The sequence below is a fragment of the Bacillus sp. 196mf genome, from assembly GCF_003217275.1.
Classification (GTDB): domain Bacteria; phylum Bacillota; class Bacilli; order Bacillales; family Bacillaceae_G; genus Bacillus_A; species Bacillus_A thuringiensis_S.
The window spans coordinates 1-53767 of record NZ_QJTG01000025.1 but is presented as its reverse complement, the minus strand read 5'-3'; the positions used below and the strand labels follow the sequence as shown (position 1 = coordinate 53767).

Here is a 53767-nt window from a genome sequence, read left to right as displayed (position 1 = left end):
AACGCTATCCCAACGGGAAGATAGCCATAATTCTTGATAATGCGCGTATTCATCATGCGAAGCTCATCCAACCGTTTTTAAGTAGACATCTGCATCGCTTAGAATTGGTATTTTTACCTCCCTACAGCCCGGATTTAAATCTAATTGAAGGATTATGGAAATGGCTCAAATCTGACGTCATCCATAACGTTTTTTATTCATCGGTCTACGAGATTCAAAAAAATGTACAGGCTTTTATCCAGGAGTTAAATCGCACACCTGAAAAAGTGATTAATCGATTGTGCGTTCAATTGTAAAGCTTAAATTCAACTTATATAGAATATTAAATTGAATACAAATTGAAAACGATAAAAATTGAACCCATCCTAGATAATTTTTATACTCAAATTTAATTTCACATAAAAAACGTTTTAAACATAAAGTTTAAAACGTTTTTTATTCAATGCTTTTGATTTTTCAGTTCTGTTAAACACTCTTGCACTAAAGTTACCGCTTGACTCATCGCAGCTCCGCCAGCAAATGCTGCTGAAACACCACATGCTTCCAGAATCTCTTTATCCGAACATCCTTGATCAAGACAACCTTTTGTATGATAAATTGTACAATACTCATCTTGCGTTGCTAAACTAATTCCTAATGCAATAAGTTGTTTTTCTCTTTTTGTTAAAGCACCCTCTTGAAAACAAGCTTGCGTGAACGCATTATATGTCTCAGCGATTTCAGGAATTTGATTTGTAAAACTACCTATACCTTCTTTATAATGATGTAGAATATCATTTATCGAACTATGTTGCTCATGTTCCATCTTATTCCCTCCAGTCATATTATCCATACCTATTGTAGTATGCGATGAAATGGAGGCAATATACCTTCTTTTAAATTAAGAATTTTCAGTTAATTTACGTTATAATTTTAAATTATCATCTACAATAACTTTTCCTCTAGAACTTTTTCTTTCAACCTCTTTACTTCTTTCTTCCCAAAATGTTAATCCTTCAATCCCCACATTTTTAGGATTAAATACTGGATCTTTCCCTTCTTTTTTCTGCGTTTCATAGTCTTTTAACACTTTTAATGCGATTTTACTTAATAATAGAATCGCGATTAAGTTTAACCATGCCATACTACCGATTCCTAAATCTCCGAAATTCCATAAAAGCGACGCTGATTCAACACTACCGATGTAAACCATAATTAAAAATCCAAATTTTAAAACTGGTTTTAACCAGCCATACTTCAATTGACGATCTAAATAAGTAAGTGTCGTTTCAGCGATATAGTAATAAGCGAGTAACGTTGTAAATGCAAAAAAGAAAATTGCAATTGAAATAAATATTGGACCAAACCCTGTCATCACAGTTTCAACTGCTTGTTGCGTATAAATTGGACCTGCTTCCACATTTCCTATGTTTTTTACAATAGCGCTTTTCCCTTCAGGTATAACATTATACATACCTGTAATTAATATCATAAGAGCTGTCGCTGTACATACGACAATTGTATCGATATATACGGAAAACGCTTGAACTAATCCTTGTTTTGCAGGATGCGATACTTCAGCAGCAGCCGAACTATACGTCGCTTCTCCGACACCAGCAACGTTTGAAAATACAGCACGTTTTACACCCCATGCAATAGCTGCACCAACAATTCCACCAAACATTTCATTTACACCAAATGCGCTAGAGAAAATTAAAGCAAACATACTTGGGATCTCCGTTACATTCGCAATTAATATGATACATGTAACAATTACATAACCAATTGCCATAAATGGAACAAGCATTTGAGAAACGCCAGCAATTCTCTTTACACCACCAAAAATAATTGCCGCTAGTAACACGACTAAAAATATACCAGTTATATATTTGTTAATACCATTAGAGTTTTCGAATCCAACTGCGATACTACTAGATTGAATACCTGGTAATAACATGCCATATGAAAGTGTTACAACTACCGCTACAATGACTGCAAACCATTTCATTTTTAAACCTTTCTCAATGAAATATGGAGTACCGCCGCGATATTCATTCCCTACTTTACTTTTGTATACTTGAGATAATGTTGATTCAACAAACGCACTCGCTGCCCCTAACAAAGCCATTACCCACATCCAAAATACAGCTCCAGGCCCGCCGAAAGCGATCGCTGTCGCTACCCCTGCAATATTACCAATTCCAACTCTTCCTGATAAGGCTAAACAAAATGCCTGAAAAGATGATATTCCCGTCTCGGAACTCTTTCCTTCAAATAATAGTTTAATCATCTCTTTAAAATAACGAATTTGCAAAAAACGTGTTGCAATCGTGAAATATACGCCTGCCCCTAATGCAAAAACAACTAAACCGATACTCCACACTTGCCTTACTAACCATTCTACTAAATTCTCCATCCAAATCCCCCTTATCATTCTTTTGAAAAGCAATTTTGTATATAAGAAAACGGACAACTATTATCAAACTTTCTAGTTGTCCGCATCTTTCATTATTTCATCCCTCAATTTTTGTCAGTAAAACACCCTATTACTTTATATTTACCCAAACACTTTTCACTTCTGTATAATTATCAAGCGCATATGAACCTAATTCGCGGCCAATACCAGATTGTTTGTATCCACCAAATGGTGCAGCTGCATTTTCTAAGTTATAATCATTAATCCACACTGTTCCTGCTTTTAATTTATTTGCCACTTGATGACCCGTTTTGATATTTTGCGTCCATACACCCGCAGCAAGGCCATAGGATGAGTTGTTCGCTCGTTCAATTACTTCTTCTGTCGAATCAAATGGAAGTACAACAACAACTGGTCCAAATATTTCTTCCTTAACGATTGTCATATCGTCTGTAACATCTGTGAATACAGTTGGTTTAACGAAATAACCTTTTTCAAGCGCACGTTCACCACCAGCCGCAACTGTAGCACCTTCTTTCTTCCCTTGCTCAATGTAATGTAACACACGCTCTTGTTGTTTCTTAGATACGAGTGGACCCATTTCCGTTCCTTTCTCCATACCTGCTCCAAGTTTTACGTTGTTCGCCATTTTCACAAGTGCATCTACTACAGTTTCATAATGTTTACGATGAACAAATACACGTGATCCTGCGCTACAATTTTGACCATGATTATACATAATACCTTGGAATGCACCATTAATTGCTTCTTCCAAGTCCGCATCTTCTAAAATGATGTTTGGTGATTTGCCGCCAAGCTCTAACGTTACATGCTTAATCATTTCTGCAGACTGACGCATAATATACTTTCCTGTAACAGTAGATCCTGTAAAAGCAACTTTATCAATGTCATGATGATTTACAATTGCTGCTCCTGCTTCAGGACCAAAGCCTGGTACAAAGTTTACAACACCGTTTGGAAATCCAGCCTCTTTAAAGAGTTTTGCTGTATATAGTAAGGATAAAGGTGTTTGCTCTGCTGGTTTTAATACGATCGTACAACCTGTCGCCAGTGCAGCTCCCATTTTCCAAGAAGACATAACGAGCGGAAAGTTCCACGGAATAATCTGACCTACAACACCTACAGGTTCATGTCTCGTGTAATTTAAGTAATCTTTTGAAATTGGGATTGTTTGCCCAATAATTTTTGTAGCCCATCCTGCGTAATAACGATAATTTTCTACAGTCGCTGAAATATCATCATCAAGTGCTACTTGATATGGCTTTCCATTATCTAAAGCTTCTAGTTGCGCTAATTCTTCTCTATGTTCTTCAATTAAATCTGCTAACTTATAAATAAGATGCGCTCTTTCAGCAGTAGTCATTTCTGCCCACGGACCAGATTTAAATGCAGATCTTGCTGCTTTTACTGCAGCATCAATATCCTCTTCTTGCGCTTCACATACGACTGCTAGAACATCTTCTGTTGCTGGATTGTATGTTTCAAACGTCTTTCCGCCAATAGCAGAAACAAATTCGCCATTAATAAACATTTTAATTTCTTCATTTAAAAACGCTTCCACTTTTGGTTTCAGCTCAATATTTGTCTTTAACATTATGTTCTCCTCCTTATTTAAACAGCTGCATGAGCTGCAATATTTGATAAAATCGTTTGAAGCTTTTGATCTTCGTCAACAGTTAATCCTAGTCTTGGATAGCGAGAAGGTCCTCCCGCTTGCCCATGTAATTCCATGGAACGTTTAACGATTTGAACATATTTCCCTGATCCTTCAAGAAACTCGCAAAGTGGTAAAATAGCATCGTTTATTTCCCACGCCTTTTCTAATTCACCATTTTGAAAATGCTCATACATTTTTGTAACGAGACCGGGAACGATATTTCCTGCTACTGAAACCCATCCCGAAGCACCAACTAAATATGATTCCATAACTAAATCTTCAGAACCACAGAAGACTTGGAAAGCCCCTTCACTTTGTCTTACTAAATCTCTCGCTTTTCGAATATCTCCGCTAGATTCTTTAATATGCGTAACATTTTCACACTCTTTTCCAATACGGAGCATTAGCTCTGTACTCATATCGACACCAGAAGTAAATGGGTTATTGTATAGCATAATTGGTATATTTACAGAGTTTGAGATTTCTTTAAAATGAAAATAAATCTCCTCTTCCTTCGGTTTACAATAGTAAGAGTTTATAATTAATGTACAATCCGCTCCGTGCGCTTCTGCATGTTTCGTATATTCAATTGTTTCTTTTGTGGTCTCTGCTGCAGTTCCAACAATGACTGGAATACGGCCATCAATTTCTTTCAACACAGTTTCTACCATTTTAAATCGTTCTTCTTTTGATAAACTTACAAACTCTCCTGTACTTCCATTAATGATAATACCTGCAACCTTTTGTTCGATAAAGTAATTTACATTTTGTTTTACCCCATCCCAATTAATTTCCTGAAATTCATCCATCGGTGTTATTAATACTGGAAATGCCCCTTTAATTTTTTGCATATTTATCTCTCCCTATCACATTTTATTTTAATAAGAATCCTGCCGGAAACGGATCCGTAGGGTCTAATAGAAACGTCTGCATCCCTGTAATAAATCCTCTACTTTCAAAACGGAAAATGTATCCTAGTTCCTCCTTCTTCACTTTTTCCACAGTTATAAAACTATTAAATATACTTTCATTTTTAAAAGGTTTATCCGCCATATAATCATTTTTAAATAATGCATGAACATAGGAAACGATAGTAGAAACAAAACCTGGCGAACGTACGATAAAGTTATCTTCATGAAATGTAATCGACTTTATATGGTTCTTTTCTTTTTGCGAAGGATCTACTAAAATAAGCCTTTTTATTAGCGACTGTTTTTGTATAGCCTGCAGTGTAGCTTCTCCCCATCTTTTCAATTCTGAAATGTTTTCAACACGAATTTCTGGCGAATACGCACCTTTTTCTACAACTGCATATACTTTATCTGCTTGTATGAGAGAATAACTTACATTACCAACCTGTAAATTTTCCTCAATCAAATAGCAAAGTTTGCTTTCAAACGAAACAGATATAACTTCATCATTCTCTACATACGCATGAACTAAAAATATTCCAGATAACGTTTCAATTTTGTATTGATTGGACTCTCTCTTTTTTAAATACCCACTTTCGAGTAACATCGTTATTACCGCAACAATGCCCCCATAATGAAGCGGAATCGAACCTTCATGATTAAAAAATAATACAGCTGCATCCACTTCATTATGGATAGATGGAACGACAATACACCCATTCAAACCGATAAAACCACGTGGTTCATTTAATAAAAGCTTCATCTCTTCTGCTAATTCACCTGAAAATTGTTCATTTAATTGCTCCAAACTGTAGTAGTATTTGCATGGTACGTCTTTCATTACACGAAATGCCTCGCCATTTACATGTACGTCTACTGCTGTATACATTTTTTGAATGTTCATTTTATATCCTCCGTTTCATGTTCCATCGGCGGAATTAGCAAAAATCCTTCTTTGAGTGGATCCATTTCATTGTAAAAAAATTTATGCATACCCATAAGCCAAGCTGATCCCGTAATTTTCGTTATGACAGCTTCAATATTTTCAACATGTGTCGTATTCACGACATATCCTTTAAATAAAGAACCAACGATACTCTCATGAATGAACTCTTCACCAATTTTGATTTCTTTCTGAGCGTATAATACAGCTAGCTTCGCAGATGTTCCTGTACCGCATGGGGATCGATCTATTCCGCCTGGTGGTACAACAACTGTATTTTTCACATGCGCACATTCATGAGTAGCATCTGTATAAAATTCAACATGTGTTAATCCTCTAATAAACGAATACTCTGGATGAATGATTTCAAACTTCTCATTAATTGTGTTTCTTATATGAATCGCCTTATCGATGATTGTAGATGCATTTTCTGGTACTAATTCTAGGCCTACTGACTTCGCATCAATAATGGCATAAAAATTCCCTCCATACGCAATATCAGCCTCTACAGTTCCAATGTCTTTGACGTGTACAGTAATATTTTTCAATAAAAAAGCTGGTATGTTACAGAAAGATACCTCTTTTGCTTTTCCATCTTGAACAGCAATATCTACTTCCACTAAGCCAGCCGGGGTATCTAGTTTTAAAGAAGTAATCGGTTCAACTACTGGAATTAAACCTGATTCAACTAACGCTGTACATACACCGATTGTATCGTGACCGCACATCGGTAAGTATCCACCTGTCTCTATGTATATAACACCTATATCAGCCTCAGGATGACATGGGTCTGTTAATAATGCCCCTGACATTACATCATGACCACGCGGTTCATTCATTAACAATTTTCGAATCCAATCATATTCCTTTTTCATATGTAACATCTTCTCTGCCATCGTCTCTCCAATCAACTTTGGAAGTCCGCTAATTAATGTCCTCGTTGGATTCCCGCCCGTATGTGTATCAATAGTCGTAAAGACTCTTTGTGACCTCATCCGTTTAACACCCTTTCTGTAAAACGACTCAAACGAAGTGGTTCAATAGGAATAATTGTCTCTTTTTCATTTAATAACTCTTCAATTACTTTCCCAGTAACTGCTGCAAGACTAATCCCATCCCCTTCATGTCCAGCGGCAATGAAATAATTCGGAATATGTTCCACTCGTGAAATAATCGGCAAATGATCTTCTGTCCACGGACGTAAACCAGCGTAAGAACGAATTACCATCATATCTGCCATTTTCGGATAAAAGCGAATCGCTCTATTTGCGATACATTTAATGACTTCATTGTTTATTCTCGTATGAAACCCTACAAATTCACGACTACTTCCAATTAAGAAATTTTGACTTTCAGTAGGCTCAAATACGAGCGCAACCCCGTATTTTTCAGTTAAAACATCTACTTTTCTTTTTCCGCCAAATTTAGAAATTAAATAACCGAATTCCATTACTTTACGGCATCCTACATGTTGTTGCCTTGATGCTACTATAATATGCCCTTTTCTCGGTTCAATTGGTATATTTACATTTAACATCTGACCAATCTTAGGAGCCCACACACCGGCTGCATTTACAACTTGTTTTGCTGTAAAAGTACCATTCGTAGTTTCTACAACAAATGAACCATTCGTCTCTATTTTCATACTCTTTACTTCGGTCTGCTTAAAGGCTTTTGCGCCAAACTTTTGTGCCTCTGACAGAAGCGAGAAAGCAAGGAGATATGGATTCACAGTTGAATCCGTCGCACATTCTAAACCGCCTAATAAATCATCAGCAAAAAAAGGCGACTCTTCTCTTATATCTTGCCTATCAAGCATTCGAAACGGTAATCCAGCTTTTTTTTGCCGATTTACCCATTGCTGTGCAGCCTCCATCTCTTCGTCTGACTCACATACGAGAATACTTCCTGGTGCCCTATATTCAAATGAATACTCTAATTCTTCACTTAAATCAGTTACTAATTTTTGACTTACTAAAGACATTTGACTATCAAACCCTGGGTCTTTATCAATGGCCAAAATATTCCCATCACACCGTGAAGACGTCCCGCTGACAAATTCTCCTTTTTCAATGATTGTTACGTCTCTTCCGTATTTTGAAGTGTAATAAGCGATAGAACACCCTATTATTCCACCACCTATAATTAAAACGTCGCAGTGCCTCACACTATACTCCTCCTTTCCCTAAACCTCTCACTTTCTTTTATGCAATTGACGTGCCAATTCTTCATATATACAATTTCCATAAACAATATTTTTATTTGTAAAAATAATTTAAATTTACAGTAAATAGGTGTATTATTTTTTTATCACTGTCAAAATTTTTATACATAACAGGAGGGCATTATGGCATTTTCATTTCCGACTATACAAGAGTTTTTTGAACGTGTTTTAATCGATCATACATGTAGCCTTAATCACATTAAGCAAGTAAACGAAAGGTTTTATTATCTCCCTTCTACTACAGATGAATATAATTGCGCCATTATTTATGTAGATGACTCATTCACTGCACTAATTGACGCTTTTTCTTATGAATTAGCTGTTATCATCCTTAACGAAAACGATGAGCCGATATGCTGTATAACTTCTCAGCAAATGATTCCATTTCTTTATAAGTCCTACAATCAGCTACAGGCATTTTATGACACCGTAATACAAACAACTGACTCTTCTGTTACAGTCATTGATAGTAAAGAATGCGTTCGAACTTGGACAGATGGTGCTGAAAAAATATTTTCAGTCAACCATAATGAAATTATTGGGCAACCGATTACTCGTTTTTTTGATTATAAAGACTTGGAAATTTTACAATCTTTACATGATGGAAAAAGCATAGTCGCTCAGTTCCATCAGCCTCGTCCCGATTTATTCGTATTAATTAATTCAAATCCAGTTTATTGTAATGATGAAATTATAGGAGCAGTCGTTTCAGAAACAGATGTTACAAATCAAGTCGCTTTAAATGAAAAACTATTTAATATGTCACATGAAATGCACCGTTTAGAACAAGAAGTGGCAAAGTATAAAGATGAATCTGATCCTTTCCTTGCGATGAATGGAAAAAGTCCTGTTATACAAAGAACGATACAATTAGCTAGAAAAGTTTGTTCGGTGAAATCAACTGTTTTAATACTTGGGGAAAGCGGAGTTGGAAAAGAAGTATTTGCGAAAGCAATTCATGAAGCAAGTGAAGCAGCGAAGGCACCTTTTATTTCGATTAACTGCGGGGCAATTCCAGAAGCGTTATTTGAAAGTGAATTATTCGGTTACGAGCGTGGGGCGTTTTCTGGAGCTAATAGTAAAGGGAAAAAAGGTAAAATTGAACTCGCACAAGGCGGTACTTTATTCCTCGATGAGATTGGCGAAATGCCGCTCGATATGCAAGTAAAACTGTTACGTGTACTACAAGAACGAAAGTATTACCGAGTTGGCGGAGAAAAAGAAATTAATATTGATTTCCGCATTATCGCTGCTACAAATCGGGATTTACAAGAAGAAATGAGAAAAGGAACTTTCCGAGAAGATTTATATTATCGTTTAAATGTAGTTAGCCTGCATATTCCACCGCTGCGTGAAAGACGAGAGGATATTATCGAACTCACATACTCATTCTTAAACGATTTTTCAATCAACTATAACAGACCAATTCGTGACTTACCTTCAAGCATTATGCATGAACTGCTTCATTACAATTGGCCAGGTAATATTCGCGAACTTCGAAACGTTGTTGAACGACTTGTGGTATTTGCGACAGACGGAATTATAAAACAAGAATATTTACCATTTCATACAACCGAAAATTTAGACAATCATACAGCTCATTCCCTATTACTCAGCAACAATAATACAATCCTTTCTTTACAAGAAGAGATGGATGAGCATGAGAAAAAAGTTATTGAAAGGGCTTTACGAATTTTAAATGGGAATAAATTAGAATGTGCAAAACAACTTGGCGTAACAAGGGCTACTTTATATAACCGTTTAAAAAAACTTGGACTTCAATAAAGAAGCAGTATGCACCGATTAGGCGTTTACAGGTAGCTCTCTCTCCTCCCTCTATATTGGCATGATTTTTGCATATATAATTTGTGCAAACCGAACTAGAGGAGGAATACACATGACCAATAAAAACAACTTAATCGTTTGTCGTTGTGAAGAGGTTACATACGGACAACTTCAATCGACAATTGCTGAATATAACTGCTCGGCAAGAGAATTAAAACTAAGAACACGTGCTGGCATGGGATTTTGCGGTGGTCGTACATGCAGAATAATGATAGATCGAATGATTGAAAATGCGAATCCTGACGTAACTCTTAATGAACTACCGTTAAAATATCAACCACCAATACGTGCAGTTACTTTTGGATCGGTAGGTGAAAGTAAATGAGTAGAATTACACATCACCCTATTTTAGGTACTTTACAAAGTAGTGAGCGTATTACTTTTCAATTTAACGGTCATCAATACGAAGCATATGAACATGAAACGATAGCTGCTGCCCTGTTAGCAAATGAAATACGGACATTAAGAGTTCATGAAGATAGCGGGACACCGCGAGGTATTTATTGTAATATTGGGCACTGTTCTGAATGCCGCGTGACAGTAAATACTCAAACAAATGTACGCGCATGCTTAACTGTTGTAGAAGAAAACATGGTTGTTGAAAGCGGGAAACAGCATCCGAATATCGTGAGAGAGATGGTGAAAAAACGATGAGTGATGTAATTATCATTGGTGCAGGACCAGCGGGATTATCTGCTTCTATCTCTTGTGCTCGTTTCGGACTAAAAGTGCTCGTTATTGATGAATTTATGAAGCCGGGTGGGAGATTGTTAGGGCAGTTGCATCAAGAGCCTACTGGAGAATGGTGGAACGGAATAGAGGAATCGAAGCGACTTCATGAAGAAGCAGAATCACTTTCAGTACATATCAGGTGCGGTGTTTCGGTCTATAATTTAGATAAAGATGAAAACAATTGGTTTGTACATACTAATATCGGTACGTTAGAAGCACCTTTCGTACTACTTGCTACTGGTGCTGCGGAATATTCTATTCCCCTTCCAGGCTGGACACTTCCAGGAGTGATGTCAATTGGAGCAGCTCAAGTTATGACAAATGTTCATCGCGTGCAAGTTGGAAAAAAAGGAATCATTATTGGTGCTAACATTTTGTCTTTCGCCATTTTAAGTGAATTGCAATTAGCGGGAATTAAAGTAGATCATATTGTACTCCCTGAAAAAAGCGAGTTAAGTCAAAAAGCTGGTGAACCTGAAGAAGTTTTAAACTCTCTTTTAAATGCAGCACATCTCGCTCCTTCTGCTATTTTACGAATAGGTAGCCACTTTATGAAATATGATTGGATTCGAAAAGCTGGATTAACATTCTATCCAAACAGCGGAATGAAAATAAACGGAACGCCACTTCACCTTCGGAAAGCAGCTCTTGAAATTATCGGAACAGATCAAGTTGAAGGTGTACGCATTGCTAATATTGACTCTAAAGGAAATGTTATTAATGGATCAGAGAAAATATATGAAGCAGATTTTGTTTGTATTGCTGGGGGATTATACCCACTTGCCGAACTTGCAGCTGTAGCTGGTTGTCCCTTCCATTACATTTCAGAATTAGGTGGACACGTTCCTCTCCATTCCGAAACAATGGAAACCCCTCTTCCTGGTTTATTTGTAGCTGGCAATATTACAGGCATTGAAAGCGGAAAAATTGCGATGGCGCAAGGAACTGTTGCAGGTCTATCTATTGCTAAATATGCAGGTGAACAACATGATATAGTCGACCAACAATTATATCACGCCATTCAAAACGTTCACTCTGTTCGTCAGAAAGCTGCAATTCAGTTTAATCCGATGGTAGATATCGGTAGACGAAAGATGAATGATTTATGGCATAAATTCCAAACAAATGATAAAGATTTCTATAAACAACAAGAAATTATTTAATAAGACTTATTTGTCAAAAAGCTCCCCTTATCAAAAACATAAGGAGAGCTTTTCAAATTATTTCACTTCAATTGTCCAATCACCATCAGCTTGAATAGTGAATATATGTATACCGTTTTCTTTTACAGGCATTTTTTTTGTAGTATCAGCGTTTCCGATTTCGTTAAATAAAGTGTTATCATTTAGATGAACGATAAAATTACTTTTCCCATTATTATGTACCCCATGAAATTCTTTTAAACCTTTTTCTAATTTTACAAATATAACATCACTACCATGCCCACTTGCTACCCCTGGAGTCGTCACTACTTTATCCATCGGAATAGATTGAGACATATTAGCATTCCAGTGTCCGTCTGCTAGTGCATCAATGAAATACTTTCCACTCTCTTTTATAACAACTAATTTTTTTTGTTTACCATTTCCAATAAAGTTAGAAAGTGTTCCCGCATCATTTCCCTGTTCATCTTTCAAATGAAGGATTGCATTACTTTTCCCTGTATGTTCTACATCAGCAATTACAAAACCAGATTTCAACTCAAAGAAATCTGATGAATTTTTACCATCTCCTTCTATTGACACATTATGGTCTTGTGATAACTGTTCTACTGTACTTGCTGATTTTACTTCCTTAACTTTTTGATTTGCTGTGTCAGTTTTTTGTTCTACACTCTTCTCCGTTTTCTCTTTCGCCTTTACATTCTTTGTTTCTTCTGTTGAATTACAAGCAGTTAAAGATAAACATACCGCAGCAATTGTTGCTAATAATTTCTTTTTCATAATATCCTCCTATTAATATAAAACATTCTTAATAAGAATAACATATTTTTACCAATTCATCAGTTTATTAAAAATTGAATTTTATCCTAAAATAGGAAACATACTAAAAATAGAAATTAAAATAAAAAACTGCTAGAGCATAAAGCCCTAACAGTCTTATTGTTCATCACTATTAAATTTCGCTAATGCGTAAATACCTTCTTCATCATCTAATTCAAGTTGTAATCTCGCTGCGAATGAATTGACATTATATTCTCTGTCAAGCAATAAGCGTAATGCTTCGATTAAGTTTGCTTGAATTAAAATTTGCTGGCGACCATTTACCTCTACTTCCGCAGAGAAACCGTAGTCATCGTCATACATGAGTTCAACTAACACTTCTTCTGGACCCACTTGTCTTTTTTCAGCTATATATACGCAAAGCGCATTTATTAATTCTTGTTCAGAAATTTTTATTGTTTCCATGCTACTTCATCTGCCTTCTTTTTACGTTGGTCTTTGAAGTATTTAAATGCACGAACTGCTAACATTACGATACCAGCCATTACTAACATATTTACCATAAATGCTAATACAGAACCAAGAGCTCCCATATTTGCAAATAAGCTACCCATTAGTAAACCACCAAGACCACCTAGTAATAAACCTTTCATAAAGCTTCCTTTATTACTTTTTGGTGCTGTGTTTGTTGCTTTCGTTTTTGAATCTGGAGTCGTTTTTTGAGAATTTACATTTGAGTCTTTTTTGTTTAAATCAACTTTTGACTTTTGACCTGAACTTGGTGTAAATGATTTTTTACCAGATTTGTAACTTTTCGCTGCTGCATGATCTACGAACATAAAGCTGCTAGCCCCAAAGATAACCATGAATGCTGTCATTACTGCTACAAGTTTTTTCAACATATTATATCCATTCTCCTTTTATATAGATATATGTGAAATCTATCTTTCTAGTAAATTCAGAATGATAGATTTGTTTTTAAGAACATTTTAAAGGTTCTTATGAACTTATTATATGAACTTTTGTCGAAATATGCAAGTATTATTTACTTTCAACAGTTTGGTGACAAAGGAAAAATTAAGCAAAACAGAATTGACTTTAAATGAAACAAAACATATTATAAGTTCATAAGAACTTTTTATTATTTTGGAGGTGAAAAGATGGAAACATTTCATCTCACACGAAACGAAATGGCCACCCTTCTTCTATCACTAAGAGGATGGAATACGAAAAAGCCTCTCGGTATTTTACAAGAAGCTTGGGCAAAGTCACATAAAAAAGATATTGAAAGCGGACAAAGCGTTACAGCTTTTATTACTACCGCACTTTCACCTATTTTTGAAAAGCTGATTAAAATTGACGATACTGATGTCGGTTTTTCTTTAAATGAAATAGTTGCGCTTGGCAATCAGATTGAAAACACAAGTTTCTCTGTAACTGCTATGCAAAACTGGGTGAAACGAGATATAAAAGAAATGATTGGCTCTCCTCAAAAAGGGAAAAAATATTCAATTGAACAAGCAGCCTTACTATTTATTGTCGAAGATTTAAAAACAGCACTTGATTTTGAATCCATTCGTAAGCTATTACGCCTTATTGTAAATGACCCAGCCGATCGAAGTGATGATTTAATCAATCCTGTTCATTTATATGTAGCATACTCTTCTCTATTTGAAGAACTCAATCAAGGGAATTGCTTACAATTAAATGCAACAGATACCGTTCATACAATTGAAAACATCGTAAAAGAAAAAGCTGATAAAATCGCAAGCAAGTTCGATCAAATTAATAACGAACAACGCGAAGCAATTCGTAACGCTATTATTATTGCGACCCTTTCTGTACATACCGCATATGTACAAATGTTAGCAAAACGTTACGTAACAGCAACTTTATTTTTACAGAACTTAGATGTGAAGCCTTAAAAAAATAGGAGCAGAAATGCTTCTATTTTTTTATGAGAAATTTTTAATAACCTTTTCATTAACCCTTCATGAAAACGCGGCTTATATCCTTTACTATAATACTTATAAGAGACATAAAAGAATTGAAATAGCAATCCCCTATGTAAATAAGGTATAATCTACATATAGTGAACCTTTTATGTCATTAAATAAATGGTTCTTATACTCAAAAATTCATAAACTAGAAGGTGCAACAATGTTAAGTAGTTTTATTCATTCAGTATTAACGTTTTTTGAAGGATTAGGTTATTGGGGCATTATGCTTGGACTTATGATTGAGATTATCCCAAGTGAAATTGTCCTTGCTTATGCAGGATACTTAGTATTCAATGGAAGTATCTCATTTATAGGTGCTGTTGTATTCGGTACAATTGGCGGTGTTATTGCCCAAATCTTTATTTATTGGCTTGGACGATACGGCGGACGACCTATATTAGAACGTTATGGAAAATATATTTTCATACATAAAAAACAAATAGATGCTGCAGAAGATTGGTTTAATCGTTACGGAACTGGCGTCATTTTTACAGCACGCTTCATTCCAGTAGTGCGTCATGCGATTTCAATTCCTGCTGGTATTACAAAAATGCCTTTACTACGTTTCACTACATTAACAGCACTCGCAATCATCCCTTGGTCCATCATTTTCATTTATCTAGGTGAAAAACTAGGCGAAAACTGGGAGAATATAAACGATATTGCTGGTCCGTATGTGAAATCATTTGCAATTGGTGGCGTCGTACTTATACTTTTATACTTCGTTATAAAAAAATGGACAAAAAAGCGCAAAAATCTTGCTTAAGAATATAATAAAAACCGCTATAAATTCATTCGGAATTATAGCGGTTTTCTATTTATATATGAATTAATCTCCAGGAATTATATAACACCTTTCCATCTACATTTACATGGATAAGCAACCATTCGATCATTCCTTTCGTATATTATCTCAAAAAGGAGTGATTCCCCTATGCATTGGCAGCAAAAAATACCATACTTAATCGGACGCCCTATCGGTATTTCCTTCATAAATGGGCAAGGAACTTCAGGTGTATTATGTTCAGCGCATGATGGGCAATTATATGTGTATGAATACCTTTATCAAGCCCAGTTCGCAATGAAACATTATGATTATAGACAGGTTCAAGATATACATGCATTCCCAAATTGTCCTCACCAAAATCCTCTATACTAAAAAAATCGGAACGGCTCATAGCCATTCCGATTTCTATACTTTATTTCTCAGAATAAAATTTCTGCACTGCTTCATCAAAATAAATCCAACCTTTCCAGCCTAAATGAATCGTATCTTTTAAGAAATACTTATCATATTCATGACCAGAGAAATCAACTACTGGATATCCTGCTTTCTCAACCTGTTCTCGAACTTTATTATAATACACTTCACGGCGTTCTTTCGGGAAGCCAGTATAATCATACCAAGGCCCATTTACAGGTACAGAAATAAAGAGTGGTTTGACATTTTTCTCTTTAAATAAATCTAAAATAATTTGTAAATCATCATATTCTGGTGATTCATCATATGTTTCATTTGCTCTAAAGTTTTTTAAACCTTTTAGTTTTTTCTTCAGATTATTCTTATGATAATACGGATTTTCAATTCCGAATGTATTTGTAGTAGACTCAGCTTTCCCTTCTTGTTCTGCGTGTTTACGTGCGTCTTCCCAAGAAATTGAACGAAGCCCGCTATTGGTTTTCTCTTTCATCGGTTCGATTTTAAATAAAGAGTTAAATAAATCTCTATGATCTAAAATATTTCGATACATATAAGCAAGTGGTTTAACTAAACCTGCTTTTATGTTATGTTTCGTATCATTATATACAATACCTTCTAATGAATTTTTTAATATATCATCTTCTTGAACAACTTTATAATCTAATAGCCGTTTCGCGATTTGCTTCTTCATTTCTGGATTTATCTCATCATTAAAAATAAAATGATATGCTTGTTGTTTGGAGAAATTATTAGTGAAATCCCCTTGTGATACACCAGTCTTTGTAAACCATTGTGGTGAAAGAACAAAGACTACTTTTTTACCTTCTAATTCATCCATAGTAGATGTCATATTTAAAATATGAGCTAAGCTTTGTGTACCGCCAGTTCCAATTAAAAACGGTGTAAAACCAGCTGGATTTACTTTGAAATAATTAGACGGATGATATGCATCCATTCGTAAAAATTCTGATGAACCGTACATCGGTAAATACTGTGAATTCTCTAACATTTTTTGCTGTAAAAAAACACTTTGTAATTTCTCTTTTTGTAAAGAAGTAGCCGCATCTTCTACCTTCTTATCACTAATAAGCGATACTAAACTTTTCGATGGGATTAGAATGATAATGAAAAAAAGCACACACGCTAAAATTATAGGACCAAAAGCATGCTTCATTTTCATCTTCTGTCCCTCTTTCTATCGTTATTAAATTGTAACCCTTGTCTTTGACACGCCATCTTTTCTCTCCTTTTTCTCTATACATGTTCCATTCTATTTGTCTATTATATACATGTATGTATTTCCTTCCTTGTTCTATTAAATCCTATAGAAATAGCGCAAGAAAATGTTTCCATAGAAACACGTTAATTATACAAGATTCTACATAAATTTCACACTGGAATTTTAGTAATAATTTTATTTTTAAGTCGTAAAAAAACATATGAAATGTCTATATTTCATTCGGAACTGTACAAAAAAACAGACTATCACATACGTGAAGTCTGTTTCTCCATTCTTTTATTTTTGTACATCTGCCCCTTTTAAACTTGTAGCTGGACCAAATTGATGTACATATAAATCTTTCACATATGGTTTTTGTAAGTAAGATAATCCGCGCTGGAATACCGGTGCAATTACTGCATCATCAAGTAGCATTTTTTCAGCTTCTTGCATTGCTTTCCAGCGAGCTTTTTCATCATTACCTAATTCTGTTTTAATCTTCTTAATTAACGCATCATATTCTGGGTTTGCATATTCTGTATTATTAACACTGCTTCCAGAAAGGAATACTTCTAAGTAAGTCATTGGATCTGGATAATCCGGTAACCAGCGTGATAACGACATTTCATATTCTTTCTTCTTCTCTAGTGCTAATTTTTGCGTATGTGGTTGCAATTTCACATTCACTTTTAAACCTGGTAAATTTTTCTCAAGCTGCTCTTTAATGTACTCTCCAACTTTTTTAAAGTTTTCTAATTCATAATTTAATAGTTCTAACGTCACTTCATCTGTACCTGTTTCTTGCTTTGCCTTTTCCCAATATTCTTTCGCTTTTTTTACATCAGTTTTATTAAACTCACCTGCCGTACTTCTAAAATCTTTTTTATCTGGTCCCTTTAAAAATCCTTTTGGTACGTAATAGTTTGCAGCAACCGAACCATCATTTAAAAATGAATCCGCAAGTCCTTTCTTATCAAAAACTGTACTTAGCGCAAGACGTGCATTTTTATTTTTAAGAATCGGTACATTTTCATTAAATCGGAAGAAGTACATAACTGGATCTGTATATTGTTTTAGCTCTTTATTATTTTTATATTTATCCACGAATTCTGTAGAAATAACAGCTCTATCAACTTTATCTGTTTCATATAAATTTACCGCAGTTGAAATTTCTTTTACAATTTGATAGTTTACTTCATCTAACTTCACTTCTTTTTTATCCCAATACTTATCGTTTTTCTTCATTGTAAAGCTAGCTTCATGCTTCCACTCTGATAATGTAAATGGTCCATTATATACCGCTTTATTTGCTTCTAATCCGTATTTATCACCTTGCTCTTTCGCATATTTTTCGTTAATTGGATAGAAGGATGGTAAAATTAATAATTTCGTAAAATACGGTACAGGATGTTCTAGCTCTACGACGAACGTTTTATCATCCTTCGCTTTTACTCCTAATTCATCTAGACCTAGTTGTTTTTTATTTATCTTCTCAGCGTTTTTCACATCGTACGCAATGTATGCATATTGAGAAGCGGTATCTGGATTAATCAATTGCTTCCAAGCGTATACGTAATCATGAGCGGTTACTGGATCTCCGTTTGACCATTTCGCATCACGCAAATGAAATGTATATATCTTTCCATCTTTACTCACTTCATATTTTTGTGCGCCTGCCTCAATTACTTCATCATTTTTCGATAGACGGAATAGTCCTTCCATTACGTTATTCAAAACGTTAAACGAGACTGCATCTGTGACTTTCACTGAGTTTAACGACGGAATTTCACCCGTTTCTAGTAACTGTAATACTTTCTTTTCATCTTTCGGCTTTGTTGTAGTTTTTTCTTTTGCACAGCCAACTAAAAATGAAGAAACTAATAGAGTACTAACTAATGAGTAACGAACAACTTTTTTCATTTAAAAACCCCCTCTATTTTTAAGGTAAGTAACGACGAGCACCAGCGTATTCTTCTATATATCCTGGTGTATTTAGTGGTATAATCTCTACCGACCTTTCAGCTCTTGGTGAGTGAATCATATTGCCATCACCAATATACATTGCAACGTGATGGACACTACCTTTCCCTTGATCATGTGCAAAGAAGATTAAATCTCCCTTTTGTAAGTTTTCTTTATCAACTGCAATTCCTGCTCTTGATTGCGGTCCAGAATCTCGCGGAATTGTAATGCCGTGCGATTTATAGATCGTATGCGTGAAGCCAGAGCAATCAAATCCAAAACCACTTGTACCAGCCCATATATACGGTAAACCTAAAAACATTTTCCCTGTGTTAATTAAATCATCAGCTGTCGGTTTTGGAATATCAGTTTGAGAACGGTAAACTGTTCCATCATTTTTTCGTAGCCATGCTTTCTGACCATTTGGCAACAATACACGGTATGAAATTGTGTCTTCACTTAATAGCGGCAGTCTTGTATTATAACTGACTTCAAGTGATTTATGTTTTTCAGAAGGATTTATATATAAAATCGCAGTTGGCTTTGTTATTAACACAAAAGGTTCATTTGTTTTATCTGCAAATTCTTGATTATATGTTAATTGCTTTTCAGGCATCCAGCCCGGATAACCTTCTTCATTTCGTGGTGTTGGCTGTCCATGCACTAATACCTTCACCCACTCGCCTTTCTTATCAATAACGGTTACTTCTTGACCGAGTAACGCTTGTGTTTCTAATTTATTTGCATTTGTTAACCATAGTTTCTCGCCAAGTGTCATTGATTTCGTCCATTTCCATAGATCCACTGGATTTGTTGCACTCGGTGTATCGATTGACCTTAATGAATCAGGTGCTGTCCATAACGTTGCAGCAGATACATCTATAAATGCTTTATTATCCTTCTTTTCTTCAGCATTTGCCGATGTAAACGATGAAAATATAAATAAAGTTGTTAAAAATGCAGTTCCTACTTTTTTCATATATATCCCCCTTAAAAAAATAATTTACTAGTCTCTTTTCCTAAGACTTACTATTCACTGTCGATTGAAGGTTTACCTTTGATCCAGAATAAGTCATTCCTTCTGGCTCTTCCATTAACCAAAGCGGTGCATCAAGATCAAAATAATGTATATTAGGATGTGCTGCCGCTAAATGTGCAACAGCGCTAACGGAAAGTGAAGATTCCATCATGCTTCCCACCATACACTTCACACCAGCCGTTTCTGCGATATCTGCAATACGCCATGCTTCACGTATGCCACCACATTTCATTAATTTAATATTAATTAAGTCTGCGTATCTTCCTTGAACGAGCTTTAATGCATCACTTGCTGAAAATATACTTTCATCGGCCATAATTGGCGTTTGCACACGATCTTTGACGTACTTTAACCCATCCCAATCTTTCGCGTGTACTGGTTGTTCAATAAATTCTATATTTAAATTACGATTTTCCATCTCTTGAATGATAGAGATCGCTTCTTTTGGACTCCAACCTTGATTCGCATCTAAACGTAATGTCGTATTTCTTGGTACCACATTTCGAATTGCCTCAATACGTTCCAAATCTAAATGCGCCTCTTTACCCACTTTAATCTTTAATGTTTGAAATCCTTTTTCTATATGTTTCTTCGCTTCTTTTGCCATTAATACAGGCTCATCCACACTCACTGTAATATCGGTATAAATTTCTTTCTTCCCGCCTAACAATGCATATAACGGCACATTTTGATATTGGCAATATACATCATATAAAGCGATATCTACCGCTGCTTTCGCACTTGAATTTCCAATACAACTCATTTGAATGCGCTGTAGTAACTGCTGAAACTGAATGATATCTTGACCAATTAAACATGAACGCATCGGTCCTAAAATCGCTTCTTCCATTCCACTGGTGAAATCACCCGTAATAACTGGCGTTGCGGCTGCAGCCCCCTTACCAATCAATCCTTCGTCTGTATGAATATAAACATCTATACTTTCAATTTCTGTTACAGTACGAAGTGCGGTTTTAAACGGTGTATGCAGTTTTATACGTCTACGATTTACTTTTACGTCTGTAATTTTCATTTTGTTCATCCTTTCTTCTTCCAATGAAGTGAAATCTTAATCCACTGGAAATTTATACCCACAGATTATTAGGTAAACCTATTGAGCATTTACTCTCCTATCTCTCTACTTTGTTTTCGTTTACTTTTGGTGTAGGATGATAATGTGAAATAAAAAAATCCAGCCATAAGAATGATTCTTACGGCTGGATTTTGTCTATGATTGAGTAGACAAAGCAGCAATCTGATTATATTTTTTCTGTGCATCTTTTAGCGCTACAAGTAACGCTTTTTGAGAAGAGCCGAAATATCGGTTCTTTACTTCCATTACTAACGCCGGGTCATTTATATTTTTATGTAGAAATAAATATTTAACAAATTGAGATGTTAATTCAATTGTCGCTGAGCAGTCTGCATCTACAATTTCCCCTGTATCCTTAACAAGTACAAATGCTACGAAATAGCTTTTAAACTTTTCAGTAATGGGATTATTTTGAGGTGCTTTCGCATCCCCTACGATATAAATTGTATTTGAAGCGTACACAGCTATCTTCCTTTCTTATACGAGGATAACGGGTTTCTTAATAGTCGTATGAGCGAGGAACTCAACGTTGATTAAAAAATGTATCCGCTTACCTTGTATTATAATATAATTAACAGAATTTTAACAACATTTATTTTAGTGCATATTCCATATTTATGCAAATAGCTTAAACTCTTCATTTTTACAATATGTGATTGTTCCTTGTACCATGACATTCATACATAAAAAACTGCACCTCCAATTGTTAGACGGTGTCTAACAATTGGAGGTGCAGTTCAATGGCTAGCTGTTTTTTATTACTTTGGCATCACAAATATAGTTTCATTTGACTTAGAAAATTGATACTCTTTTCTCGCAAACTTCAAAATTTCTTCTTCATCGTCTGTTAAATTTTCTATGTTAGTCTTTAAAGAACCTTTATCTTTCTTTAAAGATACTAATTGTTTCTTTTGATCCGTAATCGTATCTTTCTTTTTATCAATTACTTCTTGTTGTTTCGTTAAAATATATTGAACGTACAGAGTAGTTGCCGCAATAAAAAGGACCATTAAAATAAGACGCCTTAACTTCTTTTTATTTATCTTACGCTTGTCACTAGGTTGTGATGATTGTTCTGGTATATTAGGAACATTTACTCGTTTGAGTTTCCTCATTCAAATCCCCCTAACCCATATTTTTCACTATCATCGGCACGTTTTCTTACTAAACTAAATTCTATTCTTATAAAATAAACTCCTTCACAAAAATATCCCATAAATTAACCAATTAAAGATAGCATTCGACGACATTTCTACATTTACACCGTTTTTTTTTATACATGCTGCTATAAAATAGTAGTTTCTGTAATTCTTTTTCTACTATTGTAGAAGAGTTTTTTCACACACAAAATTCTTACCTCACATATCCATGTTATAACATGCTTACAAGGAGGGGAAATATGCATTACCGCACATTAGGTAAAACTGGAATAACTGTTTCTGAAATAGGTTTTGGGGCATGGGCAATCGGTGGTGATGAATGGGGACCTGTTAACGATAAACAATCTATAACTGCTATAAAAAAAGCAATTGAGTGTGGTGTGAATTTTATTGATACTGCGGATGTGTATGGTTTAGGACATAGTGAAAAGTTGGTGGCTACCGCGATTAAAGGACATCGTAATGATATTATCCTATCAACGAAAGGTGGTTTAATCGGACACCACTACGACCCTAATGGAGTTCCTGTATATGATACTCCCGAAAAAATCATCGCCGTATTTGAAACAAGTTTACAACGTCTTCAAACAGATTATATTGATCTTTATTTTTGTCATATTTGGTGGCATAATCGTAGAGAAACAGAAGCATTTCTACGTGCATTTGACATATTAAAACGTGATGGAAAAGTAAGGGCAGTCGGTGTTTCGACTCATGATTTACAATACATTCATCATTTCAATAACAACAACGAAATTGATATCGTACAACTTGATTACAATATATTAAATCGAAAACCTGAAAAAGATATATTACCATTCTTACAAGAGAAAAATCTAGGAGCTATTATTCGTGGTCCATTAAAAATGGGCATTTTAACTGGAAAATTCACAAATAAAACAATTTTTCCAGATGGAGATTTACGCAAAGAATGGCCAAATGAAACTTGGTTTCAAGAAGACTTACAAACCGTAGAAAAACTTCGATTGCTCTCAAATAAAAATCCGACCCTAGGGCAACTTGCACTTCGCTATGTACTCTCTCATCCGGCAGTAAGTGTTGTAATTCCTGGTGCCAAAACCGGAATGCAAGCACAAGAAAATGCAAATGCATCTGTTCGCCCTATTTTGAGTGATGAAGAGCTTAACTATATTCATTCAATATAAAAAGCCCAATCCGGGCTTTTTAATTTGGCAAACTAATATCATACTCCATTCCCTTCGCTGTGTCCTCCGCAACATGCATGCCTAACAAGTTTTTCACAATATGAAATGCCATATTAATTCCAGCTGAAATTCCGGCAGATGTTATAATATGTCCTTCATCTACAAACTTTACATTTTCTATAACTTCAACATTTTGAAACTCATTTTTAAACTTTTCAATACTAGCCCAATGTGTTGTTGCTTTTAAACCTTCCAGTAAACCTGCTTTCGCCAGTAATACCGCTCCTGTACAAACTGAAGTCATCAGCTTTACTTCTTTCATTTGTTGGCGAATCCATTTTATTACTATTTCATTTTTTATTTCATATTCTCTAGCACCTAGCCCACCGGGAATTATTAAAATATCCACTGGTGGTAAATTTTCAATACTATAATCTGGCTGTACCTTCAATCCGTTCCTTGCTGTAATCATTTCCCCATTCTCGCTAACGGTATAAACAGTAAATGGTTTTTCTTCATTCACCTCAGTTACAGAAAAAACTTCAAATGGCCCTGCAAAGTCTAACACTTCTACTTCATTAAATAAAAATATACCAACACTCCATTTATTCATCATAAGTTCACTTCCTGTTTCAAATGATGTAATAGATGATCATATCCTTTTTCTAATGCAATATCATACGCTGTTTTCCCATCATATTTCTTTATCATCTTATTAGCTCCATTTTTAAGGAGTAACATAATTATTTCTTCATTTCCTAATAATGCCGCTTCGTGAAGTCCTGTCCAGCCACCACTTTGCATAATATTTACATCTGATCCTTTTTCAATTAAGAAAGCAACAAGTTCACTTTGCTTGTTCGCAATTGCTGCTTGCAAAGGCGTATTTTCATTTTCGTTTTTCGCTCTACTATGTATATCTGCACCGCTTTCTAAAAGAAAACTCGCTATTTCTTTCTGTCCAAAATAAGCTGCTAAATGAAGTGGTGTCCATCCATCTTCACTACATTCGTTAACAATACTTGGACTCGCCTTTATAAACTCCACTACTTTTTCCTTATGACCACTTAAAACAGCTTGTGCTATTGATTGTAAATGCTCCATAATAATCTCCTATCCTTCAAAATATTTAAGCATCCCCTTCTACATGTTCTATTAATTATTACATTTTCCTTTTAAAAACTTAAGTTTACATAATAATATTATAAATCACTTTTGTACTAAATGTTGAATAGCAATAATGTTAAAAATAATACCTTTAAACAATAAAGACTATGATTTCATTAGAGTTACTGAAAAAAGCAATTAAAAAAACTATACACATAGTTTTCATCATATTTGTTCAGTTGCATGAACTAAAACAGGTAATGTTTATTCTGCTATTCATGCTTTCAACATATCAAATAATATTATTCCAATAAAAAAACAATCCATTTTTAAAATGGATTGTTTTTTTATTTCTGTTTTATGCGGTTTATTTTATTTTAGTATTTTCAATGACGAAATAATTACACTTACAAAAATGAAATGCTACTATTTTAACCACTCTTATAGTAAGATTTTCGTTTGAAAACAAAAACACATTTTCGCCTTACGATTGAAAAAACATATGTAAAAGCTTCTAAAACAGCCGCCTTATCATATTAATCTATAGCAATTCTGTCTTCTTCCCTTACCTGTTTCCTTTAACACATACGATTTTAAAACTAGCGCCGTTAATGAATCTGTTAATGTTTTATATGATAAATTTGATAATGCCAATAGATCGTTCGTATATAACATTCTATGCTTATCTAATAGTAATAGTACTAATCGTTCAGACGGTTTTAATGCCTCATCACTTTCTAGTATAAAGTCTATATTTTTCATTTCTCTAATTATTACTCCTTATATAAAAAAATACTTTAAGTGCTAATTTAATATAAAAATAATACAAAACAAACTTTGAAATATATTAAAATAACATTACTTTAAGACACTATTATACTATAACATATAAAAAGCATTTGCCGAAATAGGAAATGCTTTTTATATTGCTTATATAATTCTTCAAAAACTACATTTAAAAACGGTTGGTCATTCTCTAAATATGAATGACTAACCGTTTTCCAGCTTCTTCTCAATTACATGTTTTACCTTAAATATTTCTTGCAATATGTGGCTTACTGTAATGACTTGTTCCACCGCCACCTACTACTACTTTACCGCCTTTTTCGAAAATTAATAATTTACTTGAACCATCTGCAAGAAGTACTATTACTTCAGCATTATTACTTGTTGCTACATAAATTACATAACCACTCTTTGATATACAAGTTTCCCAATTCGCATCAAATTCTGATCTTACTACACGATTTGAATACACTTGATTTTCAATTCTATCTTGTTCTATATTTTCCAAATTGATTCCTCCCACTTCACTAAAATAGCATTTATAGGAAAATAGCAGCCCTATATAAAATAGTAGCTGACTTTAACATAAATAGTATATGTAGTAAGTAGCAGAATGCTTGGACAATGAAAACCTAATAACATGTAAGCGATATACAATTAAAATAAGGCAATCGATATTATATCAATTGCCTTATTTTCATAGATAGTTCTTTTATTTCTCGTTTCGCACAGCTTCAAAAGTAATCATTTGATTTGCATTTGACGGTTCTTTTTCATAAACATATTCAGCAGAGCAAGTAATGTTAGAGAAACCTATACTTTCTAAAAGGAGTTTAAACTCTACTATTCCATACCAGCGCAGCGCAAAACGTTGTAACTCTGTTTGTACTAGCTGTCCTTTACTCCACTTTTCATATTTCAAATATGATACAGTAACTTGGTTCAGCCAATCTATTCCAATTGATTTATTTTCTAATGTGATTCCGTCTCCACTCGGCAAAGAAAAAGTCGATGTATGAATTTCCCCAGTCTTCCAGTCATGCGGAAGCATAATATCTACGATTAATCGTCCGCCTGGATTAAGATGTTCATAAAAACATTTCAATGCGTTTATAGAATCCACACGATTTTCAATTAAACAAAAAGATCCAGTAGGAATGATAATTGCCTCATATTTATGCGGAATTGAAAATTGTTGCAAGCTTCCTTCATACAAATTAGGATGTAAGCCTCTCTCTTTACACCGCTTACGGCAAGAATCAAGCATTTCAGGTGAATAATCTATCCCATCCACTTTAAAACCAGCCTCTAGAAGCGGAATGATGACACGCCCTGAACCTACTGCAGCTTCGAGAATTCTACCTCTACAATCTTTTAAACGTTCTTTGTAATACTCAATATCACCATTTAAAGAATAACCGACTGGTTTTGTGTAGTCATACAGTTCCGTACAAAGTGTACTATAAAAACTAAACATTTATTTTCTCCTCCGTTTTTACGTACGGAAGATTCCAATTCAACTAATCTTCCTGTACCTCTAAATTTAATGCGCTTTCGAAAGAGCTGACTGTCATAATATATCACTCACTTTCCATAGAATATAATGATATTGTATTACATAACCTTCCAATTTGAAATATAAAATTAAAAATTCAGACTATAAAACAAAAAGCTTACTTTAGTAAGCTCTTTGGAAAAAATATTTATTTCACAATCGGCAATGTCACTTCACTTAATTTCACTGTAAGTTTCGTGCCCGCTTTCGGTCTAATTGTATAATCATAGTCGCTAGCAATTAAAACGACCCCTATTTGATGTCCAGCTTTAAAGACATAATCATCTGGCTGCATGTCCCATGTGAATGTATAATCTTTGCCCGGTTGAATCACTGTTGAATTTTCTATACTCTTTAAGTTTTGTGGATCCATCCAGCCTCGTGTTACGATTTCCGGCTTCGTTCCTCCATAGTCAACAAGTAATGCTGTTAAATTTGATACAGATCGATCAATATTTCCTGTAATTGAAATCTTTGGTGTACCACTTATGCGTGTATCTTTTTGCAGTACAGGCATTGTATATACTAATCGATTGGCTACTTCTAATTCTGGGTTTGCTACTAATTGATTTGATTTTATTTGTGCATCATCTACGAATGAGAAAACTTTATTAACCGATCCCATACTTAGTGGCAAATTGACTGATTTATTACTTAAATACATACGGATTTTTGAAGGTACAGCCGCTGGATCTGGCCAATTTTTTATCTTTTGCCACGATTTATTTTCTCTTTGCACATCAACCATTGGTTCATCCATAATTCCATTTTCAATTCCGTACAACCAATAATCTAACCATTTATTTTGTGTTTGCTGCCAGTTATTACTTGATGTCCCACCATGACCACCTTGGTGTAGCCACATTTTACGAGGAACATTATTTTCTCCGAGTGCATCCCACCATTGCGCGAACTGCTTCGTCTTAACATTCCAATCATTTAAACCATGAACAACAAATACGCTTGCTTTTACATTTTTAGCATCTTTTACATAATTGCGTTTATCCCAAAAATCATTATAATTACCTGTTTTTCGGTCTTGTCCAGCCGTTAACTCTTTTATAACTTGTCCGCAAACTTCAGGATTTTCCCTTGTCAGTACTGCTTCTGCCATATTATCTGTATCTTCTCCTTGATATCCGCCTGGCGCAATTACTGCACCATTTGCACGATAATAATCATACCAACTACTAATTGCTGCGATTGGAATAATTGTTTTTAAACCTTCAACTCCAGTAGTCGCAACAGCATTTGGTAGTGTACCATTATAAGAAACTCCAGTCATACCTACATTTCCTGTAGACCAATTTGCCTGAACTTCCTCACCCTGTTCTGTAAATGCTTTCGCGCGACCGTTTACCCAATCAATAACAGACTTTGTACCGAGTATTTCTTGTTCATCTCCAGTTGTAGGGCATCCATCTGATTTTCCAGTACCGATACTTTCGCCTAGAATAACTGCATAACCCCTTGGCACGTAATAGTTCCCATACGAACCAAGATTAACCGCTCCATACGGTTTTCCTTCATACGCATACAATTCTTCATCTACATTATATACAGGAACATCTTTTAATCCTGATCGATATGGACTCATTTCATAAATAACAGGAACCTTCACATTCGAATCTGTCTTTGGACGCATAACTTTTATCGATACTCTGTCTTTCTTACCGTCGCGATCACTATCAACTTCTGTCTCTACATATAAATTTTCGATAATGGCTTCATCGAGAGAATAAATCGGCTTTGTCATCCCATTTTCTAATTCAATTTTCGTATTTTTAGTCTCTTCTTTCTTCTCTGCATGCACATCCATAGTAAAGCTAGGTATAATTGTTGCAGATAGCATTGCTGACAGTGTAATTGCCATTTTCTTTTTACTCAAAATGTTCCCTCCCCTTATTCGTTCTCTTTTACTATATAACAAAATAACTGAAAATTCAGTTTTATTTTTATATAATAGTTGAGAAACTCAAAGATTTCTTATTAAGTAAAATTCAATACAGGTGTGAAAGTATTTTCCCACTCCCAGCTTCTATATAAAGTGAGCCCTCACCAATCGGGCGTTTACGGGCAGCGGGGCCCCACCTAACTTCTTTGCTTCCGCTGAATTTTGAGTTTTGGGGTCTTACTGCCCGGCAAATAGCCGGAAAAATAGAGAAAAAGACAACCGATATTTCTATCGATTGTCTTACATTCCATTTATTATTTTTCTAACTCTTTAAAGGTATCTTTCAAGTCTTTATCAGATACTTTTATATCTGCATTTTTAAGCAGATCTCTAGTAACTTGTTGATGGAATTGAGGATCTTGTATACGTTGCTGTTCTAATTCTTTACGAATATTCTCTTTCTCTTCCTCATATGGTTTAAGCTCTTTTTTATCCGTTAGCTTAATAATATGATATCCGAAAGAAGATTTAACAGGTTCACTCAATTGACCAACTTCTAGCTTATATGCAGCATCCTCAAATTCTTTCACCATCATACCTGGTCCAAATTCAGATAGTTCTCCACCTTTTTCTTTAGAACCTGGATCCTCTGAGTATTGTTTAGCCAATGCCGCGAAATCTTCGCCACTATTTAATTTTTCTTTAATTTCTTTTGCTGTCTTTTCATCTTTCACTAAAATATGGCTAACTTGAAGCTTTGGCTTATAGTAATCTTTAATATCTTTTTCCGTTACGGTTGCTTTAATAGCTTTTTCAAAAGCGAAAGTAAGCTTTAATTTCTCTTTCAACTGATCTTCATTTTTCACACCATTAGATTCCATATATGTATTAAAATTATCGCCCATCTTGTCTTTTAATTCTTTCAGTTGTTTCGTTACCTCTTCATCCGTAACTTTATATTTATCATTTAATACTTTCTCTACTACCATTTCAGATAAATTCTGTTTACCATAGTTTTCTTTTAATTTTTTGTTAAAATCACTTTCTGAAATGCTTCCTGATTTTGTAGTTACAATATTATCTGATGAACCACATGCAGATAAAGATAACGTCATCCCCATTAAAATGCTACCAATTACTAATTTCTTTCTTTTCAAATCCGAATACCTCACTTCATTAAATTTAAATGTAACTATGTAAATATAACGTTTCCCTGTGAACTTCACGTGAATTTAATGAAAGTAGAACATTTGCTAATTCTCCATTTAATACATCAATTTTGAAAATTATGGTGATTCATCCTGTATCGCTAACCTCTAAAGCTGCAAAAAGGACTAAATTTTCATTAGTCCTTTTTCACATTTATATAAAATTGAATTTCCCCATTTATAGAGGAAACTCCATATTCAAAACCATGTCTTTCTAAAATACTTTTCACTATCGCTAGTCCTAATCCTGTACCTGATTTTTCTTTACTACGAGAAGATTCTAGTACGTAAAAAGGCTCCCAAATTTTCTCGATATCTTTAATTTTATCCGTATGAATGCCATTTTTTATTTGAAAATATATACTTTTATTTCTATCTTCTAAAGTAATTATTATGCTTTGATTTGCTGTATATTTTATTGCATTAGAAATTAAATTTTGAAATACCATTCTCATTTTATTTAAATCTGCATAAACGCTTGTATCACCCGTATTACAGTTTACTTGTAAGTCAATTGCTTTCGAATCCAGGTCAATCTGATGCTTATCTAATATACTCTGGACCAGTGGTTCAATGGGGAATTCTTCTTTTTGTACAATATCTCTTTCTAGTTTAGAAAATCGTAATAGTTCTTCAATTAAGTTTGATATTTGATCTGTTTGTTTAATAATTGTATCTACGTAAGTCCCATCATCTAATCCATCTTTAATCCCCATAGAGTATGCTTTTACTAATGCAATCGGTGTCTTTAATTCATGCGTTACATCACCCATAAATCGTTTTAAATGTTCATTACGATCAGTTAAGTCTTGATGTGCTTCATGTAGTTTTTCACTCATGATATTAATACTATTGGCCAACTCTCCTATTTCATCATTCGTTTTCACTTTCGTTCTTTTAAACTGCAAATGTGAAATATCCTGAGCCACATCACTTAGCTCCTTCAGTGGCGTCGTTATTATTTTTGAAAGTATCCACACAAGTAAAATAATAAGAAGGAGCGAGAAACATACGATGTATAAGTAAAATGTATTTAACGTATTTATAATTTCATTTGAATTCGCAATGGAAGTCCCAATTAAAATTATCGTATCATCTTTCGCAATATATTTAGCAAAAAAACTCGCTTTTACCTTTCCTTGATCGTACAGTTTATTCGATTGCCCTTCCGTCTTCACTTTCATAACTTCGTCTTTCGTAATCCAAAGCTTATTTAAAGTTACTTTCTTTTTCGTAAGTTGCATGCGTAACGCTTCGTTCATAGCATCTTCTGACTGATTAATTGGCGTATACGCAATTGTAACGTTGTTTTCACTTTCAATTGTATGAATAACATCCTCTATATTTTCCACTGTTGTATTTTGTATTTGTGTTGTAAATTTATTTAAGTTTTCACGTGTTTTATAAATATTATAGTTCGGTAAGAGATTGTTAATGAATAATAATGAAATCATAAAGATGAGAATAACAGTTGCAGAAATACTTAAAAATAACTTTTTCCCAAGTTTATTCACTTTGTTCCTCCAAACTATAGCCCAACCCGCGATGCGTCTTAATAATATTTTCTCCAATTTTTTTACGCAGCCTTCTTACATGTGTATCAACCGTTCTCTCTTCTCCAAAATAGTCAAATCCCCATACAATATCTAGCAATTTTTTACGAGTTAAAATCGTTCCTTTATGATTTAAAAAGCATTTTATTAATTCGAGCTCTGTTTTTGTAATTTCTAACTCTATATCATTTTTATATACTTTATTTTTGGCGAAATTTATCTTTACATCTTGTACTTGAATAATATCATCATGCTGAATAAGTTTTTTCGCTCGCGTAATTAGTACTCCTGGATGAAATGGTTTTTTCACGTACTCATCTGCCCCGCTTTGAAGCGCAGCTAATTCATCTTCGCTTTCACTTTTCGCCGTAAGCATTAATACTTTTACGCTTGAATTCTTTTTTATTTCCTGACAGACAGTAATACCACTATGTTTTGGCATCATCCAATCCAAAATAGCTAAATCAATTTTTTCATCATAAAATATTTGAAGTGCTTCCTCTCCGTCTTTTGCTAATAAAACTTCGAAGCCTTCTTTTTCAAAATAAGCTTTTAAAATTCTTAACATATCTTGTTCGTCATCTGCAATTAAAACTTTCATATTTTTTCCTCCATTGCTTTTAAACAAAAACCAATTGTATCATACAACATCTTTGTTACATGAATGTGACAGAAAAATATTTAAAGCTTTTGAGGGGATAGTAATGGTGAGGTGTTGTATTATGATAAAAAAAATCGGGGTCATTTCTCTTCTTTTATTTCTATTATCAACAAATGCATTAGCAAATACAAATCAACAAATTGAAGTGTTTGATTGTCAAAAAGAAATGGTCATTCAAAAACAATCTTTAGATCCAATAGTCCAAAAAGAAGCAGTTCAATACGCTAAAGCAATTACTGGTCCATTTAAAAACTTAAATGTCGTTCCAAAAGATGGCTATATGATAAAAATCCCATTATCTAAGCCGGTTTCTATTACTAATCAATGGTTACACACTACAATAGACGAAGTACTTATACTGCTCCCACTAAATGAAAAGCCTTATATTATGCTTTATGATGATGAAAATAATCCGCATTTTTATTATGTAAAAGGTAAACCAGGATTATTATTGAAACAAATGAACGTTAAAACGTAATTGACTGAAAAGGAGTCACCTTATAAGCTAAATTTTAAAAGCTAAGGTGCTCTTTTTTATAATAACAATTTAGTAAATGAAATTATAAAAGTTGTTTTTTAATATAAGGATCGCAACTTCATATATCAGCGATTTTTAAGATATATCGATTTACCAACTAAAATACCTGTCCGTCTATTCTTTTGGTAGCCACCTCGATAATACTTTGTAGTGACTAGATCCCTTATATAATCCCTCTTTTACAAATCCATTTGCAGTATAAAACGCATCTCCTTGCTTCGTGTCAGCATATAATACAATCACTTCAAAATACTTTTCCGCATGACATAATAGTTGGTTTAATAATAAGTTCCCTAACCCTATACGCCGAAAATCCTTTGAAATATAAAATCTCCTTAACCGCCCAATCTTATTGTCTTTTGTGTACGGATCCTCATTTAAACCTCCAACTCCAATTAACATATCACCTCGGAAAACACCATATAAACATTCTCCAGTTTTATTGAATACATTTATTTTGTTTTTATATTCATTTATTATCCTTATAAGGAAATTAAAACCTTCTTCTTCACTCTCTTGAACGAGATGACTGAATTCATATTCCATTAAATTTTCTATTTGTTGAATATGTATATCTTTCAAGTCCATTCCCCCTAAGTACGAAAATATATAAAAATGCTCGAGAATCATTTATTCTGAGCATTTTTATGGTTGTTACTTTATTTAATTCATAGCGTGCGTATTCTTCACTTCAGATAATATTCCCTTCAACCCCATTAAATCATCTATTACTATATCAGCCTGAGCAAGTTCATCTTCTTGCGCAAAATCAAAACTGCACCCAATTTCCAGTAAACGGTTGTCTTTCGCTGCATTTATATCAGATAGCCGGTCACCAACTACGGCTGCCTCTTTTATATCATATTTGTTCATAATACTTTTAACTAAGTCACCTTTATTTAGCGATTGTATTTGTTCAATACTAAACGTTTCAGTCACCCACTTGTCTAAAGCATAATAAGTTACGATTGCTCGTAAATATTCTTTCAAACCATTACTAGCAATGTAAATGGAACAATTATTTTCTTTTATATATGTAAATATTTCTTTTACATTTGGATATAAAGCGCCTTTTCCGCTTTTTATGTTTTCAATAAGTCTATCTAAAAAATATGCATCTGTTTGTTCTCTTATTTCAATAGAATGGTCTGGTAATAAAGCTTCCCAAACTTTCGGTAACGGCACACCCATAATTTCTCTATATTTATCAATTGGTGTTACTGTATCCCATAATTGTAATGATCTTAAGTGATTAAAAGTATCATCTAAAGATAATTCTAAAATTTTATCTGTTTGAAATAACGTTCCGTCCATATCAAAAATTAATGCTTGTAACATCTCATTCTCTCCTTTTGAACTATAGTACAGTTTTACTCTTTATATTTTTAAGCATCTCAATAATAATTTCTGAGCAATAATTCGCAGCAGTTTGCGCGAAGTCATCATAAGAAATTTGAGCTTCATCATCTGCGCTGTCAGAAATACATCTTATAATGAGAAACGGTATATCATTTATATAGGCAACATGTCCAATTGCTGCCCCTTCCATTTCTGTACAATGAGGTGCGTATTCGTCTATTAATTTCGCCTTTAACTTTGAATCTTCAACAAAACATTCACCGCTGACAATTCTTCCTTCATGAACTGCAATCTGTAAACTACTACTAATACAAGCTTTACGTGCTAACTCTACCAATTCCTTACTTGCAATAAATTCCTCTTGGAACGGAAATAAGTTTTTCATTTGAGTTTTACTTACATCATGATGAGTAACATTCGTTGAAATAACTATATCGCCGACTTTTACATCTGAATGTAATCCGCCAGCAACGCCCGTATTAATGATAGAGTCTACATCAAATTTATGAATTAATGTTTGCGCGCATGCAGCTGCATTTACTTTCCCTACACCAGAACGTGTAATAATTACTTCTATTCCCATGAATTCTCCAATATAAAAAGGCATTCCCGCTATTGTCTGTTCCTCTTGTATAACTAGTTTTTCTAAAAGTAAATCTATTTCAATTTGCATTGCTCCAATAATGCCGATTCTGTTCATGTATGTAGTCTCCTCTTTATTTATAAGTCGGCCAATATATTATGTAATACACCATAATTTTCAGCTATCCAATTCATTTCATCTGCAAAGCGTGAAGGTGGTACACTATGCTGATCCATATTGGCATGGATCCACCAAGTACTCTCCATGTACCAAAGCATTTGAATTGCCTGAACAATATTCCCTACTGGAAAGTCTACTTCATTGCGGTACCCTTCTAAAAATGATGCAACAAGACTCTTATTTAATACTCCGTCACTTAATGCGCACGATATAACTACACGGCCAATATCTAACTCTACATAATCGTAATCCATGCGATCAAAATCAAGAATCGCTGATACTTTATCATTATGAAACAAGAAATTATCTACCCATAAATCACGGTGCACCCATCCCCGTTGGCTATTATGAAATTGTTCTGTATTTACCAATTGTGTTGCTTCTTGCTGTAATTTTATATAAGGGAGAATGTGCTCTTTTCCTAGCTTCTCTACTTCTCTCATTTTTTCTTCCCAATGTTTCAATCTCGCCTCTTTAGTAGGTGGAACAAATTTAGGATTTTCTCCTTTTATTAAAGAGCCATCATTTAACAAGTTATGCATATAACCTATCGTCTGACCAAGAGAGTGAATTTCCTTTTGATTCACTTTTCCTGGTGAAACTAAGCTACCTTCCTTATGTTCTAATACTATAAATCTTTCATCACTTTTGGATATATGCATTACATTATTTTTATAAATTAATACCCTTGGACAACTTACACCATTATTATGTAATCTTTGCTGTTGTTGTAATGCTTGTATTAAAAGGGCTGAGTTATACATTTTGTACCGTTCTTGATTATATTGCTTTAATACAAAATCCCCTGCATCCGTTTCGAGTTTCCACTTCAAATTTAGCCAACCACGGTGAATAGGTATTGCATTTCGAATTTTAAATTCAAATAAAGTTTCACATTCTACTTTCAGCTCTTGAAAAATCATTGTAGCTTTTTCATTAGATAACGGCTCTATCATCTTACTTATCCTTTCTTAGCTTGGCATTCCTTTCACTCTCTCTAACATAACCGACAATAAAAATTTCGGAAGTACAAGTTGCCTCTTCAATCTTTTCGGCTGTGAGAGTAACCTATACAGCCATTCAGTTCCAGTATCCCTCATCATTTTCGGTGCTCTTTTTACAGTACCAGATATTATATCAATCATGCCTCCGATGCCAATAGATAGCGGAACGTTTAATGTTTGTATGTTTTCATAGATGAACTCTTCTTGTTTTGGTGAACCTAGTCCTACGAGTAGTAAATGGGGCTTGAATTGCTTAATTTTTATTTTTATTTTTTCTATTTCTTCACCATTTACAAATCCATGCTGTCCTTTAAACTGTGCTCCTGGGAACTGCTCATTTAATTTTTCTAATGCCTTTTTATTACTTTCTGGAGCGGCTCCAAAAAGAAAGACACGATATTCATTGTCGTTACAATATTTTATTAAATCGTGAGTTAAATCCGCCCCAGTAACACGTTCTTTCAAAGTTCCTTTTAATATTTTCGAGCCAATTATGACACCAATCCCGTCCGCTGTTATTAAATCCGCAGATAGTAACATCTTTTTAAACTGCTTTGATTTTTCCGTATTTTCCTTTGCAGACATAACAATTTCAGGATTTGCAGTTACTACAAACCTTGGTTTCTCTTGTTGTTCATGTATCCAACCTTTTAATAAACTTATAGCTTTTGCATATTCTAAAGTTGAAAAAGGTATACCTTTTATAAACTGTTGATCCACTATACTCTCCCCTTACATAAGCTGCAAATATTCATCAATGTCTTTAGAAATTTGAATAAAAGCCTTATTCCAAAATTCATAATTTCTTATATCTATTTCAAAATATTTTTTCATAAGCTCCTCTACTGGAGCCTTTCCTGTTTCTCTTAAAAACTCTTTATATTTCGGATGAAAAGTACTTTTACTTTCTTGAGCTATTTCTAATAAACTAAAACTTACTAAATATCCAAATGTGTATGGATAATTGTAAAAAGGAACATCTGCTATATAAAATTGAATATATTTCATCCATACAAACGGCTGGTATTCACTTAAAGAATTTCCATATGCTTCTTTTTGTGCCATTATAGATAATTTCTCAATTTCATCAGCACTTAATGGACCCTCTTTACATTTTTCATAAAGTGTTTTTTCAAACTGATACGATGCTCGTATTGCCATTACATAATTAAAACTATTTCTTATTTTCCAGCTAAGCAATGCCTTTTTCATATCTTTACTATCAGTTGTTTCAATTAGATAATTTAAGAGTACCGTTTCAAAGAAAATAGATGCTGATTCAGCCGTACTCATCGGCAAATAATCATCTAAAAAAGATGTAGATTGTTCAAAACTCATATTATAAAAATGCCAAGCATGTCCTAATTCATGAGCGAGCACTCTTACACTATCTATACTCCCATCATAACGCATGGAGATTCTCGATTCTTTCTCACTGAAAAATGGAGCACAAAACCCACCTGGTAGTTTATTCTCTCTCGGTTCAGCATCTATCCATCCACTTTCTATCGCATTACGTGCAAATACTGCTAATTCTTCATCAATATTCTTACATGCATCATAAACGTTTTGTACTGCTACTGAAAAAGGAATAGTAACCTCATTACTTTCCTTTACTGTCATAAGTTCATGCCATGTAATCGAAGCTTTCCCTTTCTTATACACGTTTAAAGCACTTACTAATTTATCAAGGTTTTCTTCTGTCACATTCCACATTTGTAATAATACAGTTTCTGAAATGCCATTCGCATGAAAAGATTGTGCTAAAATCTCTCTATCTTCTATTTCATTACTCTTTATATTACGCAATCTCCCTATTTGATTTAATACGGTAGCAAAGATTTCTTTTTCCTTATGTAAAGTACTTGTAAGTAACTCGAATACTTCTAATCTTTCCTTTTCATTATCACTATTCATTGCAATGTTATTTGCTTGTCCAAATGATAATTGTTTGTTATTGTGCTCTATTTCTATCCTATCCCGTAATTGTATGTACATATTTTCCCACGCATTAAGTTCATCTTTTATTAACTTAGTATTATCTGAAGTTTCCACTTCATTATGTTTTATTACTTGCTGTACTTCACTTTTTAGTTCCTTCACTTTCACAGTCAATTTAGTAAGGTCAGATGAAACACTTTCTTCAACCGATTGACAGTACAAATAATATTCTGCTTTTTCAATAGCTTGTATAAGCTTTGAAAGAATCTCTACATCTTTTGTTACAAAATATTGCTCTTTCAACTCCAAAATCGGAAATAGAATATCCTCATTCAAATACAGTCGATTTAAATCCCATCTAGCAATTTCTTGCATTTTTATAGCCGCCTCCTATTTTTACAAATAGTTACAGATATTTCTCCCTACACAATTATATATGAAATGACAAAATTTCGATATCATTAAATATTCAGTTTACTATAAATACATTCTTATTTATACTCTTTTCTTCTACCATTAAGTATCATTCCACATATAAAAAATACTCCCTCTACAAGATTGCATTTGATATAGGAAAACTTCAAAGATTTTATCTTCATCAATACCATAACGACCGATTATCACAGATTAAAAAATAAAAAAGGATTGATCAAAAGATCAATCCTTTACTCTACTCCATTTAAGAAAAATAACGTTATAACGCCAGGTCCTGTATGTGCTCCGATTGCTGCACCAATTGTATTTACGATAAATACTTCACAGCCAAATCTTTCCGTAATTAATGCTTTTAATGCTTCAGCTGTTTCTAAATCGTCACCGTGAGTCATACCGATTGTTTGACCTTTAAGGTCTTTACCACGCTCTTCCATAATATCAACAATACGGCTTAATACTTTCTTTTTCCCTCGTACCTTTTCAAGTGGTACAAGTTTTCCTTCTTCCACGTTTAAGATCGGCTTAATGTTTAGTAAACCACCGATAAAACCAGCTACTTTACTTAAACGTCCACCTCTAACAAGGTACTGTAAGTCAGCTACAGTGAAGATGTGCTCCATATGGTTCATTAGAAAAGCGACACGGTTTAAAATATCTTCTTTTGATGCGCCATCTTTTGCCATTTTAGCAGCTTCTAAAACGACAAGACCTTGACCAAGCGAAGCACATTTCGTATCAATAATTTCTAAATCTAAATCTACATATGTTTCTTTTACTTCCTCTTTAATGACAACTGATGATTGATATGTACCAGACAGTTCAGATGAAAAAGCTAAATATATACAAGGATTACCTTCTTTTGCATAAGAAACAAATTTTTCTTGGAAAGTTTCAAGTGAAGGCAATGACGTTCTATAAACAGCGCCTTCTCTCATTTTTTGCAATAATGTAACTGACTCTAATGTTACTCCATCTAAATACTCTGTTTCTGCTTCATCATATACACGGAGTGGAATTAAATCAATATCATATGCTTGCAGCAATTCTACTGGTAAATCCGCCGCACTATCCGTAATGATTTTAACACCCATTTTTAAACCTCTATTCTGTTATAAATATAAAATAATAAAATAAAAATAGTACTTTTAAATTATATACGTAAAACTTAAATGAAGAAAGGAAAACACTTTATATTGTATGCACTATTCTTCAAAACTTGAACTATTAATGAAAATGATTCTATTTTAAACACCTTTTTCTTATTATTTTTCTATAACACGAATAATTTTATAAGTATTTTGTATCATTATATTTTGATTCTTTATCTTAATATAATCTTTTCAAATTCATACTGTTTAAAATTTAAAAGCCAAATCCAATAAAGGAAATGGCTTTTAAATTTTCATAAAATAACCAAAATTTATTTTCCATCACATTGTTCTCATTATTATTTTGGCGATGTTAAATATTAGTCCAGTTATGATTAATATTTATAGCCTGTACTATAATTAAAACAGTGAATATTCACCTGTAAGAATCACTAGATAAAAAACAAGTTAAACATTTTATAAAATATTTAATTTTACTAGTAAAGCTAATAAAATTTGGAGAAGAATTTGAACATTTACTGCTATGTCTGTATCCGTAGTCGTAACTGTAACATTTCTAGAATTTCTAATAACAGTTTCTTGTTTATTAATTTGTTTAATAGATGATTTTTGAAACAATTCTTGTGCTACACGGTCAGCTTTTTCACTGTCTGCTATAGAAACACTTATTATAACCACAATAGCTGCTTGTAATGCTGCTTGAATAGATAAAGCAGCTTTTGTATCTGTAGTAGTAACTTCTACATCTGCTGAATCTACAATTGTAATAGATTCTTCAGAAATTTGGTACGTTTTACTTTCTTGCGCAGCTGCTTCTGAAACGCTAGCATTTTTAAAAGACGGATGAGGATTTGAGGAATCTAATGCACTCCACTTTTTATTTTCATCTGAATGACATGTTTTGTCCATACGTTCACCCCCTTTCAATCTAAATAATTATTAACTTGTGATTGTATTTCAGAAACAATACTTTTAATTTGCTGCTTTTTTTCTGGTGATAAATTTTTTAGTTTTTCTTCATTGATTCCATGCCTATTAAAAATATCTGAGAGTAAAAGGTCTATAATTATATTCTTTTGATCCTTATCAAACTTAAAGGAAGAAAATTTATTTAAATCATCCATTTACAATGTTCACTCCTATCAGTTTCCTATAAAAATTTCAAATAACTACCAGCATTATATGCATTTAAATAAAAATTGCTTGGACAAGTAACTTAATCTTCTATTTTCACTTCTTTTTACTAATAAAATCAAAAAGCTGTCTTCTAATACGAAGACAGCCTTCCTTTACTTCACATATATAAGTTTTATTCAATGTTAAATTATAAGTTCACCTTTGTTATTGTGTAGTTTTCCACACTTAATTTCCCATTAATCTTGAATATTAATTCAGTCATAATGAGAAGTCCAAGCTTGTACCACATATTACAACAAAAAAATATTTACTTAGAGTGAACCCTTATAGCTAAATATAAATGGGATAGACACTTTATAAAATATTTAATTTAACTAGTAACGCTAATAAAATTTGAAGGAGAATTTGAATATTCACTGCAATATCTGTATCAGTAGTTGTTACGGTTACGTTTCTGGAATTTTTAATAAATGTTTTTTGTCTATTAATTTGTTTAATAGATGATTTTTGAAACAATTCTTGTGTTATTTTATCTGCCTTTTCACTATCTGCTATAGAAATACTTACCACAACCACAATAGCTGCTTGTAATGCAGCTTGGATAGATAGCGCAGCTTTTGTATCTGTAGTAGTAACTTGTACATCTGCTGAATCTACTATTTCAATATATTCCTCAGAAATTTGATCGATTTCATCTGTTTGTATAGCTTCTTCTAAAAAATTTGCATTTTTACTAAATGAATAATAATTTAATGATTCGCAATCTTCTTTTTTTGGTTCACAGTCCTCTTTTTTTGGCTCACAATCCTCTTCTTTTGGCTCAGGAACTCGTTTTTTCGGCTCAAACTCCCGGTTTAATGGATCCCGATTTTTCTTTCGTCTACAAACTTCACATTCACACATAAAATCACCCCTTTTAGTCTTAAAAATTAGCAATATTAAAATATTGACTAACTAATAGCATTTTATGTATTTTTTTAAAATTTGTTTGGACAAGTAACTTAATCTTCTACTTCTTTTTCTAATAAAAAAAGCTGCCTTCTAATAAGAAGACAACTTTCTTTGTGACTACTCTAGAATAGATTTCATACAATATAATTGTTCCTTCCTTATAACCTGAGTTCGTCACTTTAGTTATAAAAATGTGGGTATATCCTATAACCTTTTTTAGGGATCATCCATAATTTATTTCATAAAAAGTGCTTTGTTTTACTGAAAGGTGGTTGCGAAAACAACCGCCTTTTTATTCGGAACAAAATAAAACTTTTATATAAAAGGCCCATAATTAAATACACTAAACTTCATATGATATATTGCATCCTTTCTTTTTAGAATGAGTAGTCGTTACTGAAGGGCACTTTTCGAAGTGCTCTTATCTTTAATCTCCCTCTTTTTCAGGAAGAGTTTTTTACTAAATCCTAATATGATTTGTATCAATAAGGCTGGCGATTACCACATTTCCTTAATAGCTTCAATGAATACAGTAGCTACTAATTAAAATACCCCTATGATTTTCTCTACACTTAAACAATCGTGCGTTATCGAACACATGAACTATTTTTTATTTTGACTATGTAACACTAAATTCACAAGATTATTATCCTATGTTTGGTGAAGCCTACATTTCAATGCCAGCAATCCCACACTTTTAACTAATAACTTAAACAAATGTGCTATCTCAAGGTTCTTTTGATATAGTATGTTATGTTCTATATAATGAAGAGAGCGCTAGTATTTCCAAGGAGGATGTATATGAGTATTCAATTGGCCACATCTAACGATTTAGAATGGGTTAATAATCAATATGACTCAATAGGATTTGTAAGAAGTGATTTAAAGAGAGATAAAGTTGCAATTATTACATATAACAATGAGTATGCAGGTGTTGGGCGATTAGTCCAAATAGATGCAGATACTTTAGAAATGGGTGGAATTTTTATTCTGCCTCAATTTAGAGGGCTACAATTAGCTGGTGAGCTTGTTTCATTTTTAGTGGAAACTGCGAGAAAATCACAAATACAAGATGTATATTGTCTTCCTTTTGAGGAATTAGAAAACTTTTATAAGAAATATGGCTATACTGAAGTCGATACTACGAAAGAAGCAGTCCATCCAATTATTCTAAAAAAATATAATTGGTGTTTGGAGAACTACGAAAAACACGTTCTACTATTTAAATTTTAAATGTAATAAAGTGAAACTTTAATCAGTGGGGCTTTGATTAAAACTCTATGTTCCGTCAATACTATAGATAACATGATTGTATTTCTCCATTCTCCCTTGGAGAGGAGCAGTTAGCTTTTGCTAGCTGCTCTTTTATTTTTTCAAAAAGTCACATAAATATCTTTAATTCCAAACATTCAAAAGATGAAATGTGATAAGATTGTTATGAAGATATTTACCAACTAATAAATGCGCCCTAGACTTACGTACTAGGGCGCATTTGTTTTTTAGTATGTAATTCCTTCACTCATCTATTATCCACAAAATAAGTATCATATGCCTTATCAAATTCATATCCTAACTTTTCTGCTAGGTTAGCAGATGTAGTATTCGCTGCGTCCCAGTTTGGATACTTTCCATTTTCTAAGCAATCCAATATAAGAGCTGCACTAACTACAGTTGCCAAACCTTTTCTTCTATGATTATGATCAGTCGCAACTTCAATTTCAATGCCATCATTATAAATACTATACGAGGATGCACCGCATACAACTTCTCCGTTATATAAAATGCTATAACCTATACCACGGTTTATATAATCTTCTAACGACTGAAATTGACTTGTAAAATCTTCGGAGATTTTATGTAATGTAGGGCTATTTGCGATATGCTCATCTATTCTTTTTAACTCATATCCTTTTGGAAGTGTTGATATAAAAGATTGTAATTTTGAACGATTAAAAACTTCTGGATTTCGTTTGAATTTATAACGTAAAAACTTATCTATTTTTCTTTCATGGAATGTTTCTAGGCGTTGTTTCCACTCTTCACTATTTACGATAACTAAAATTCTTTCTGGAATATTACGTAATAACTCTTCTATTTCTTGCACATTTGGGTCTCCAGCGTAAAATGTGAAAATTCCTACCGTAACTTGTGCTACTGTTGGATTTTCAAGATCATTTACCCAAGCAGTACCCATATGCCCTTGTAAATAAGAAAGTAAAACAACGTTATTGAAATCATCAAACATAGAAACTAGTTTTTTTCTTGTACGTATATTCGCTTCATATATCATTTACATTCCCGCCTTCTTTAAAATCAATCGTATTCTAAATCTTTAAGAATCAACTTATATAATTTTTCAATCAACCACTTACCATATAAGCAAACACCTATTAAACTAAAATTTTATATAATTATAAATTATTCACAAATATAAAATTATTATAACATCTAATAAAAAAAGAGTATCTCACTTTTTAAACTTTAGAATATACATCGTGTATGTATAAACCCTCAACATAATGTATGAGGATTTATCAAAAAATGCGTTATAACTCCTTCTTAGAAATAAAAGATTCCGTCTCACCGTTCTTATATACCTTAGTCAATTTAACAACCGATTTGTACGTGTTATCGTCATACTTTATCATTTTTTTCAGCTCTTCTATTTCGATATTACCAGTTCCACTCTCTACTTTTAAACAATTTGAAATGTTTAAGTATCCACTAGATGCGAAAAGAATAATGAATGTAATATCAGGAAAATTAATGAATAGTATTCCAAACTTCAATGGGTTCGCAGCAGTATCCGATAAAACTAATCGAAAATCTAACAGTTCAGGTACTTGAACAAAATCCTTAGAAACAATTGCTTCACCTACGATTGCAAATTGCTTTACTATATTCCCAAGTTCATCTGTAAATTCAGTACATATAGGTGCATCAATTGTTTTCGCTTGTAAAGATAAATTTAATTCTGGATTATAAAAATCGAAAAAGATTGTGCTCCCCTCTGTTAAACATTGCGGGCACACATTTCCTAGCAAGCTAAAGTCCTCTTCAATATATTTAACTTTCGATTTGCAACTACAAACTTTTCCTATTCGGATTGCATCAATTTTTGAGCAATCTACAAATATAACCTCACTGTCTTCTTGTACAAATGATACAATCCCTTTCATCACATTAAACGAAAGAAAATAGGATACAACGATTTCGTTTCCTGCTATTACAATACTTTCAACTTTAGTATACGGTTCTAGACTTTGTAAAAATTCACATATACTATTTTGGCAACATCCACAATCACGTTTCGGCTCACAATCCACTTACACTCCATCCCTTCTTTATATAGAATAGCTAATACATATATATGAAAGGAAAACAAAAAAGCTTGGACAATATAACTTTAACGTAGGAATATCGTTACCTATTCATAATATTAGTAAGGGAATTACACCAATAATGAGTAATAACACATAATTTTTACTATAAATACATATAACAATTTCATCTTTCGTGAAAAAAACGTTATAATGAAGTGTAGCCTCTACGATTACGTTATAAAGGAGATTAAAACAATGGCTAAAATTAAAGTATACCAAGTAAAAGAAGAAAATATGGAAGCAGTAAAAAACATCATTGATGTTGAGGAACAAAACCCAACTGCTGAAAACTTACAAAATCTATACGCATGTGTATTAGAAACTGAAGATATGGCATTGCCTGAATCATACATTGAAGAAGATATCTTAATTGATTCTATGGAAGTTATGGTTAACGCTTCTCAAAGCAAAGTAAGAGACTTAGGTGCATACGATGTAATCGAAGTTCAAAACAAAGGTAAGAAAACACAAATTTTATTACTTGCAGACGAAGAATACGAAATTATCGAAGGCTAATCTAACACCATACATATGAAAAAGCTCCTTTCCAATTGGAAAGGAGCTTTTTCATTACGCTTTTGATGTTTCGCTCTTTTTATTCTTTTGTTGTTTCTTAATTACCATGCGCTCATTTCCCATAAAGAAAATGAATATGAATGCTAATCCAGCTGGTACCAATGCCCACATGAATGTTTGAACAATTGAACTAGAAAGAGCATCAATAATCTTATCTAATATTTGCGGAGGGATTTGAGATCTTGCCGATTCTGATAAAATGGCTCTTGAATCCCCTAATGTGTTTGTATTCATTCCTCCGCTCATACCTTTAAATGCTTCTTCTAATTGATCTTGGAAACCTGTTCTTTGAATCATTCCGAAGATTGTAATACCAAGTGTCATACCTAATGAACGAATGAAATTACTCGTCGAAGTCGCAGATCCGCGCTGTTCCATACCGAAGTTGTGAATAGCTGCCATACTTAGTACAGAGAATGAGAAACCGACTCCAAATCCGATAATGATCATATACACTGTTAATAATGCACGACTTGTTTCTGGCGTTAATGTGCTTAATAAAAATAGTCCAATTAGCATAATAACCGCAGAAATGATCATAATGTTTCGGTAGCTAAGCTTTGTCGTTAAAAAACCACCTAACTGCGCTGTTACGACTGAGCCTAACATCATTGGTAAAAGTAATAATCCTGAGTTTGTTGCAGTGCCACCGTATACACCTTGAATGAATAATGGAATGTATACAGTTGCTGACATAAATGCAGCTCCGTAACATAAAGCAATAATTGTACTCATTCCGAACAAACGTTGTTTAAACATCTCAAATGAAATGATCGGTTCTTCTACTTTACGTTCAATAAAAATGAATGCAATAATTAAAATAACGAATCCACCAAATAAACTTAAAATAAAGTTAGAATCCCAATCATACTTTTGTCCGCCAAGTTCAAGCGCAAACATTAAAGAAACTACTGCACCAACTAAAGTAATTGCGCCAAACCAATCAATTTTTTGCTTTCTATGAACTCGTGACTCTTTATAAAAGAATGTAATAAAAATAAGTGCTAAAACGCCAAGCGGTAAGTTAATATAAAATACCCAGTGCCAGCTTATGTAATCTGTAATATACGCACCAAGCAACGGACCAAAAATACTCGATAAACCAAATACTGCTCCGAATAAACCACCCATTTTCCCGCGCTTTTCAGGAGGGAAAATATCAAAAACGATAGTAAACGCGATCGGCACTAATGCCCCGCCGCCAATACCTTGAATGGCACGATAAATCCCTAACTGTGTAATATTTTCAGCAGTACCACAAAGCGCCGAACCAATCATAAAGACGATTAAACCGAAAATAAAGAACCTCTTTCTACCATACATATCTGATAGTTTTCCGAATATCGGCATACCTGCCATTTCTGCGACCATATAGGCAGAAACGACCCATACAAAGTTTTCAAGGCCTCCTAAATCACCAACGATTGTTCCCATCGCTGTTACGACAATGGTATTATCCATTGATGCCATTAAAATACCTAGCAATAAGCCCGCTACAACAAAGCCGAGCTTATTATTCTTTTCAACCATAACCTTGCTCTCCCTCGTACTACTTATATTTGTTTATGTTCCTTTACGACTGCATTACCTTTTTGATTAAAACTAGTATGATATTCTACAACACTAATTTCACATCCGGGACCAATTGTAACATTATTTCCCCTTACTACTTCAGCAATCGTATGCTCTAAATAAATCTCATCTCCTTCAATGATAGACGTTTTGAGGCTTCCAGCATGATTTGTAAATGGAATAAATCTCGCTTTTTTACGAACGGTAATCTTCTTACCGCCAATTTCTCTTACTTTGCTACCTTCATAACGAAGTGAAATTTCAATATTTTCAGCATTAAGTAATCCATCACTTTCAAGGCCACCAGTTAGTGACAGTTCTTCAACTTCAATATCTCCTTTTACATTTAAAGCGCCTTTCACATCTACGAAATCACCAGTTAATTTCCCTTTAACTTCTATCATACCTCTTACTTTTATTTTTTCAATATGAGCATCACTATGCATTTGTGTATTTCCGTATACTTTTACATATTCCGCATCTACATTTCCTTGTACTTCACTATCTCCATACACGATATAACTTTTCACTTTCATATTACCGCACACTTCACTCGTGCCGTACGTTTTAAATTCATTACAGCTCATGTCATTAGAAATCGTTCCTTCACCGCGAATCTTCACTTTATTATAATCTCCGCCTGCTGAACTACCAGAACCATTAACAGTAAGACTATGTTGATGTTCCATATCATTTTCTCCCTTCCATTAAATCTGCTTCATTTCTTTTACATTTGCGCTTTTATCAACAGTAAGAACACCCGTATATTCGATCAGTTCAATCTCACAGTTCGGTCCTACCGTAACATTATTTCCTCTTACCGTTCTTATGTGAGCATAATCAATATCGATATTGTCACCTTCTAATAGTTCAGCCTCTAATTGCATACCAAATACTGATTTAAACAGCCTACTAAAAGTACTTAGTCTATGTTTTACTTTAATCGTTTGACCACCAATTTCTTTCGCTCGACATGTACCGTGAATATTAATATTTATTTCATCAGCGCTTAGTAATCCACCAATTGTAAATTGTCCTTCTGAAGAAAACGTATCCACTTCACAATTACCATCAATTGTCGCTTGACCATTGACTTTAAATTCTTCACCAGTGACATTTCCACCTACCGTACCTTTTCCTGCAATTTTCAAACTGTTTGCCTTCACATCTTGCGTAATTGTTGCTTTTCCATCAATTCGCATCGTTTCAGCATGAACTGTACCGTCGATTTTACCTGATCCACTAATTCTTGCATTGCTACTTTTCAAATTTCCAGTAACGGCACCGTAACCGTTACATTCAAATTGGTCACATTCAACATTTCCATTCACAGTACCTTTTCCGTTTAGTTGCACTTTATGAAACTCGCCACCATTCGATGAACCGTAACCATTTATAATCAAATTATCTGTACGCATACTTTCTCCTCCACTACAACAATTTCGTTTTTAATGCTTCGGTATATTTCATAATCGCTTCGCGTAAAACGATTTTAGTGCCTTTTTCAAAAATTAAATCTTCCACGTTTGAAACTAATAAACATGTAGAAATCCCTAACTTTCGTACAATGATTAAATCACAATTTTTATGTTTAATTGCTTCATAATTTTCACGTAAAACTTGCAAGACCATTTTTCCTTCTTCTAAACTAATATCTCCCGATTGTAATAATTCTTCTAACATGTACACATAAAGAATATCTACAAATTGAAACTCTGCTGTTTTATTCGTTTGTTCTATGAAAAATTGTAAAACTGGTTCTGATGCAATCCCCTTACGTAAAATGTCTTCCTTTGTTAAAAGAATTTCTCTCACACTCGGTGAAAACATATTCGCTAGTTCATCAAGTGATAAATCCTCTTTCATCGTTTGGATTTTATCAATACGCTCTAATATCTTTTCTTTCGGAAAAAATGTCTCTTGACCCGTGAATGTTGACTTTCGTACAAACCAATCTTCCGGTATTAAATTTTTTCTTTTCCACCTATATAACTGTCCGTATGAAATGCCAGTTAGTTCTAATAAATCTTTTTTTGAAATCAAATCTGTACTCAACTGTATAACACTCCTTCCTGATAACAATGTAACATAACACTGTTACGCTGTAAATAGACTTTTATCACAAGTAGCGTAACAATGTGTAAAACAAACCTATTCCTACATACAAAAAAGACTCTTACACATCTTATGAAAATGCGCAAAAGCCCTTATATATCAAGATTTAAACCAAATATTATAAAAATCAATCCAACCTTGTGAATTAATCATTATATTTTGGACTTTTTCATGTGTACTTACCTCTTGTTTATTACGATACAAAGGAATAATATGAATTTGACGTAACAAAGTATCCTCAATATCGCGTAACAATGTAACTCTTTTCTCTAATTCTTCTTGTTTAAAATAAATAGACAACTTTTCATAAAAGTCCATGTTGCTTTGTCCATGAATAAAACTATTTTTTGTAAGAAACATATATAATAGACTATCTTCTATTCGTTCGCTTATTGTGGCACTATCATGCATCATATCAGCCTTTTGTATCGTACTTACTTCCAATAGCTCTTCTATATCAAGAAAATTATTTTCTACACGAATCCCGTACTTCGCACACTCTTTTTGTATCCATTGTGCATCTTCAACATGATCTCGTCCTGTAAATGTGTAGAGCTGTAGCACTTCATTATGATAAGTACTCCTTTTAATTAAACTTTCTACATCTTCCTCAATCTCTACAATGCTTTCACCTGCTAATATTAGTTTCTTTGCCACTTCTCCACGTTCTCCGCCGAGTTCTTGAACGATTGTATAACCATGAATGATTTTATATAACGCTTTCCGAAATAACTCATCTTGCATTGGTCCTTCTTTCGTAAGATTACATGTTATATATGTCACGTTCGACTCAAGCCGAGACAATTCTTTATTATGTTTTTCTTTATCTTTATACTGCGCCTTTACTAAAATATCGTATGTACTTACACCTTGTTCTACATTCCACAACTCAACACGATCTAAAAAAGGTCTTTCACGAAAATATAAAGGATGACCTTCTAAAATGAACAGATTTTCATTACTTTTATATAATTGAAAAGACCCTGTTCCAATTAGCTCTCCTGCTTCATCTTCACTCACGATAGAACACTGTTCTGCACTTATCATATGTAAAAACATTTTATTTTCCGTTTGTAATTGAATTTCGACAACGTAGTCATCCACTGAACGGATACTTTCAACGTGTTGTAACATCCATGCGTGTGCATTATTTTCCAGATTCATAAATCGATTCAATGAGTATATAACATCATGTGCAGTAAGTTGTTTTCCATTATGAAAGTGAACTCCTTTTCGTAAATAAAACGTCCATATTTTTTCAGCGTCATTATATTCCCAGTGAAATGCAAGTCTTGGCTCTATAATGTTTGTATTACCGTCTACATACACGAGTGTGTCGAATATATGTTTTACCATATGACATTCTGAACGCATTGTAGCGTATACAGGATCTAATGTGATATCTAAATTCATTTGTACTTGCAACCGGAGTACATCTCTTCTCCCTTCAGATGTCATTTCAATCTTATGACCAAATATTGAATCTACCCAGCAGTGATATTCTCCCTTTACTGACGGAAAATGTGAGCTATAGCGTTCCACAAATATGCTTCCGCTTTTCACATCCCCTTTTTTCGTTATTTCTTTTCCTCTATCTAAAATTAAAGACATCGGGTGCTTTTGAAATATTAACTTAGAACGATTTCCCCTGCCGCGACCTGGAAACCACTTGATCCAATTTAACTCATCTAATTTTTTTATAATTAATTTACTATTACGCTCTGTACAAAATAATGTTTCAGATATATTTTGCACTGTTACTTCCAATCGTTCTCCCTCTTTTTTCCCTTTTCCATAAGCAATCCATAGTTCAATATATTGATCTAAAATAAACATCATAATCCCCCTAAAAGGTGAAAAATACTCCCTATTGTTTCTACCCTTTTTCCAATTCTTCTTTCATCTTATCATTTCAATATAGAAAGGAGGAATTAATATTGAATTATCTCTTACTTCGTTACAATAAACCTATTTTTATTAGACTGTGTGGTGAATTATTAACCCGAACGACTGAATCTATGCTAGCTATCATTATGATTATTTACGTTAATAAAATGTTAAACGGCAATGTAATAATAACTATGCTAATTTTCGGATTACAGCCACTTTCAGACATTTTATTTACACTTATTGCTGGAGGAATTACTGATAAATATGGCCGGAAAAAGATTATGTTACTCGGCTTATTGCTACAAAGTGTTGCAATCGGTAGTTTCGTTTTCGCTCAATCCGTTTTTATATTTGCACTGTTATATGTCATTAATGGCATTGGCCGTTCCTTATATATTCCGGCTCAACGTGCACAAATTGCTGATTTAACAAAAAAAGAGCAGCAAGCAGAAATTTTTGCTCTTCTACAAACGATGGGAGCAATTGGATCCGTAATCGGCCCTTTAATCGGTGCAAGTTTTTATAATACTCACCCAGAATATTTATTTATCGTGCAAAGTGTAACCCTTACGATATATGCCGTTGTTGTTTGGACCCAGCTCCCAGAAACCGTTCCACCTATAAGTAAGTCAAAACAAACAGTTGAGGCAAGTTCACCAAAGCAATTTGTTTTTAAACATTACGCCATATTCGGTCTTATGCTTTCTACACTTCCTATTAGCTTTTTTTATGCACAAACTGAGACGAATTATCGTATTTTTGCAGAACATGTATTTCCTAATCTCGTATTCATACTCGCATTCATTTCAACATGCAAAGCCATTTTGGAAATCATTCTACAAATCTTCCTCGTAAAATGGTCTGAACGATTTTCTATGGCGAAAATCATCCTTATTTCTTACGCCTGCTATACGATAGCTGCAGTTGGCTTTAGTTATTCAACGACGATATTGTCGTTGTTCTTCACCTTACTCTTTTTAGTCATTGGGGAAAGTATTGCTCTAAACCATTTATTACGATTCGTTTCAGAAATTGCACCTCATGATAAACGTGGTTTATATTTTTCAATTTACGGTATACACTGGGATATATCTCGAACGTGTGGACCTGTTATTGGTGCAGTTTTATTAAGTAAATTAAATGGAAGTATGCTGTTTTATATTTGTGCTAGTTTCTTATTAATTGGAGGTATTGTTCAAGCACTGTTTGTTCAAAATTTAGAACGTAAAAAAATCATGAACCAGCCTACACATAATTTATAGGTTACTACTTTTTCAGTAGATCAATATTTCTTATTGGATGAATATTAAAAAACAAAAGTGAAGTATTTCGCATATGAAAGTATGTTTTATATGGCAGGAGACGTTCCTTATTTACAACTAAAAACACCTCACTTCAATAAAGTGAGGTGTTTTTGAAATCACTTAATTTCTTATCCTGCCATTTTATTAATACTATCCTCTGGTGAAAATACAGAAATATGATCTACCTTACCAGTCGATTTTGGAATGACAAATTTCAGCTCATACTGGTTATTTACTTTGTATACATATATTTTATCTTCACCATTCTCTTTAACTGAAGATGGTTTTCCTAATGCTTTTTCAATTTCTTGTAATGTAATCAATTTTAGTTCTGCATGATATGAGCGTACATCAAAAACTTGTGACCCTTTATTAAATCCGAAAACAACATTTTTATTTGTAAAAGTTGCGTACATTCCATTCCCTGCATATTCGGTTTTATTTGCTTGCCCCCACGCTTTTTCAATTTCTTCAATATCCCCTGTATGGGCTCCAAATGGCACATTAGGTACCTTTCCTTCTTTTGCTAGTTCAAACAAATCTTTAACGTGGTTAATTGATTTTTGATTAAGTGTTCTATTTTTCGAATCTGGCTCAGGTGATGGTTTTGTTGTTTTTTCATTACTTGGTTTTGCTTCAGGATTTTTCTGTTCTTCTGAAGGATTGCTTTGTTCATTTTTATTATTTTCCAAGGTTGGATTTGTTTCCTTTTTTTCGTCTGTCCCATTACATGCTGCTAGCGCAAACATACATGCTATAGCCAAAAACAACATAACTATTTTCAAATACCCTTTCATCATTTTACCCCCCTATTGCATCTTATTCATTTCGATAACCAACCCATTACACTACTTTTCAAATTATGTTTGTTCCAAAAAGTCAGTGCTTCATTCTCTCCAAAGGCTTGTACAAAATATGTTACAAAAGCTGTTCCTAAAAAGTAACCAAGTCTGTTATATCCGAAGTAACTACCTCCTGATAAACGGAACCATTCTTTCTCTTTTTCATCTGTCCATCCTTCAACATAATCTTTTAAAAAACGTTTCTTTATTTTCTCTTCATTTTCTTTATAATATTGTAGCCATAGAATATCGATAGGTAAGGTTTTGATATTATCTCCACCTTTTCCCCCGATCCACACCGTGCGTGCCACTTTCACGGCACACGGCGTTCCATCTATGCTAGAGTTGTCCTTTTCACCTTTCAGTAATTCTTCTGAGTTGAGTAGTGTTAGCCTACTCTTATTACATTTCCACTTCGCATGTTAATTCAGATACAGTTAGTTCCCGTTGATTCGCCTGTTTGCGTAGTTTGTTTAGTTTCTTCATTTGTTCTTCGTTGAGGGCGAGCTCTTCGAAGAGCTTAAGGATTGTTTCAGGTATACTGGCGTGTATTAGGCGGTGAATACTAGGTTT

At 33.6% G+C, this 53767-nt stretch carries 56 protein-coding genes and 1 pseudogene; 13 read left to right on the top strand and 44 right to left on the bottom strand.

Annotation, left to right across the window (positions count from 1 at the left end):
• Positions 1-296 (top strand): transposase (locus tag ATL10_RS24820; RefSeq protein WP_142670000.1); only part of this gene is annotated, 296 nt, incomplete at its 5' end.
• A 143-nt stretch (positions 297-439) separates the two neighbouring features.
• Here the strand turns inward: ATL10_RS24820 and ATL10_RS24815 are convergent.
• From ATL10_RS24815 to ATL10_RS24785, 7 genes are all read right to left on the bottom strand, one after another.
• A complete protein-coding gene (locus ATL10_RS24815; protein WP_001999958.1) occupies positions 440-832 on the bottom strand; it encodes a carboxymuconolactone decarboxylase family protein in 393 nt (130 codons plus the stop codon).
• Between the two features lie 72 nt (positions 833-904).
• Positions 905-2395 (bottom strand): alanine/glycine:cation symporter family protein, encoded by a 1491-nt coding sequence (locus ATL10_RS24810; RefSeq protein ID WP_110497722.1) that lies wholly within the window; start codon positions 2393-2395, stop codon positions 905-907.
• A gap of 130 nt (positions 2396-2525) precedes the next feature.
• Positions 2526-4010: an aldehyde dehydrogenase family protein gene (locus ATL10_RS24805; protein WP_000920978.1), complete on the bottom strand. Its 1485-nt coding sequence runs from the start codon at positions 4008-4010 to the stop codon at positions 2526-2528.
• Between the two features lie 17 nt (positions 4011-4027).
• Positions 4028-4924: a 4-hydroxy-tetrahydrodipicolinate synthase gene (dapA, locus tag ATL10_RS24800; RefSeq protein WP_086387401.1), complete on the bottom strand. Its 897-nt coding sequence runs from the start codon at positions 4922-4924 to the stop codon at positions 4028-4030.
• A gap of 22 nt (positions 4925-4946) precedes the next feature.
• On the bottom strand, positions 4947-5888 hold the full coding sequence (locus ATL10_RS24795; protein WP_001025560.1) for a proline racemase family protein: 942 nt from the start codon (positions 5886-5888) through the stop codon (positions 4947-4949).
• On the bottom strand, positions 5885-6922 hold the full coding sequence (locus ATL10_RS24790; protein WP_001257537.1) for a proline racemase family protein: 1038 nt from the start codon (positions 6920-6922) through the stop codon (positions 5885-5887). Before ATL10_RS24790 ends, ATL10_RS24795 begins: the two co-directional genes overlap by 4 nt.
• Positions 6919-8094: an NAD(P)/FAD-dependent oxidoreductase gene (locus ATL10_RS24785; RefSeq protein ID WP_110497720.1), complete on the bottom strand. Its 1176-nt coding sequence runs from the start codon at positions 8092-8094 to the stop codon at positions 6919-6921. The genes ATL10_RS24790 and ATL10_RS24785 overlap by 4 nt, the downstream gene beginning before the upstream one ends.
• A gap of 180 nt (positions 8095-8274) precedes the next feature.
• Here ATL10_RS24785 and ATL10_RS24780 point away from each other — a divergent pair, with 180 nt between their 5' ends.
• The 4 genes from ATL10_RS24780 to ATL10_RS24765 all read left to right on the top strand — a co-directional run bounded on the left by ATL10_RS24780 (position 8275) and on the right by ATL10_RS24765 (position 11891).
• Entirely contained in the window at positions 8275-9936 is a 1662-nt protein-coding gene (locus ATL10_RS24780; RefSeq protein ID WP_090977822.1) for a sigma-54 interaction domain-containing protein, read from the top strand.
• A 112-nt stretch (positions 9937-10048) separates the two neighbouring features.
• Complete coding sequence (locus ATL10_RS24775; RefSeq protein ID WP_000182619.1) at positions 10049-10321, top strand: (2Fe-2S)-binding protein; 273 nt, start codon at positions 10049-10051, stop codon at positions 10319-10321.
• Positions 10318-10650, top strand: a complete 333-nt coding sequence (locus ATL10_RS24770) for a (2Fe-2S)-binding protein (protein ID WP_110497718.1) — start codon at positions 10318-10320, stop codon at positions 10648-10650. Before ATL10_RS24775 ends, ATL10_RS24770 begins: the two co-directional genes overlap by 4 nt.
• Positions 10647-11891, top strand: a complete 1245-nt coding sequence (locus tag ATL10_RS24765) for an NAD(P)/FAD-dependent oxidoreductase (RefSeq protein WP_001286084.1) — start codon at positions 10647-10649, stop codon at positions 11889-11891. Before ATL10_RS24770 ends, ATL10_RS24765 begins: the two co-directional genes overlap by 4 nt.
• A gap of 57 nt (positions 11892-11948) precedes the next feature.
• On the opposite strand, the gene ATL10_RS24760 is transcribed toward ATL10_RS24765, so the two are convergent.
• From ATL10_RS24760 to ATL10_RS24750, 3 genes are all read right to left on the bottom strand, one after another.
• Positions 11949-12671: a hypothetical protein gene (locus ATL10_RS24760; protein WP_090977820.1), complete on the bottom strand. Its 723-nt coding sequence runs from the start codon at positions 12669-12671 to the stop codon at positions 11949-11951.
• A gap of 156 nt (positions 12672-12827) precedes the next feature.
• A complete protein-coding gene (locus tag ATL10_RS24755) occupies positions 12828-13136 on the bottom strand; it encodes a YxcD family protein (RefSeq protein WP_000447760.1) in 309 nt (102 codons plus the stop codon).
• A complete protein-coding gene (locus ATL10_RS24750; protein ID WP_000914478.1) occupies positions 13124-13573 on the bottom strand; it encodes a hypothetical protein in 450 nt (149 codons plus the stop codon). The genes ATL10_RS24755 and ATL10_RS24750 overlap by 13 nt, the downstream gene beginning before the upstream one ends.
• A 258-nt stretch (positions 13574-13831) precedes the next feature.
• Between ATL10_RS24750 and ATL10_RS24745 the strand changes: the two genes are divergently transcribed.
• The 3 genes from ATL10_RS24745 (at position 13832) to ATL10_RS24735 (ending at position 15830) form a co-directional block, all read left to right on the top strand.
• Positions 13832-14596: a DUF1836 domain-containing protein gene (locus ATL10_RS24745; protein ID WP_000447231.1), complete on the top strand. Its 765-nt coding sequence runs from the start codon at positions 13832-13834 to the stop codon at positions 14594-14596.
• 235 nt (positions 14597-14831) lie between these two features.
• Complete coding sequence (uptA, locus tag ATL10_RS24740) at positions 14832-15437, top strand: undecaprenyl phosphate transporter UptA (RefSeq protein ID WP_000952913.1); 606 nt, start codon at positions 14832-14834, stop codon at positions 15435-15437.
• Positions 15438-15605: 168 nt separating this feature from the next.
• Positions 15606-15830, top strand: coding sequence for a hypothetical protein (locus tag ATL10_RS24735; RefSeq protein WP_000558692.1), 225 nt, complete (start codon positions 15606-15608; stop codon positions 15828-15830).
• Positions 15831-15870: 40 nt separating this feature from the next.
• Here ATL10_RS24735 and dltD read toward each other — a convergent pair whose 3' ends face one another.
• The 6 genes from dltD to ATL10_RS24705 form a co-directional block, all read right to left on the bottom strand.
• The gene (gene dltD, locus ATL10_RS24730) at positions 15871-17052 is read right to left on the bottom strand and encodes a D-alanyl-lipoteichoic acid biosynthesis protein DltD (protein ID WP_000782302.1); all 1182 of its coding nucleotides are present in this window, start codon (positions 17050-17052) and stop codon (positions 15871-15873) included.
• A 336-nt stretch (positions 17053-17388) separates the two neighbouring features.
• Positions 17389-19011 carry a peptide ABC transporter substrate-binding protein gene (locus ATL10_RS24725; protein ID WP_110497716.1) on the bottom strand — a complete coding sequence of 541 codons (1623 nt, stop codon included), beginning with the start codon at positions 19009-19011 and terminating at the stop codon, positions 17389-17391.
• Positions 19012-19030: 19 nt separating this feature from the next.
• Positions 19031-20032, bottom strand: coding sequence for a C40 family peptidase (locus ATL10_RS24720; RefSeq protein ID WP_090977816.1), 1002 nt, complete (start codon positions 20030-20032; stop codon positions 19031-19033).
• Positions 20033-20072: 40 nt separating this feature from the next.
• Positions 20073-21134, bottom strand: a complete 1062-nt coding sequence (locus tag ATL10_RS24715; protein WP_025118374.1) for a dipeptide epimerase — start codon at positions 21132-21134, stop codon at positions 20073-20075.
• A 186-nt stretch (positions 21135-21320) separates the two neighbouring features.
• Positions 21321-21647, bottom strand: coding sequence for a DUF3870 domain-containing protein (locus ATL10_RS24710; RefSeq protein ID WP_000271315.1), 327 nt, complete (start codon positions 21645-21647; stop codon positions 21321-21323).
• Between the two features lie 296 nt (positions 21648-21943).
• Entirely contained in the window at positions 21944-22300 is a 357-nt protein-coding gene (locus ATL10_RS24705; RefSeq protein ID WP_001228739.1) for an FtsB family cell division protein, read from the bottom strand.
• Positions 22301-22584: 284 nt separating this feature from the next.
• Here ATL10_RS24705 and ATL10_RS24700 point away from each other — a divergent pair, with 284 nt between their 5' ends.
• The gene (locus tag ATL10_RS24700) at positions 22585-23511 is read left to right on the top strand and encodes an aldo/keto reductase (RefSeq protein ID WP_110497714.1); all 927 of its coding nucleotides are present in this window, start codon (positions 22585-22587) and stop codon (positions 23509-23511) included.
• A 19-nt stretch (positions 23512-23530) separates the two neighbouring features.
• Here the strand turns inward: ATL10_RS24700 and ATL10_RS24695 are convergent, their stop codons facing one another.
• The 9 genes from ATL10_RS24695 to ATL10_RS24650 all read right to left on the bottom strand — a co-directional run bounded on the left by ATL10_RS24695 (position 23531) and on the right by ATL10_RS24650 (position 32215).
• Positions 23531-24127: a DJ-1/PfpI family protein gene (locus ATL10_RS24695; protein ID WP_090977814.1), complete on the bottom strand. Its 597-nt coding sequence runs from the start codon at positions 24125-24127 to the stop codon at positions 23531-23533.
• Positions 24124-24615 (bottom strand): ankyrin repeat domain-containing protein, encoded by a 492-nt coding sequence (locus ATL10_RS24690; RefSeq protein ID WP_000400688.1) that lies wholly within the window; start codon positions 24613-24615, stop codon positions 24124-24126. The genes ATL10_RS24695 and ATL10_RS24690 overlap by 4 nt, the downstream gene beginning before the upstream one ends.
• A gap of 534 nt (positions 24616-25149) precedes the next feature.
• On the bottom strand, positions 25150-25380 hold the full coding sequence (locus ATL10_RS24685) for a hypothetical protein (RefSeq protein ID WP_110497712.1): 231 nt from the start codon (positions 25378-25380) through the stop codon (positions 25150-25152).
• Positions 25381-25648: 268 nt separating this feature from the next.
• Positions 25649-25912: a hypothetical protein gene (locus ATL10_RS24680; protein WP_016081250.1), complete on the bottom strand. Its 264-nt coding sequence runs from the start codon at positions 25910-25912 to the stop codon at positions 25649-25651.
• Between the two features lie 204 nt (positions 25913-26116).
• A complete protein-coding gene (locus ATL10_RS24675) occupies positions 26117-26881 on the bottom strand; it encodes a class I SAM-dependent methyltransferase (RefSeq protein ID WP_090977810.1) in 765 nt (254 codons plus the stop codon).
• Positions 26882-27107: 226 nt separating this feature from the next.
• The gene (locus ATL10_RS24670) at positions 27108-28847 is read right to left on the bottom strand and encodes a Xaa-Pro dipeptidyl-peptidase (protein WP_090977808.1); all 1740 of its coding nucleotides are present in this window, start codon (positions 28845-28847) and stop codon (positions 27108-27110) included.
• Positions 28848-29167: 320 nt separating this feature from the next.
• Positions 29168-30010, bottom strand: coding sequence for a peptidylprolyl isomerase PrsA (locus ATL10_RS24660; protein WP_090977806.1), 843 nt, complete (start codon positions 30008-30010; stop codon positions 29168-29170).
• Between the two features lie 188 nt (positions 30011-30198).
• Complete coding sequence (locus ATL10_RS24655; RefSeq protein WP_090977804.1) at positions 30199-31575, bottom strand: sensor histidine kinase; 1377 nt, start codon at positions 31573-31575, stop codon at positions 30199-30201.
• Positions 31568-32215 (bottom strand): response regulator transcription factor, encoded by a 648-nt coding sequence (locus tag ATL10_RS24650; protein ID WP_000865979.1) that lies wholly within the window; start codon positions 32213-32215, stop codon positions 31568-31570. Before ATL10_RS24650 ends, ATL10_RS24655 begins: the two co-directional genes overlap by 8 nt.
• 121 nt (positions 32216-32336) lie before the next feature.
• Here ATL10_RS24650 and ATL10_RS24645 point away from each other — a divergent pair, with 121 nt between their 5' ends.
• Positions 32337-32753 carry a hypothetical protein gene (locus tag ATL10_RS24645; protein ID WP_000591776.1) on the top strand — a complete coding sequence of 139 codons (417 nt, stop codon included), beginning with the start codon at positions 32337-32339 and terminating at the stop codon, positions 32751-32753.
• A gap of 174 nt (positions 32754-32927) precedes the next feature.
• Here the strand turns inward: ATL10_RS24645 and ATL10_RS24640 are convergent, their stop codons facing one another.
• The 10 genes from ATL10_RS24640 to ATL10_RS24595 form a co-directional block, all read right to left on the bottom strand.
• Positions 32928-33443, bottom strand: coding sequence for a GNAT family N-acetyltransferase (locus tag ATL10_RS24640; RefSeq protein ID WP_139213297.1), 516 nt, complete (start codon positions 33441-33443; stop codon positions 32928-32930).
• Between the two features lie 33 nt (positions 33444-33476).
• A complete protein-coding gene (locus ATL10_RS24635; protein WP_110497710.1) occupies positions 33477-34151 on the bottom strand; it encodes an HAD family hydrolase in 675 nt (224 codons plus the stop codon).
• Positions 34152-34170: 19 nt separating this feature from the next.
• Entirely contained in the window at positions 34171-34872 is a 702-nt protein-coding gene (locus tag ATL10_RS24630) for a 5'-methylthioadenosine/adenosylhomocysteine nucleosidase (RefSeq protein ID WP_090977796.1), read from the bottom strand.
• Between the two features lie 20 nt (positions 34873-34892).
• The gene (locus ATL10_RS24625; RefSeq protein ID WP_090977794.1) at positions 34893-35891 is read right to left on the bottom strand and encodes a phosphotransferase; all 999 of its coding nucleotides are present in this window, start codon (positions 35889-35891) and stop codon (positions 34893-34895) included.
• A gap of 15 nt (positions 35892-35906) precedes the next feature.
• Positions 35907-36659: a WecB/TagA/CpsF family glycosyltransferase gene (locus ATL10_RS24620; protein ID WP_000372649.1), complete on the bottom strand. Its 753-nt coding sequence runs from the start codon at positions 36657-36659 to the stop codon at positions 35907-35909.
• A gap of 12 nt (positions 36660-36671) precedes the next feature.
• The gene (locus ATL10_RS24615) at positions 36672-38255 is read right to left on the bottom strand and encodes a M3 family metallopeptidase (RefSeq protein WP_098284503.1); all 1584 of its coding nucleotides are present in this window, start codon (positions 38253-38255) and stop codon (positions 36672-36674) included.
• 290 nt (positions 38256-38545) lie between these two features.
• The gene (locus ATL10_RS24610) at positions 38546-39406 is read right to left on the bottom strand and encodes a DegV family protein (RefSeq protein ID WP_090977790.1); all 861 of its coding nucleotides are present in this window, start codon (positions 39404-39406) and stop codon (positions 38546-38548) included.
• A gap of 474 nt (positions 39407-39880) precedes the next feature.
• Positions 39881-40333: a spore coat protein gene (locus tag ATL10_RS24605; protein ID WP_000361677.1), complete on the bottom strand. Its 453-nt coding sequence runs from the start codon at positions 40331-40333 to the stop codon at positions 39881-39883.
• A gap of 14 nt (positions 40334-40347) precedes the next feature.
• Positions 40348-40548, bottom strand: a complete 201-nt coding sequence (locus tag ATL10_RS24600) for a spore coat protein W (RefSeq protein WP_000342253.1) — start codon at positions 40546-40548, stop codon at positions 40348-40350.
• Positions 40549-40915: 367 nt separating this feature from the next.
• The gene (locus ATL10_RS24595) at positions 40916-41464 is read right to left on the bottom strand and encodes a spore coat protein (protein ID WP_098235392.1); all 549 of its coding nucleotides are present in this window, start codon (positions 41462-41464) and stop codon (positions 40916-40918) included.
• An 849-nt stretch (positions 41465-42313) separates the two neighbouring features.
• On the opposite strand from ATL10_RS24595, the gene ATL10_RS24585 reads away from it, so the two are divergent.
• Positions 42314-42745: a GNAT family N-acetyltransferase gene (locus ATL10_RS24585; RefSeq protein WP_090977786.1), complete on the top strand. Its 432-nt coding sequence runs from the start codon at positions 42314-42316 to the stop codon at positions 42743-42745.
• Between the two features lie 286 nt (positions 42746-43031).
• Here the strand turns inward: ATL10_RS24585 and ATL10_RS24580 are convergent, their stop codons facing one another.
• Complete coding sequence (locus tag ATL10_RS24580) at positions 43032-43802, bottom strand: GNAT family N-acetyltransferase (protein ID WP_090977784.1); 771 nt, start codon at positions 43800-43802, stop codon at positions 43032-43034.
• A 256-nt stretch (positions 43803-44058) separates the two neighbouring features.
• Positions 44059-44838, bottom strand: coding sequence for a BC_2878 family exosporium-associated protein (locus ATL10_RS24575; protein WP_110497708.1), 780 nt, complete (start codon positions 44836-44838; stop codon positions 44059-44061).
• A 252-nt stretch (positions 44839-45090) separates the two neighbouring features.
• Here ATL10_RS24575 and ATL10_RS24570 point away from each other — a divergent pair, with 252 nt between their 5' ends.
• Positions 45091-45411 (top strand): hypothetical protein, encoded by a 321-nt coding sequence (locus ATL10_RS24570; RefSeq protein ID WP_001062742.1) that lies wholly within the window; start codon positions 45091-45093, stop codon positions 45409-45411.
• Between the two features lie 54 nt (positions 45412-45465).
• Here the strand turns inward: ATL10_RS24570 and ATL10_RS24565 are convergent, their stop codons facing one another.
• The 5 genes from ATL10_RS24565 to ATL10_RS24545 form a co-directional block, all read right to left on the bottom strand.
• Positions 45466-47001: an MDR family MFS transporter gene (locus tag ATL10_RS24565; RefSeq protein WP_000229635.1), complete on the bottom strand. Its 1536-nt coding sequence runs from the start codon at positions 46999-47001 to the stop codon at positions 45466-45468.
• Positions 47002-47024: 23 nt separating this feature from the next.
• Positions 47025-47732 (bottom strand): cytoplasmic protein, encoded by a 708-nt coding sequence (locus tag ATL10_RS24560; RefSeq protein WP_090977778.1) that lies wholly within the window; start codon positions 47730-47732, stop codon positions 47025-47027.
• A gap of 18 nt (positions 47733-47750) precedes the next feature.
• The gene (locus tag ATL10_RS24555) at positions 47751-48461 is read right to left on the bottom strand and encodes a bactofilin family protein (protein ID WP_001258371.1); all 711 of its coding nucleotides are present in this window, start codon (positions 48459-48461) and stop codon (positions 47751-47753) included.
• A gap of 13 nt (positions 48462-48474) precedes the next feature.
• Positions 48475-49098 carry a YhbD family protein gene (locus ATL10_RS24550; protein ID WP_000102245.1) on the bottom strand — a complete coding sequence of 208 codons (624 nt, stop codon included), beginning with the start codon at positions 49096-49098 and terminating at the stop codon, positions 48475-48477.
• 159 nt (positions 49099-49257) lie between these two features.
• Entirely contained in the window at positions 49258-50994 is a 1737-nt protein-coding gene (locus tag ATL10_RS24545) for an ABC transporter substrate-binding protein (RefSeq protein WP_000470196.1), read from the bottom strand.
• A 101-nt stretch (positions 50995-51095) separates the two neighbouring features.
• Here ATL10_RS24545 and ATL10_RS24540 point away from each other — a divergent pair, with 101 nt between their 5' ends.
• Complete coding sequence (locus ATL10_RS24540) at positions 51096-52310, top strand: MDR family MFS transporter (protein ID WP_090977774.1); 1215 nt, start codon at positions 51096-51098, stop codon at positions 52308-52310.
• A gap of 170 nt (positions 52311-52480) precedes the next feature.
• On the opposite strand, the gene ATL10_RS24535 is transcribed toward ATL10_RS24540, so the two are convergent.
• Together ATL10_RS24535 and ATL10_RS24530 are read right to left on the bottom strand one after the other, a co-directional pair.
• Entirely contained in the window at positions 52481-53152 is a 672-nt protein-coding gene (locus tag ATL10_RS24535; protein WP_110497704.1) for a YjgB family protein, read from the bottom strand.
• 23 nt (positions 53153-53175) lie between these two features.
• Positions 53176-53436, bottom strand: a pseudogene (locus ATL10_RS24530) (aminopeptidase); the annotation flags it as partial.
• Between the last annotated feature and the right edge of the window lie 331 nt (positions 53437-53767).

What these genes read in the sequence shown, in the direction of transcription:
- ATL10_RS24815 (WP_001999958.1), bottom strand. Translation starts at nt 832, where the DNA reads ATGGATAATATGACTGGAGGGAATAAGATGGAACATGAGCAACATAGT.
- ATL10_RS24810 (WP_110497722.1), bottom strand. Translation starts at nt 2,395, where the DNA reads ATGGAGAATTTAGTAGAATGGTTAGTAAGGCAAGTGTGGAGTATCGGT.
- ATL10_RS24805 (WP_000920978.1), bottom strand. Translation starts at nt 4,010, where the DNA reads ATGTTAAAGACAAATATTGAGCTGAAACCAAAAGTGGAAGCGTTTTTA.
- dapA (WP_086387401.1), bottom strand. Translation starts at nt 4,924, where the DNA reads ATGCAAAAAATTAAAGGGGCATTTCCAGTATTAATAACACCGATGGAT.
- ATL10_RS24795 (WP_001025560.1), bottom strand. Translation starts at nt 5,888, where the DNA reads ATGAACATTCAAAAAATGTATACAGCAGTAGACGTACATGTAAATGGC.
- ATL10_RS24790 (WP_001257537.1), bottom strand. Translation starts at nt 6,922, where the DNA reads ATGAGGTCACAAAGAGTCTTTACGACTATTGATACACATACGGGCGGG.
- ATL10_RS24780 (WP_090977822.1), top strand. Translation starts at nt 8,275, where the DNA reads ATGGCATTTTCATTTCCGACTATACAAGAGTTTTTTGAACGTGTTTTA.
- ATL10_RS24775 (WP_000182619.1), top strand. Translation starts at nt 10,049, where the DNA reads ATGACCAATAAAAACAACTTAATCGTTTGTCGTTGTGAAGAGGTTACA.
- ATL10_RS24770 (WP_110497718.1), top strand. Translation starts at nt 10,318, where the DNA reads ATGAGTAGAATTACACATCACCCTATTTTAGGTACTTTACAAAGTAGT.
- ATL10_RS24765 (WP_001286084.1), top strand. Translation starts at nt 10,647, where the DNA reads ATGAGTGATGTAATTATCATTGGTGCAGGACCAGCGGGATTATCTGCT.
- ATL10_RS24760 (WP_090977820.1), bottom strand. Translation starts at nt 12,671, where the DNA reads ATGAAAAAGAAATTATTAGCAACAATTGCTGCGGTATGTTTATCTTTA.
- ATL10_RS24755 (WP_000447760.1), bottom strand. Translation starts at nt 13,136, where the DNA reads ATGGAAACAATAAAAATTTCTGAACAAGAATTAATAAATGCGCTTTGC.
- ATL10_RS24750 (WP_000914478.1), bottom strand. Translation starts at nt 13,573, where the DNA reads ATGTTGAAAAAACTTGTAGCAGTAATGACAGCATTCATGGTTATCTTT.
- ATL10_RS24745 (WP_000447231.1), top strand. Translation starts at nt 13,832, where the DNA reads ATGGAAACATTTCATCTCACACGAAACGAAATGGCCACCCTTCTTCTA.
- uptA (WP_000952913.1), top strand. Translation starts at nt 14,832, where the DNA reads ATGTTAAGTAGTTTTATTCATTCAGTATTAACGTTTTTTGAAGGATTA.
- ATL10_RS24735 (WP_000558692.1), top strand. Translation starts at nt 15,606, where the DNA reads ATGCATTGGCAGCAAAAAATACCATACTTAATCGGACGCCCTATCGGT.
- dltD (WP_000782302.1), bottom strand. Translation starts at nt 17,052, where the DNA reads ATGAAAATGAAGCATGCTTTTGGTCCTATAATTTTAGCGTGTGTGCTT.
- ATL10_RS24725 (WP_110497716.1), bottom strand. Translation starts at nt 19,011, where the DNA reads ATGAAAAAAGTTGTTCGTTACTCATTAGTTAGTACTCTATTAGTTTCT.
- ATL10_RS24720 (WP_090977816.1), bottom strand. Translation starts at nt 20,032, where the DNA reads ATGAAAAAAGTAGGAACTGCATTTTTAACAACTTTATTTATATTTTCA.
- ATL10_RS24715 (WP_025118374.1), bottom strand. Translation starts at nt 21,134, where the DNA reads ATGAACAAAATGAAAATTACAGACGTAAAAGTAAATCGTAGACGTATA.
- ATL10_RS24705 (WP_001228739.1), bottom strand. Translation starts at nt 22,300, where the DNA reads ATGAGGAAACTCAAACGAGTAAATGTTCCTAATATACCAGAACAATCA.
- ATL10_RS24700 (WP_110497714.1), top strand. Translation starts at nt 22,585, where the DNA reads ATGCATTACCGCACATTAGGTAAAACTGGAATAACTGTTTCTGAAATA.
- ATL10_RS24695 (WP_090977814.1), bottom strand. Translation starts at nt 24,127, where the DNA reads ATGATGAATAAATGGAGTGTTGGTATATTTTTATTTAATGAAGTAGAA.
- ATL10_RS24690 (WP_000400688.1), bottom strand. Translation starts at nt 24,615, where the DNA reads ATGGAGCATTTACAATCAATAGCACAAGCTGTTTTAAGTGGTCATAAG.
- ATL10_RS24685 (WP_110497712.1), bottom strand. Translation starts at nt 25,380, where the DNA reads ATGAAAAATATAGACTTTATACTAGAAAGTGATGAGGCATTAAAACCG.
- ATL10_RS24675 (WP_090977810.1), bottom strand. Translation starts at nt 26,881, where the DNA reads ATGTTTAGTTTTTATAGTACACTTTGTACGGAACTGTATGACTACACA.
- ATL10_RS24650 (WP_000865979.1), bottom strand. Translation starts at nt 32,215, where the DNA reads ATGAAAGTTTTAATTGCAGATGACGAACAAGATATGTTAAGAATTTTA.
- ATL10_RS24645 (WP_000591776.1), top strand. Translation starts at nt 32,337, where the DNA reads ATGATAAAAAAAATCGGGGTCATTTCTCTTCTTTTATTTCTATTATCA.
- ATL10_RS24640 (WP_139213297.1), bottom strand. Translation starts at nt 33,443, where the DNA reads ATGATTCTCGAGCATTTTTATATATTTTCGTACTTAGGGGGAATGGAC.
- ATL10_RS24635 (WP_110497710.1), bottom strand. Translation starts at nt 34,151, where the DNA reads ATGTTACAAGCATTAATTTTTGATATGGACGGAACGTTATTTCAAACA.
- ATL10_RS24630 (WP_090977796.1), bottom strand. Translation starts at nt 34,872, where the DNA reads ATGAACAGAATCGGCATTATTGGAGCAATGCAAATTGAAATAGATTTA.
- ATL10_RS24625 (WP_090977794.1), bottom strand. Translation starts at nt 35,891, where the DNA reads ATGATAGAGCCGTTATCTAATGAAAAAGCTACAATGATTTTTCAAGAG.
- ATL10_RS24615 (WP_098284503.1), bottom strand. Translation starts at nt 38,255, where the DNA reads ATGCAAGAAATTGCTAGATGGGATTTAAATCGACTGTATTTGAATGAG.
- ATL10_RS24610 (WP_090977790.1), bottom strand. Translation starts at nt 39,406, where the DNA reads ATGGGTGTTAAAATCATTACGGATAGTGCGGCGGATTTACCAGTAGAA.
- ATL10_RS24605 (WP_000361677.1), bottom strand. Translation starts at nt 40,333, where the DNA reads ATGGACAAAACATGTCATTCAGATGAAAATAAAAAGTGGAGTGCATTA.
- ATL10_RS24600 (WP_000342253.1), bottom strand. Translation starts at nt 40,548, where the DNA reads ATGGATGATTTAAATAAATTTTCTTCCTTTAAGTTTGATAAGGATCAA.
- ATL10_RS24595 (WP_098235392.1), bottom strand. Translation starts at nt 41,464, where the DNA reads ATGTGTGAATGTGAAGTTTGTAGACGAAAGAAAAATCGGGATCCATTA.
- ATL10_RS24585 (WP_090977786.1), top strand. Translation starts at nt 42,314, where the DNA reads ATGAGTATTCAATTGGCCACATCTAACGATTTAGAATGGGTTAATAAT.
- ATL10_RS24580 (WP_090977784.1), bottom strand. Translation starts at nt 43,802, where the DNA reads ATGATATATGAAGCGAATATACGTACAAGAAAAAAACTAGTTTCTATG.
- ATL10_RS24570 (WP_001062742.1), top strand. Translation starts at nt 45,091, where the DNA reads ATGGCTAAAATTAAAGTATACCAAGTAAAAGAAGAAAATATGGAAGCA.
- ATL10_RS24565 (WP_000229635.1), bottom strand. Translation starts at nt 47,001, where the DNA reads ATGGTTGAAAAGAATAATAAGCTCGGCTTTGTTGTAGCGGGCTTATTG.
- ATL10_RS24560 (WP_090977778.1), bottom strand. Translation starts at nt 47,732, where the DNA reads ATGGAACATCAACATAGTCTTACTGTTAATGGTTCTGGTAGTTCAGCA.
- ATL10_RS24555 (WP_001258371.1), bottom strand. Translation starts at nt 48,461, where the DNA reads ATGCGTACAGATAATTTGATTATAAATGGTTACGGTTCATCGAATGGT.
- ATL10_RS24545 (WP_000470196.1), bottom strand. Translation starts at nt 50,994, where the DNA reads ATGTTTATTTTAGATCAATATATTGAACTATGGATTGCTTATGGAAAA.
- ATL10_RS24535 (WP_110497704.1), bottom strand. Translation starts at nt 53,152, where the DNA reads ATGATGAAAGGGTATTTGAAAATAGTTATGTTGTTTTTGGCTATAGCA.